We start from the raw sequence: 57,671 nt of genomic DNA on the forward strand, positions 1-57,671 counted from the left end.
GCGCCCATCAGGCGGCCGCTCGACGAGCTCACCTCAAAACTAAAATGCAACTGTAATGCTAAGGACGCCTTCGAGGAACTCCCTGGCCTCAGCGCCTTCTACAAAGACGAGGATGGGACCGTCTATCACACCTATTCGACCTATGCCCGTGGGCTGGAGGAAATGGCCGGCACCCTGATGCTTCTTGATCGCGCTCCCAGGGGGCGCAATGAACGCACGAATATGGATTTCGTCCGTCGTCATGATGAATACGAGGACACACCGAAACCACACGCCTGCTGCGACTGAATGGACTTGGCGGCCACCGGCCCTATGTCACGCTCGGTGTCTCGCGGCATCGGGACACAAACTACGGCTACGCAATCGAAAGAGCCCGAAGTCGGGTAAACGACCGTGCGCGAAATCAAGGAGGAAAAAGTGAAATCAGAGCCTCAGGAAGAACACCGTTGGCTGGAACAACTGCTCGGCGAATGGACGTCAGAAGATTCGACCGGAAGCGCCGAGGCGAGCGGCCCATGGGTGGAGAATGTCCGCTCGATGCAAGGCCTCTGGGTGGTTTGTGAAGGGCAAGGCACTATGCCGGACGGGAATCCCGGCCAGACCCTGATGACGCTTGGGTTCAATCCGCTGACCGGTCGCTATGTAGGCACATGGGTCGGCTCCATGATGACCCATATGTGGGTCTATGACGGCGAGATCGAAGACGACGGCAAGACGCTTGCACTGAATTGCGAAGGCCCGGACTTTGAAAATCCCGGCAGATCGGCCAGATACCAGGACAGAATAACGCTGATCGATGCGAACCGCAGGACACTGACGGCCCGCGTCCAGGCCGAAGACGGAAGCTGGAAGGAAATGATGCAGGCGGAGTATCGCCGCCAATAGCTGATGCCACGGCGACCGTTGCGTCGCCCCACCCGGAGGATCGACAATGCATGGGAAATTCATCTGGTACGAACTGATGACGACGGACACGAAGGCTGCGGAGGCCTTCTACAAGAGCGTCGTCGGCTGGTCCGCCCGCAATGCGGACATGCCTGGCATGGACTACACGCTATTCTCCATGGGCGACCACCAGGTGGCCGGTCTGATGACCATGCCCGACGGGGCGCTCGAGATGAAGGTGCCGCCGGCCTGGCTCGGCTATGTCGCGGTCGATGACGTCGACGCGGCCGCCGACAAGCTCGCCGCCGCGGGCGGCACCGTCCACCGCGCGCCGGACGACATTCCCGGCGTCGGCCGCTTCGCGATCGTCACCGACCCCCATGGCGCGGCCTTTGCCCTCTTCAAGGGCGATGGCGAGCCGCCGCCCCCCATGGACCAGATGGCCGCCGGCAATGTGGGCTGGCATGAACTGATGGCCGGCGACCTCGACACGGCCTTCGACTTCTATTCGAAACTGTTCGGCTGGACCAAGGACCAGGCGATGGATATGGGCGAGATGGGCGTTTACCAGATCTTCGCCTTCAACGGCCAGCCGATCGGCGGCATGATGACCAAGCCGAAGGAAATCCCCGCGCCCCCCTACTGGCTCTATTACTTCAACGTCGAGGCGCTGGATGCAGCGATCGATCGGGCCAAGTCCGGCGGTGCGAAGATCATTCAGGAGCCAATGGAAGTGCCCGGCGGCGCCTGGATCGTCCAATGCACCGATCCGCAGGGTGCGCTTTTCGCGCTCGTCGCACCGAAGCGCTGACACGAACGTCGACAGAAGAGAGGGCTCGCGGTACCCGCGAGCCTTTGTCCCTATGCCGACGCCTGCGCTGCCTGACGGTTGAAGCCATTGGGCAACACCGGCGTGACGCGGGCATGGCTGGCAAGAAAGTCGAGAACCGCGCGCACGCGGGAAGGGAGAGCCCCGCCCTGCCCCAGAAAGACGGCGTGAATTTCCTCGAGATCGCCCGGATTCAACTCCTCGAGCACCGGCAGCAGCCGGCCGGCGCGAAGGTCCTCGCGCACGGCGAACTCGGCGAGGCGGGCCAGCCCGGCGCCGGCAAGGGCGAGCTGCCGCAGTCCCTCGCCATCGCTGACCTGCACGCCCCCCGAAGCGGCAAGTACGATCGTTTCGCCCGCATCCCTGAGAGGCCAGCCGTCGACCGCGCGGGCATAGCAGAAGCCAAGCCGGTCATGGGTCCGCAGTTCATCTAGGCTCCTGGGGATGCCCCTTCGTTCCACATAGGAAGGCGCCGCAACGATCATCATCCGCGTCGCGCCGAGCTTGCGGGCGATCAGTGTCGAGCTCTTGAGCGGTCCTGCCCGGACCGCCACATCGGCGCGCGCCTCCATCAGGTCGACGACCGCATCGGTCTGGACGATATCGAGCGTGACGGCCGGAAAGCGGGCGCGGAATTCAGGGACCAGCGGCATCAGGATATGAGTGCCGAAGGACGCATTGACATTCAGCCGCACGCGGCCGGTCGGGCTTTCACCGGCCGAGGCGCAACGCTCCGCCTCGTCGATGTCGGCGAGGACCCGCGTCGTGCGTTCGTAGAAAGCATGCCCCTCCGGCGTAAGCTGCAGCTTACGCGTTGACCGGTTTACCAGCCGGACGCCGAGCCGCTCTTCGAGACGCAGCACGAGCTTGCTAACCGCCGAAGGCGTCATGCGAAAGTGGCGGGCCGCGGCGGAAAAGCCGCCGAGTTCCACTGCCTTGGCGAAGACTTCCATTTCGCCCGAGCGGTTGACCGAGGGTCGCGACATGTGAATTCAACTCACAGATAATGTTCCCGCCGGCAGTCTATATCCAAATCGCCGTCCGCTCCATCCTTCTCGTCGCAAGAATGGCATGAGCACGAAGGAGTTCAAGATGGAATACCGACGGCTTGGTTCGTCCGGATTGAAGGTGCCGGCGCTCAGCTTCGGCGCGGGCACATTCGGTGGCAAGGGTCCGCTTTTCAGCGCCTGGGGCACCACCGCCGAAGCGGAGGCCCGCCGCCTGATCGACATCTGCCTGGAGGCGGGCGTCAATTTTTTCGACACGGCGGACGTCTACTCCGACGGTGACTCCGAGGTCATCCTCGGAGCGGCGGTCAAGGGACGGCGCGACGAGGTGCTCCTGTCGACGAAGATGTCGCTGCCCGTCGGCAACGGACCGAACGATGCCGGCTCGTCCCGCGCGCGCCTCGTCAAAGGCGTCGACGCCGCCCTGAAGCGGCTCGGCACGGACTATATCGACCTGATGCAATTGCACGCCTTCGATGCCGGAACGCCGGTCGAGGAAGTGCTGACGACCCTCGACATGCTCGTGCGCTCCGGCAAGCTGCGCTATGTCGGCGTTTCCAATTTCTCCGGCTGGCAATTGATGAAATCGCTCGCCGCCGCCGACCGGCACGGCTATCCGCGTTACGTCGCCAATCAGGTCTACTACTCTCTCGTCGGTCGGGACTACGAATGGGAACTGATGCCGCTCGGCCTCGACCAGGGGGTCGGCGCGCTTGTCTGGAGCCCGCTCGGCTGGGGTCGGCTGACCGGCAGGATACGCCGTGGCGAGCCGTGGCCGGAGGGAAGCCGACTGCACGACACCGCCGCTTTCGGCCCGCCCGTCGACGACGAAAGGCTCTACGACATCGTCGACGTGCTGGAAGGGATCTCGGAGGAAACCGGCAGGACTGTGCCGCAAATTGCCATCAACTGGCTCCTGCAGCGCCCGACCGTCTCGAGCGTCATTATCGGGGCGCGCAACGAGGAACAATTGCGCCAGAACCTCGGCGCCGTTGGCTGGTCGCTATCGGCCGACCAGGTCGCCCGCCTCGACGCCGCGAGCGCGACGACGGCGCCCTACCCCCACTTCCCCTACTACCGGCAGGAGGGCTTTGCCCGGCTCAATCCACCGCCGGTCTGAGACCAGGATCGCGCCGCTGCCGAAGGCGCAAGGCCCGCCGAAACCATCCCGGTTTCGGCTTGCTTTCTTTGTTCGCATTGCACAAAGTCCTTGCGAATGGCGGGCGAAGGACCCGCCATCGAGGGGAAAAACGCTGTATGTCGATCAAGGCCAGTATCTATCACCTGACCCATTACAAATATGACCGGCCGATAAGGCTCTCGCCGCAGATCATCAGGTTGAAACCGGCCGCTCATTCGAAGACGAAGGTCATCAGCCATTCGCTGAAAGTCTCGCCGGAAAACCATTTCGTCAATCTGCAGCAGGACCCCTACGGCAACTATCTCGCCCGTTACGTCTTTCCCGATCCGGTCACCGAACTGAAGGTCGAAGTCGATCTCGTGGCCGACATGACCGTCTATAATCCCTTCGACTTTTTCGTCGAGGAGGAATCCGAGCACTGGCCGTTCTGCTACCCTGAAGACCTCAGCGAGGATCTGAAGATCTACATGACGCCGGAGCCGATGGGCGAAAGGCTTTCGGCGTTCATGGCAGGCGTGGACCGCTCGCGCCAGCGCACCGTCGACATGGTGGTCGGCCTCAATGCGCGGCTGCAGAAGGAGATCGGCTATGTCATCCGCATGGAGCCGGGCGTGCAGTCGCCGGAGGAGACGCTCGGTGTGGCCAGGGGCTCCTGCCGCGACTCGAGCTGGCTGCTGGTGCAGATCCTGCGCAATCTCGGCTATGCCGCGCGCTTCGTCTCCGGCTATCTCATCCAGCTGACGCCCGACCTGAAGGCGCTCGATGGCCCCTCCGGCACCGAGCACGACTTCACCGACCTTCACGCCTGGGCCGAGGTCTACCTCCCCGGGGCCGGCTGGGTCGGGCTCGATCCGACCTCCGGCCTGCTTACCGGCGAGAGCCACATTCCGCTCGCCGCTACCCCGCACTTCCGGAACGCCGCGCCGATCTCCGGCGGCTTCTTCGGCGATCCGGACACGCAGTCGGATTTCGCCTTCGACATGAAGGTCGCGCGCGTCGCCGAACATCCGCGCATCACCAAGCCTTTTTCCGACGAAAGCTGGGAGGCGCTGAACGCCCTCGGCATCGAGGTCGACCGGGTGCTGGCCGACAACGACGTGCGCCTGACCATGGGCGGCGAGCCGACCTTCGTATCGATCGACGACTTCGAATCCGACGAATGGAACACGGCCGCCGTCGGCCCGACCAAGCGCGAAAAGGCCGACACGCTCATTCGCCGCCTGCGCGAGCGTTTCGCGCCGGGCGGCTTCCTGCACTACGGGCAGGGCAAGTGGTATCCCGGCGAAGGTCTGCCGCGCTGGACCTTCTCGCTCTATTGGCGCCGGGACGGCCTGCCGATCTGGCAGCGACCGGATCTGATTGCCGAGGAACGCGGCAAGCAAGATGTGAGTGAGCGCGACGCCGAGCGCCTGCTGGTCGCCATCGCCGGCGAGCTCGACCTCGCCGCCGACATGGTCGTACCTGCCTATGAGGATCCGGCCGAATGGATCATCAAGGAAGCGAACCTGCCGAACAATGTCGACCCGTCCAACTCGAAGCTGAAGGATCCGGAGGAGCGCAGCCGCCTCGCCCGCGTCTTCGAGCGCGGCCTGACGACGCCAACAGGCTACGCGCTGCCGGTACAGGCCTGGAATTCCCGGGCTACCGGCCGGAAATGGACGAGCGAGAAATGGAAGACCCGGCGCGGCCGTATCTTCCTTGTGCCCGGCGACAGCCCGGTCGGCTACCGCCTGCCGCTCGGTGCCCTGCCCTATATTTCCCCCTCCGCTTATCCCTATATCAATCCTGTCGACCCAACCGTTCCGCGCACGGACCTGCCTAACTTCACCGAAGAGAAGGGTCGCGCCCAACAGTCACGCTTCCAACCGGCCGAGGAGCCGCAAACGCCGCTGCCCGCCGCACGCGACGAGATCGACGGCTCCGTGCGCACCGCGATCACCGTCGAACCGCGCGAAGGCCGGCTCAGTGTCTTCATGCCGCCGACCACGGACATCGAGGAGTATCTGGATCTCATCGCCTCGACCGAACGGGCCGCGGCGGCACTCGGCCTGACCGTCCATATCGAAGGCTATCCGCCGCCGCAGGACGAGCGCATCAACGTCATCCGGGTCGCACCCGACCCGGGCGTGATCGAAGTCAATATCCACCCGGCTTCGACCTGGGGGGAATGCGTCGATATCACCACGGCGATCTACGAGGAGGCGCGCCAGAGCCGGCTCGGTGCCGATAAGTTCATGATCGACGGCCGCCATACGGGAACCGGCGGAGGCAACCACGTGGTGGTCGGCGGCCGTAGCCCCAATGACAGCCCCTTTTTGCGCCGGCCGGATCTTCTGAAGAGCATCGTGCTGCACTGGCAGCGGCATCCCTCTCTCTCCTATATCTTTTCCGGCCTGTTCATCGGACCAACCAGCCAGGCGCCGCGCATCGACGAGGCACGCCATGACTCGCTTTACGAGCTGGAAATCGCCCTTGCCCAGGTGCCGGTGCCCGGCGCGGGCCGCGTGCCGCCGCTGCCATGGCTCGTCGATCGACTGTTCCGCAACCTGCTCGTCGACGTCACCGGCAATACGCACCGCTCGGAGATCTGCATCGACAAGCTCTTCTCGCCCGACGGTCCGACGGGGCGCCTCGGCCTCATCGAGTTCCGCGGCTTCGAGATGCCGCCGAACGCCCGCATGTCGCTCGCCCAGCAATTGCTGGTCCGCGCCCTCATCGCCCGTTTCTGGAAAAACCCGGTCGAAGGCGGTTTCGTGCGCTGGGGCACGGCGCTTCACGACCGCTTCATGCTGCCACACCATGTCTGGCAGGATTTCCTCGATGTTCTCGCTGATCTGAGGGTGCATGGCTTCGACTTCCGGCCGGAATGGTTCGAGGCGCAGCTCGAATTCCGCTTCCCCTTCTGTGGCGAGGTCGAATACGAGGAAGCGAAGCTCGAAATCCGCCAGGCGCTCGAACCTTGGCACGTGATGGGCGAGCAGGGCGCGATCGGCGGCACGGTGCGCTATGTCGATTCGTCAGTCGAGCGTCTCCAGGTGAAGCTCGCAACCGGCAATCCCGATCGCTACATCGTCACCTGCAACGGCCGGCCGGTGCCGCTGTCGAAAACCGGTACGAACGGCATCGCCGTCGCCGGCGTGCGCTACAAGGCCTGGCAGCCGGCAGCCGGCCTGCACCCCGTCTTGCCGGTGAACACTCCCCTTACATTCGACGTTTATGATACATGGTCGAATCGGGCGATCGGCGGCTGCGTCTATCACGTTGCGCATCCCGGCGGGCGTCACTATGAGACCTTTCCGGTCAACGGCAACGAGGCGGAGGCACGCCGGCTGGCGCGCTTTGAACCCTGGGGCCACACGACCGGCATGTATCGGCTGCGACCCGAAACCCCATCGGCGGAGTTTCCCCTGACGCTCGACTTGAGGCGTCCGGCAGGAGTGTAAATGGCGAAGAAACTGGCGGCAGAGGCAATAGGCAACGGGCGTCTCGATGGCGACCCGGCGTTCGGCTATCGCGCCCTGCCGGGCGTCGCCGACGAGATGCTCGACCCGCAGGGCAACGTCCGGCCGGTCTGGCAGCGGCTGCTTGCCGCGCTCGGCCGGATGGACGAAACGGAGCTCGCCAACCGCTTCGCGCGCGCCGACCGCTATCTGCGCGACGCCGGCGTGTTCTATCGCGCCTACGGCAAGGAAGGCACCGAACGAAGCTGGCCGCTGTCACACATTCCGGTGCTGATCGACGAAACCGAATGGGCCGCCGTTTCCGAGGGGTTGATCCAGCGCGCCGAGCTCCTGGAGAAGGTGGTTGCGGATATCTATGCCGAGAACCGCCTTGTCCGCGAAGGCCTGCTGCCGCCGGCGCTCGTCGCCTCCAATCCGCAGTTCCTGCGCCCGCTTGTCGGCGTCGAGCCGGCTGGCGGACATTTCCTGCACTTCTGTACCTTCGAGATCGGGCGTGGCCCCGACGGTAACTGGTGGGTTCTTTCCGACCGGACCGAAGCGCCGTCCGGCGCAGGCTTTGCGCTTGAAAACCGCGTGGCGACGACGCGCGCCTTTTCCAACCTGTACGCCGAAACCCACGTCCACCGCCTGGCGAGCTTCTTCGGAGCGTTCCGCGATACCCTCCAAGCTCAAAAGCTGCATCCGGACGACCGCATTGCCGTTCTCTCGCCGGGCATCGCCAACGAAACCTATTTCGAGCACGCCTATATCGCCCGCTACCTCGGCTTTATGCTGCTCGAAGGCGAAGACCTGACCGTCGTCGGCGGTCGCGTGATGGTGCGCACCGTCGCCGGCCTGAAGCCGATCGGCGTCCTGTGGCGCCGCCTCGACGCCTCGTTCGCCGATCCGCTGGAACTCGATCAATCCTCCCATATCGGCACGCCCGGCCTCGTCGAAGCGCTCCGCGCCGGCTCCGTCTCGATCGTCAACGCAATCGGCTCCGGCATTCTCGAGACGCGTGCCCTCCTCGCCTTCATGCCGACGCTGTGTCGCCATCTGCTCGGAGAAGAGCAGAAGCTGCCGTCGATCGCCACCTGGTGGTGCGGGCAGCAGCCGGAACGCCAGCAGGTCGCGGGCAACATCGAGGGCATGGTCATCGGCCCGGCCTATTCGACGCGCCCCTTTTTCGACGACAACGGGCAATCGGTGCTCGGTGCCTCACTCCGCGACACCGCCAAGGCCTCGGTCGCCGAATGGCTGGCGACAGACGGCGGCAAGCTCGTCGGCCAGGAGGTGGTGACGCTGTCGACGACGCCGGCCTGGGTGCGCGGCAAACTGACACCGCGTCCGATGAGCCTAAGGGTCTTTGCTGCGCGCACCCGCGACGGTTGGCAGATCATGCCGGGCGGCTTCGCCCGCATCGGCTCGGGCGATGACGTGGCGGCAATCGCCATGCAGGCGGGCGGCACGGCCGCCGATGTCTGGATCGTCAGCGACAGGCCGGTCGAGCGCACGACGCTGCTCCCGGCCGAGGAGAGTTTTACCCGCAACCTGCCGGGCAGCCTGCCGAGCCGTGCGGCGGACAATCTCTTCTGGCTCGGCCGCTATATCGAGAGGGCGGAGGGGGCGCTGCGAATCCTGCGCGCCTGGCACAGCCGCTTTGCGGAAGCGGCAGATCCGAACATGCCGCTCCTGAAGGATGTCAGCAGCTATCTCGCCGCCCTCGACATCCGCACGCGCCAGCCGGTGCCCGACAGCCTGCTTGCCAATATCGAAAGCGCGCTCTTCAGCGCCGGCAACATCCGCGACCGGTTCTCTCCCGACGGCTGGCTCGCCCTGAACGACCTGTCGAAGACGGCACGCAAATTCCATGCGACCGTGACGGCCGGCGACGACGCGACCCATGCGATGACCATTCTGCTGCGCAAGCTTGCGGGTTTTGCCGGTCTCGTCCACGAAAACATGTACCGCTTTACTGGCTGGCGGTTCCTGTCGATCGGGCGCTATCTCGAACGCGGTCTGCACATGACGAGGCTGCTCGGGCACATGTCCGGACCGGAGGCTCCGGACGGCGCCTATGACATGCTGCTCGAGATCGGCGACAGCGTCATGACCCATCGCCGGCGCTACAACGTCAATACGGCCGCCTTGACCGTCACCGACCTTTTGGCGCTCGACCCGCTCAACCCACGCTCCGTCCTTTTTCAATTGAACGAGATCAAGAGGGAGGTCGAACTGCTGCCGAACGCCTTCGCCAACGGCCAGATGTCGCCCTTCTACCGGGAGACGATGCGGCTTCACTCCGGCCTCGCGGTGATGACGCCGGAAGCCATGACCGCGCCGGTCTACAAGCGGCTCGAGCAGGATCTCGAAAGACTTTCGGACCTGCTCGCACAAACCTATCTCGGCTGACGGAGAGCGACTGCTCCGATGCTCTATGACATCAACCTGAAGATCACCTACGGTTACGAAGTTCCGGTGAGCGGCGGGCGCCATCTCGTGCGCGTCTTGCCCGCCTCGATCGCGGGCCGCCAGCGTCTGATCGCGGGCTCCGTCACGTTCCAGCCGACGCCCGGCGAGCGGTCCGAAAGCGTCGATTTCTTCGCCAACGCCACCACCTCCATCCTGTTCCGCTCCGTACACGAGAACCTGGTCATTCGCATGCAGGCGCGCGTGCAGGCCGAAGCGATCGCGCTCACCGCCGATTTCTCGCCGCCACTGGCCGGCCTGCCCTCGCAACTCGCCTCCTGCTGGTCGGCCGACGCCGACTCGCCGCACCATTTCATTGGCCCGAGTCCGCTGCTGCCCGAGACGCCGGACATCGCCGCCTATGCGCGCGAAATTGCCGGGGAGGACATGACTGTGCGTCAGATCGGCGTCGCCGTCTGCGAACGCATCCACCGCGATTTCGCCTACGATGCCGAAGCGACCACCGTGACCACGACGCCCGGCGAGGCCTTCAAGCTGAAGCGCGGCGTCTGTCAGGATTTCACGCATGTGATGATCGTGGCGCTGCGCAGCCTCGGCGTTCCGGCCGGCTATGTCAGCGGCTTTCTGAGGACCCTGCCGCCGCCCGGCAAGGAGCGGCTCGAAGGCGCCGACGCGATGCATGCCTGGGTCCGCTTCTGGTGCGGCACAACCGGCGGCTGGATGGAACTCGACCCGACCAACAATATTCCGGCAGGCACCGACCATATCGTCGTCGGCCATGGACGCGACTATGGCGACGTGGCGCCGGTCATCGGCGTGCTGAAAAGCTACGGCAGCCACACAACGGAACAGGCCGTCGACGTCATTCCGGTAGGATGACTGGAACTGGCACAGTTCGCACCATTTTCCGGCAGACCCACCCCCGACGGCGCCCCGCAGAAAACATGGGCTTTCTGGCGGTTCGTTAAGATTGCAGCGATTGCATGAACCGCACGGTAACGCATCATCCACTAGTGTCATAGGCGAGAGGGCACAACGTGTGGGGGTGCACACATATGGGAAGACGGTCCACTATAGGCCGATCCTTCATCCGAATGCTGAAGGATCGGAGCGGCAATTTCGGAATGATGACGGCGGTCGCTGCGCCGCTGCTTTTCGCAGCCGGCGGCGTGTCCATCGACATGGCCAACATGCTGATGACGAAGAACCAGCTCCAGGACGCGACCGACGCGGCCGCTCTGGCGGCGGCTTCGGCGCTTGTTTCCGACGACCAGCCGGATATCGCGGCGGCCAAGGAGCTTGCTCGCAAATTCCTGAAGACCCAGGCCGGCGGCACCACAACGCCCGATGCCCCGGCCGACGGCGAAGATGGAGCCTCCTCCGGCGCTGCCTCGTCGACACCCACGTGGGACGACGTCAACACGGCTGAGGTGAACATCACCGAGACGCCGAACGGCGCGAAGGGAAAGATCTTCCAGGTCACCGTCGTCAACAAGCGCGTCATCGAGTTCAACGCCATGACGCGACTGCTCGGCACGGATTCGATCGAGCTTGAAGCCAGCTCCACGGCGGAAAGCGCCACCGAGACCAAAAACGCGCTGTCGATGTATCTCGTCCTCGACCGGTCCGGCTCGATGGCATGGAAGACGAACACGATCAACACGACAAAAAAGAGCTGCCCCAACTATACGGAGTCAAACTGGAGCAGGTACCCCAATCTGTGGGCGAGCAGCCCCTGCTACGTCACCAAGATCGACGCCCTGAAGACCGCCGTCCGCGACCTGCTGGCGCAATTGCTGGTCGCGGATCCGGATCAGATCTATGTCCGCACCGCGGCGGTCTCCTACAATGCTTCGCAGGATGCGGCGGGAACGCTCGCCTGGGGAACGAGTAACACGGCGAGCTATGTCAATGCGCTGGTTGCGATCGGTGGCACCGCCTCGGGCAGCGCCTTCAAGACGGCCTACCAGAAGGTCAGTGCGGACACGGAAAACACGGCCCATGCCGCCAAGAACGGCCAGGTGCCGACGAAATATATCGTCTTCATGACCGATGGCGAGAACAACTACGCCAATGACGACACGGTTACCAAGCAATGGTGCGACACGGCCAAGGCCAATAAGGTCGAGATCTACAGCGTCGCGTTCATGGCGCCGCAGCGCGGCCAGGAGCTGCTGAGGTATTGCGCCTCCTCGTCCTCGCATTATTACGAGGCCGAGGAAACCGCCGAGCTAGTCGCGGCCTTCAAGGCCATTGGCGAACGCGCCTCGGCCATGATTTCCCGCCTGACGAAATAACCTGAGTCGAAGGAGAGACGCTTATGGATCCTGGGTCGCTTCGGCCCGAAATCATCGCTCTCCGGGTAATTTTGCCATGCCGTTCGGCCTTTGCCGGGCGGCATTTTTCTTGCTCCGAAGGTATTGAAATAGCAGCCTAAGTACGTCCTCGAGTCCCGTTGGCGTTTTCTAATCCATTTAAAAACACCTGTTGCAAGCGCTTCGGATCGATGCATAAATGCCCTGTTCCCGGCCGGTTCGGTCTGCGGTTTTCTGAAATGCAACAAGGGTTTGACAGGTCTCATGATGAATCGGCTCTCCACCAACGAACTGCCGCAGCCGGCCCTGAGATCCTCCGAACCCGGCCAGCTTGCCGTCGAGATTCTTGAGCGCCTCAAATACCGCATCGGCAAGGACCCGAAGGTCGCAAAACCGCACGACTGGCTGACTGCCGCCATTCTGGTCGCCCGCGACCGGATCACCGACAAGTGGATGGAGTCGACGCGCAAGACCTATGCGACCGGGGCGAAGCGGGTCTACTACCTTTCACTCGAATTCCTCATCGGCCGCATGATGCGCGACGCGATGACGAATATCGGCCTTATGGACGAGATGCGTGACGCGCTTGCCTCGCTCGGCGTCGATATCGACGTGGTCGGGCAGCTGGAGCCCGACGCCGCTCTCGGCAATGGCGGCCTCGGGCGCCTTGCCGCCTGTTTCATGGAGTCGATGGCAACCGTCGACGTTCCCGCCTATGGCTACGGCATCCGCTACATGCACGGCCTGTTCCGCCAGCAGATGGCCGATGGCTGGCAGGTCGAACTGCCGGAAACCTGGCTTGCCCATGGCAATCCGTGGGAATTCGAGCGGCGGGAGAGCTCCTACGAGATCGGTTTCGGCGGCGGTGTCGAAACGGTCAATATCGACGAGGAAGTCCAGCGCTACGTCTGGAAGCCGGCGGAGCGGGTAATCGCCACCGCCTTCGACACGCCGGCCGTCGGCTGGCGGGCAAAGCGGGTCAACACGCTGCGTCTCTGGGCTGCGCAGCCGATCGACCCGATCCTGCTCGACGCCTTCAATGCCGGCGACCATATCGGTGCGCTGCGCGAGAGCAACAAGGCGGAGAGCCTGACACGCGTGCTCTATCCGGCCGACGCCACGCCGGCCGGCCAAGAACTGCGCCTCCGGCAGGAATATTTCTTCTCCTCCGCTTCGCTGCAGGACATTCTGCGCCGGCATCTGCAGCAATATCCGGACTTCACCTCACTGCCGGATGCGGTTGCCATCCAGCTCAACGATACCCATCCGGCCGTGTCCGTCGCGGAGCTGGTGCGGCTGCTGACCGACGTCCACGGGCTCGGTTTCGAGGAAGCCTGGGACATCACCCGGCGGACCTTCGCCTACACCAACCACACGCTGCTGCCGGAAGCGCTCGAGAGCTGGCCGGTACCGCTTTTCGAGCGGTTGTTGCCGCGCCACATGCAGATCGTCTACGCGATCAATGCCAAGGTCCTCATCGAGGCGCGCAGGCAGAAGCATGCGACCGACGAGGAGATCCGCAGCATCTCGCTGATTGACGAGACTGGCGAGCGGCGGGTGCGCATGGGCAACCTCGCCTTTGTCGGCTCCCATTCGATCAACGGCGTCTCGGCGCTGCACACCGACCTGATGAAGGAAACGGTGTTTGCCAACCTGCACCGCCTTTACCCGGACCGCATCAACAACAAAACCAACGGCATCACGCCGCGCCGCTGGCTGATGCAGTGCAATCCCGGCCTTTTCGCGTTGATCCGTGACGCGATCGGCGACGAGTTCATCGACAATACCGAGGCGCTGCAGGCCCTCGACGCCTTTGCCGACAAGCCGGACTTCCAGGAACACTTCGCCGCCGTCAAGCGCGCCAACAAGGTGAGGCTGGCGAAGCTGGTCCAGGCGAGCCTCGGCATCAGGCTTGATCCCTCGGCGATGTTCGACATCCAGATCAAGCGCATCCACGAATACAAACGGCAATTGCTCAACATCATCGAGGCGGTGGCGCTCTACGATCAGATTCGCTCGCATCCGGAACTCGACTGGGTGCCGCGCGTCAAGCTCTTCGCCGGCAAGGCGGCGCCGAGCTACCACCACGCCAAGCTGATCATCAAGCTTGCCAACGACGTCGCTCGCGTCATCAACAACGACCCGGCGGTGCGTGGTCTTTTGAAGATCGTCTTCGTCCCCAACTACAACGTCTCGCTCGCCGAGGTGATGGTGCCTGCCGCCGATCTCTCGGAGCAGATCTCGACCGCCGGCATGGAGGCGTCCGGCACCGGCAACATGAAGTTCGGCCTCAACGGCGCCCTGACCATCGGCACGCTCGACGGCGCCAATGTGGAGATGCGCGACTGGGTCGGCGAGGAAAATATCCAGATCTTCGGCATGACCGCCGAGGAGGTGGCGAAGGCACGGGCCGAGGGGCACAACCCGCGTGCCGTCATCGAGAGCTCGCGCGAGCTGTCGCAGGCGCTCCAGGCGATCGCCTCCGGAGTCTTCTCGCCGGACGATCGCAACCGCTTCGCGGGCCTTGTCGACGGGCTCTACAACCATGACTGGTTCATGGTAGCCGCCGATTTCGAAGCCTACGCCAAGGCACAGCGCGAGGTTGACAAACTCTGGACCACCCCATCCGACTGGTATTCGAAGACCATCCGGAACACAGCGCGCATGGGCTGGTTCTCCTCAGACCGCACGATCCGGCAATATGCCGGTGAAATCTGGAGAGCTGGATGACGTCACCGCCCGGCAAGGACGAAACGCCCGCTGCGTCAGGCTTTCTGCCGGCGCAGGAGATTGAGGCAATACTTTCCGGCACCCACAGCGACCCCTTTGCCGTTCTCGGCGTGCACGCCTCCGGCAAGACCTACGTCGCGCGCTGCTTCATTCCCGGCGCGGGAACTGTTGTCACGGAGACCCTATCCGGCAACGACATCGGAGCACTCGAACGGCGCCACGACGCCGGCTTTTTCGAAGGCCCCGTCTCGCTCCGCAAGGGGCAGCCGATCCGCTACCGGGCCCGCAACGAGGGCGGCGAATGGATCGTGCTCGATTCATACAGTTTCGGTCCCGTCCTTGGCCCCATGGACGACTATTACATCCGCGAAGGCTCGCACCTGAGGCTCTTCGACAAGATGGGTGCCCACCCGATCTCGCACGAGGGTGCCGAAGGCTTTCACTTCGCCGTCTGGGCGCCGAACGCGCGGCGCGTTTCGGTCGTCGGCAACTTCAACGATTGGGATGGCCGTCGCCACGTCATGCGGCTGCGCGCCGACACGGGCATCTGGGAGATCTTCATCCCCGGCGTGCCGATCGGCGCCCCTTACAAATACGAGATTCTCGGCAAGGACGGCACGCTGCTGCCGCTGAAGGCCGATCCTTTCGCCCGGCGCTCGGAGCTCCGCCCCGACACCGCATCGGTAACCACGGGCGAAATCGCCCAGGTCTGGGACGACGAGGCGCACCGGCGGCACTGGGAAGAGATCGATCCGCGCCGGCAGCCGATTTCCATCTACGAGGTCCATGCCAGTTCGTGGCAGCGCCGCGACAACGGCGATATGCTGACCTGGGACGAACTGGCCGAGCGGCTGATCCCCTATTGCGTCGACATGGGCTTCACCCATATCGAGTTCCTGCCGATCTCCGAATTCCCCTACGATCCGTCATGGGGCTATCAGACCACCGGTCTTTATTCGCCGACCGCGCGCTTCGGCGAGCCGGAAGGTTTTGCCCGCTTCGTCAATGGCTGCCACAAGGTCGGCATCGGCGTCATTCTCGACTGGGTGCCGGCGCATTTTCCGACCGACGAGCATGGCTTGCGCTGGTTCGACGGTACGGCGCTCTACGAACACGAGGATCCGCGCCAGGGCTTCCATCCCGACTGGAACACGGCGATCTACAATTTCGGCCGCGAGGAGGTCGCCGCCTACCTCGTCAACAACGCCCTCTACTGGGCCGAGAAGTTCCATGTCGACGGCCTCCGCGTCGACGCGGTCGCGTCGATGCTGTATCTCGACTATTCGCGCAAGCACGGCGAATGGGTGCCGAACGAGTACGGCGGCAATGAAAATCTCGAAGCGGTTCGTTTCCTGCAGACGATGAATACCCGCCTCTACGGCATTCATCAGGGCGTTCTGACGATCGCCGAGGAATCGACCTCCTGGCCGAAAGTGTCCCATCCGGTCCATACCGGCGGGCTCGGCTTCGGCTTCAAATGGAACATGGGCTTCATGCACGACACGCTGCAATATCTGTCGCGCGAGCCGGTGCACCGGAAGTTCCACCACAACGACATGACCTTCGGACTGCTCTACGCTTTCAGCGAGAATTTCGTCCTGCCGCTGTCGCATGACGAGGTCGTGCACGGCAAGGGATCGCTGATCGCCAAGATGGCCGGCGACGATTGGCAGAAGTTCGCCAATCTCAGGGCCTATTACGGCTTCATGTGGGGCTATCCGGGCAAGAAGCTGCTCTTCATGGGGCAGGAGTTCGCGCAATGGCGCGAATGGGCGGAAGAGCGCCAGCTCGACTGGAACCTGCTCGAATACAATCTCCACGAAGGCATGCGGCGGCTGGTCCGCGATTTGAACGGCACCTATCGCTCCAAACCGTCGCTGCACGCACGCGATTGCGAGGGCGATGGCTTCGAGTGGCTGATTGCCGACGACCGGGACAATTCGGTCTTCGCCTGGCTCAGAAAAGCCCCGGGCGAGAAGCTGATCGCGGTCGTCACCAATTTCACCCCGGTCTATCGGGAGGGCTACGACGTACCGCTACCGGTCGCAGGACGCTGGAAGGAAATCCTCAACACCGATGCGGAGATCTATGGAGGCAGCGGCAAGGGCAACGGCGGCGCCGTAAATGCGGAAAGGAAATCGAACGGAATGACGATGGCCACAGTGACGCTGCCGCCGCTCGCGACGCTGATGCTCGAGCAGGAATGAGGAGTGGGCCCGGCCGGCACCGCCGGCGGACGGGCTGGAAGGAATCAGGGGCCCGTGAGGCGTCGCAGAAAGCCGCTGGGCGGTCCTCGAAGAACTGATCTTGGGGAGGACAAATGGTGGAAAAACGTACGCAACCTCTGGCTCGTGATGCCATGGCCTATGTTCTCGCCGGCGGTCGTGGCAGTCGGCTGAAGGAACTGACCGACCGGCGTGCCAAGCCGGCCGTCTATTTCGGCGGCAAGGCTCGCATCATCGATTTCGCGCTTTCCAATGCGTTGAATTCGGGTATCCGTCGCATCGGAGTGGCGACCCAGTACAAGGCCCATTCGCTGATCCGGCACCTGCAGCGCGGCTGGAACTTCTTCCGCCCCGAGCGCAACGAGAGCTTCGATATCCTGCCGGCGAGCCAGCGCGTCTCGGAAACGCAATGGTACGAAGGCACCGCCGACGCAGTCTTCCAGAATATCGACATCATCGAGGATCATGGCGTCGAGTACATGGTGATCCTCGCCGGCGATCACATCTACAAGATGGACTACGAGCTGATGCTGCAACAGCACGTCGATTCCGGCGCCGATGTGACGATCGGCTGCCTGGAAGTGCCGCGCATGGAGGCGACGGGCTTCGGTGTCATGCATGTCGACAACGAGGACCGGATCATCGCCTTCGTCGAAAAGCCGGCCGACCCGCCCGCCATCCCGGGTAACCCTGAGATGGCGCTGGCCTCCATGGGCATCTACGTCTTCCACACCAAGTTCCTGATGGACATGCTGCGCCGGGATGCGGCCGATCCGAAATCCAGTCGCGACTTCGGCAAGGACATCATTCCCCATATCGTCGAGCACGGTAAGGCGGTCGCCCACCGCTTCACCCACTCCTGCGTCCGTTCGGACTTCGAACGCGAGGCCTATTGGCGCGACGTCGGCACGATCGACGCCTATTGGCAGGCGAACATCGACCTCACGCACATCACGCCCGAGCTCGACATCTACGACAGCACCTGGCCGATCTGGACTTTTTCCGAAATTAAGCCGCCCGCCAAGTTCGTCCACGACGACGAGGACCGCCGCGGCTCGGCGACCTCCTCGCTCGTCTCGGGAGATTGCATCATCTCGGGCGCAGCGCTCAACAGGAGCCTCTTGTTTACCGGCGTTCGCGTCAATTCATACTCCCGACTCGAAAATGCCGTAGTTCTCCCCGACGTGACGGTCGGGCGGCACTCGATTCTGCGCAATGTCGTCATCGACAGCCGGGTAGTGATCCCGGAAGGGCTGGTCGTCGGCGATGATCCGGAGCTCGACGCCAAGCGCTTCCGCCGGTCCGAAAACGGCGTTTGCCTGATCACGCAAACGATGATCGACAAATTGGGAATGTAGGTCCGCGCGTATGAACATCCTGTCCGTTGCGTCCGAGGTCTACCCGCTGGTCAAGACCGGGGGGCTCGCCGATGTCGTCGGCGCGCTCCCGGCGGCGCTTCTCCCGCACGGCATCCGAACCCGCACGCTGGTGCCTGGCTATCCGGCCGTGCTCCACAAGCTCAAGAAGAAAAAGACCGTCGGCGGCATCGACAATCTGTTCGGTCACCCCGCGACCCTGCTTGCGGCCGAAATCGACGGACTGGATCTGCTCGTACTCGATCAACCGGCGCTCTACGACCGCGACGGCGGGCCCTATCTCGATCCGACCGGGCGCGACTATCCGGACAATTTCCGCCGTTTCGCCGCCCTGTCGCTCGCCGCCGCCGAGATCGCCGGCGACAATGTCGTTCCCGGTTGGAGGCCGGATATCGTCCATGTTCACGACTGGCAGGCGGCGCTGACGCCTGTCTATATGCGCTTCGGTTCGGCGCGGAACATGCCGACGGTGCTGACGATCCACAACATCGCCTTTCAGGGCCAGTTCGGCCCGTCCGTCTTCCCCGAACTCTCCCTGCCGCCCGAAGCGTTCACGACGCCGTTCCTCGAATATTATGGCGATGTCGGATTTCTCAAAGGCGGCCTGCAGACGGCGACGGCGATCATCACCGTCAGTCCCTCCTATGCGCATGAGATCCTGACGCCGGAATTCGGCATGGGGATGGAGGGACTTCTGGCAAGCCGCGTCTTGGACCTGACAGGGATCGTCAACGGCATCGATGTCGACACCTGGAATCCCGAGACGGATCCGAACATTGCCCGAAACTACGGTCCGACCGCGATCAAGCAGCGGGCGGCCAACCGCAAGGCTCTGGAAGAGCGTTTTGGCCTGGACCAGAGCCGCGGTCCGATCTTTTGCGTCATCAGCCGGCTCACCTGGCAAAAAGGCATGGACCTCTTGGCCGAAGTGGCCGACGATATCGTCACGCTCGGCGGCAAGCTTATCGTGCTCGGCTCCGGCGACAGCGCGCTCGAGGGGGCGCTCCTGGCAGCCGCCTCGCGCCACCGCGGCCGCATCGGCATGATAACCGGCTATGACGAGCCGCTGTCGCACCTCATGCAGGCGGGTTCCGATGCGATCCTCATCCCGTCGCGCTTCGAGCCCTGCGGCCTGACGCAGCTCTACGGTCTGCGCTATGGCTGCATACCGATCGTTGCCCGCACCGGCGGACTGACCGACACGGTCATCGACGCCAACGAGGCAGCGCTGTCGGCCCGGGTCGCCACCGGCTTCCAGTTCCGCCCGGTCACCGCCGACGGCTTGCGTCTTGCGATCCGGCGCGCAATGCATGCATACAGCGAGCCGAAAGTGTGGGCGCGCCTGCAGAACCAGGGCATGAAGTCCGACGTTTCCTGGGGCAAGAGTGCGGAACGCTACGCTGCGCTCTACTCCGGTCTTCTCGCGAAAGGCTAAGACAGATGATAAAAACCGTCTCCACCAATCCCTATAGCGACCAGAAGCCTGGCACATCGGGCCTCAGGAAGAAGGTTCCGGTCTTCCAGCAGAAGAATTATGCCGAGAACTTCATCCAGTCGATTTTCGATTCGCTCGAAGGCTTTGCGGGGGAGACGCTGGTGATCGGCGGCGACGGCCGTTACTACAACCGCGAGGTCATTCAGAAGACGATCAAGATGGCGGCGGCGAACGGTTTCGGCCGCGTGCTCGTCGGCCGCGGCGGCATCCTGTCGACGCCGGCTGCCTCTAATGTCATCCGCAAATACAAGGCCTTCGGCGGCATCGTGCTGTCGGCAAGCCATAACCCCGGCGGCCCGACCGAGGATTTCGGCATCAAGTACAATGTCGGCAATGGCGGCCCCGCACCGGAAAAGGTCACGGATGCGATCTTCGCCCGCACCCAGGCGATCGACAGCTACCGGATTGTCGACGTCGCCGACGTCAACCTGGACGTCGAGGGATCGCAGCAGGTCGAGGACATGACGGTATCCGTCATCGACCCGGTTGCCGACTATGCCGAGCTGATGGAAAGCCTGTTCGACTTTTCGGCGATCCGCAAGCTGATCTCCGGTGGCTTCCGCGTCGTCTTCGATGCAATGAGCGCCGTCACCGGACCCTATGCCAAGGAGATCATCGAGAAACGGCTCGGCGCGCCCAAGGGTTCGGTGATGAACTTCATACCCCTGCCGGACTTCGGCGGCCATCATCCGGACCCGAACCTCGTCCACGCCCGCGCCCTCTACGAGACGATGATGGCGCCCGACGCGCCAGATTTCGGCGCCGCCTCCGACGGCGACGGCGACCGCAACCTGATCGTCGGCAAAGGCATTTTCGTCACCCCCTCCGACAGCCTCGCGATACTTGCCGCAAATGCGCATCTGGCGCCCGGCTACGCCAAGGGACTTGCCGGCATAGCCCGCTCCATGCCGACGAGTGGTGCCGCCGACCGCGTCGCCGAAAAGCTCGGCATTGGCCTCTATGAGACGCCGACCGGTTGGAAATTCTTCGGCAACCTGCTCGACGAGGGCATGGCGACGATCTGCGGCGAGGAAAGCGCCGGCACCGGATCCAACCACGTGCGCGAGAAGGACGGGCTCTGGGCGGTATTGCTGTGGCTGAACATCCTGGCGGTCCGCAAGGAAAGCGCCCGTGATATCGTGCGCCAGCACTGGTCCGCCTATGGCCGCAACTATTATTCGCGCCATGACTATGAGGGTGTCGACTCCGACGCCGCGAACGGCCTTATCGCCGCGCTGCGGGACAAGCTCGCCGGCCTGCCAGGCAAGAGCTTCGGCGCGCTGACGGTCGAGACCGCCGATGATTTCTCCTACAACGATCCGGTCGACAAATCGGTGAGCAAGAACCAGGGCATCCGCATCCTCTTTGAGGGCGGGTCCCGCGTCGTCTTCCGTCTCTCGGGCACCGGCACGTCCGGCGCGACGCTGCGTGTTTATATCGAACGCTTCGAACCTGACCCGGCTCGCCACGACCTCGACACGCAGGAAGCACTCGCCGACCTGATCGCCGTTGCCGACGAACTCGCCGAGATCAAGGCACGCACCGGGCGCCAGGAGCCGAGCGTCATCACCTGAGGCGCAAGATCAAATGGGGCCGCCGCGATGCGCGGCCTTCCTTCTTCCAAACTGGTGCCCCGGCACCCCCTCTGGCCTGCCGGCCATCTCCCCCACAAGGGGGGAGAATATGTGCGGCTTCCCCTCGCTTCAACCGAAAGGCTTCCGCAAGCGGAACGCCCCCGTGAGGCAGAAGAGAGCCGCGAGTCGTCTCCCCCTTGTGGGGGAGATGGTCGGCAGGCCAGAGGGGGTAGCCGGGGGCACCGATCTCGATTGCAAGATCACTACCAAGAAGGAACGCGTCCCTCATGCCGACGACCGGAATTCCACCCCTCGGCGTGACCCCCACGCCAGACGGAACGCGCTTTGCCGTCTGGTCCCACAATGCCGCGCGGATCGATCTTTGCCTGTTCGATAAGCAGGGCGAAAAAGAACTGCGCCGCCTGCCGACGACGCGCGACGGTGATGTGCACAGCATCACCCTTGGCGACGCCCCCTTCGGCACCCGATACGGCTTGCGTGCCGAGGGCGTCTACTCGCCCGACCACGGACTGTGGTTCGATCCTTCCAAGCTGCTGGTCGACCCCTATGCAGTGGAACTCGACCGCCCGTTTCGCCACGATCCGCGGCTGACGGTCTTCGGACAAGAAACGGCCGATCTCGTGCCGAAGGCGATCGTGACGGACATAAAGGCTGTGGAGCCTAAGCCGCCGCTGTTCCAGCCGGGCGGGCTGATCTATGAGGTCGCCGTAAAGCCGTTCACCATTCTTCATCCGAACATTCCGGAAAAGAAGCGCGGCACGCTGGCCGCGCTCGCCGAGCCGATCGTCATCGAGCACCTGCACCGCCTCGGTGTCTCCGCCGTCGAACTGATGCCGATCGTCGCCTGGATCGACGAGCGGCACCTGCCGCCGCTCGGACTGCATAATGGTTGGGGCTACAACCCGATCGCACCGATGGCGCTCGATCCGCGCCTGGTTCCGGGCGGCGTCAAGGAATTGCGCAAGACGGTGGACGCCCTGCACAAGGCCGGCATCGGCGTCATCCTCGATCTCGTCTTCAACCATTCCGGCGAGAGCGACCGCTACGGCACGACGCTCTCGATGCGCGGTCTCGACAATCTCACCTATTATCGCCATGTGACCGACCAGCCCGGCGAACTCATCAATGACACCGGCTGCGGCAATACCATCGCTTGCGATCACCCGACGGTGCAAAGTCTCATCCTCGACAGCCTGCGGCATTTCGTGTTGGCCGCCGGCGTTGACGGATTTCGCTTCGACCTTGCCTCCATCCTCGGTCGCGACATGAGCGGCTTTCATCGCGACGCCGCGCTTTTTGCGGCAATCGCGGCCGATCCGGTGCTGTCGGACCGGGTGCTCATCGCCGAGCCCTGGGATACCGGCCCGGGCGGCTATCAGCTCGGCAATTTTCCTCGCGCCTTTCTTGAGTGGAACGATCGCGCCCGCGACGATATCCGCCGCTATTGGCGTGGCGATCGGCACGCCATCGGCGCGCTTGCCAGCGCGCTTGCCGGCTCCTCCGACATCTTCTCTCGCTGGGGCGAGACGACGACGCGCAGCGTCAACTTCGTCGCCGCCCATGACGGCTTCACGCTCGTCGATCTCGTCTCCTATGCACGCAAGCACAACGAGGCGAATGGCGAAGGCAATCGGGACGGGCACAACGAGAATTACTCGTGGAACAACGGCGCCGAGGGCCCGACCGAGGATCCGGAGGTGGTGGCAGCACGGCGGAACGATGCCATGGCGATCGCCGGCAGCCTGTTCGCCTCGCGCGGAACGATCATGCTGGCGGCAGGGGACGAAGGCGGCCGCAGCCAGCACGGCAATAACAATGCCTATGCGCAGGACAATGCGATCACCTGGCTCGACTGGGAGGCGCTCGACCAGCAACTGGTCGACCACACGGCTGCGCTCTCCTCCATGCGCCGTCGCTTTCGCGTCTTCGCCGAGACGTCCTTCTTCACCGGCCGGGGCGACGTCGCCTGGCTGCGGCTTGACGGTCATCCGATGACGGTCGAAGATTGGGAACATCCGGCGACCGATAACCTTATCATGATGCTTGCGACCGAGGATCGGCAACAGCAGCGATCGACCCGGCTCGCCGTGGTCATCAATCGCAGCCATGCGCCGCATCCCTTCAGGCCGCCGCTGAGCCTTGAGGGCGAATGGCGCGACGCCCTCTCGGACGCCACGCTGCCGGCCTTCGCGCCCGCCCGCTCAGTCACGTTTCTTGTCGAGGTTTTCTAAAGTTTTACCGCCACTTGCTAGACGTTGCCCGGCCGGCCTATAGATCGGTCGAGAGGCCGCTGCTTCAGGACAAACCCATGCCGCACGATATTTCGCTTTCCGAGGTCAAGGCTCTGATCGGCAAAGAGATCGGCGTATCCGACTGGATCACCGTGTCCCAGAAGACCATCGACAATTTTGCCGAGGCGACAAGCGACTTCCAATTCATTCACACTGATCCCGAGCGCGCGGCGGCGGAAACGCCCTTCGGCGGCACGATTGCGCACGGGTTCCTGTCGCTCTCGCTACTCTCGGCAATGAACTACAATTGCCTGCCGAAGATCCGCGAGCAGACGATGGGCATCAATTACGGCTTCGACAAGGTGCGCTTCATGGCACCCGTCAAGAGCGGCGCCCGGGTACGAGGCCGCTTCACCATGGCCGACGCCCGCTTCCGCGGCGCCGGCATGCTGATGATCACCTATGACGCGACGGTGGAGATCGAGGGCGAACGGAAGCCGGCCCTGACAGCTGTATGGCAGACGATCATTCAGTTCGACCCGAAGGACCGGCCGGCCGATGCCTGACGCCGGGTCGGCCGACGAGACCATCCGTGCTGCATTCCGCGACCAGGCGAAATCCTGCGAAAAGCTCGGTTCGCCGTTCATGGCGCGCCTCTGCCGGCTGGCTGCGGAGCGCCTGAATGAGAAAAACACAGTGGGGCGCCGCGTTCTCCGTTGGCCAGGCGATCCATCCGCCAATGGCGACGCACTCGCGCTACGGCTGTTCGGTGCCCTTCACGCCCTTGTTCTCCTGCATCGCGACGACGAATTGGAAGGTTGCTACCCGCCCAACGATGCCGACGACGCCACATTATGGAACGCTTGTGAGGGGGCACTCGCGCGGCACGCGGATTTCATCCTTGAGCGGCTCCGATTTGCGCCGCAAACGAATGAGGTGCGCCGCTCCGGCGCATTGCTTCCCGGCTTCCTGACGATTGCCAATCTTTTCGGCAGGGGGCTCGTTCTCTCGGAGATCGGCGCCAGCGCCGGCTTGAACCTCCACTGGAACCGGTATCGTTACGTTCTCCCGAACGGTGATTGCGGCGATGAAGCTGCCGATGTTGTCATCACGCCCGAATGGCATGGTGACGCACCGAAACTCCGGTCCTTGGAATTTGTCTCACGCGCCGGTTGCGACCTCAACCCGCTGAACCCGGCGGACGAGGACGACCGGCTGCGGCTGCTCTCCTATATCTGGGCAGACCAGTTGGACCGGCTCGATCGGACAAGGAAAGCATTGGACATCGCCGCATCTGCAGGGAGGCTGGTCGAGCGCGCCGACGCGATCGACTGGCTGAAGGCCCGCCTGGCTCGCCGCTTCCCGGGCGCGGTGCACGTCATCTATCACTCGATCGCCTGGCAATACCTGCCGGCAGCCGCCCAGAGGCAAGGTGAGGCCCTGATTTCCGCCGCCGGCGCGGTTGCGACTCACGCGGCGCCGATTGCCCGGCTGCAGATGGAGGGCGACAGCCAAACGCCCGGCGCGGCACTGTCGCTTCGGATATGGCCGGGCGGTGAAAAGCACCTCATCGGCCGCGCCGATTTCCACGGCCGTTGGGTCAGTTGGCGAGGCTGGCCGGCAAGCGGCTGACCGCGACGACACGACACGCCCCGCTCACAAAGAAAAAGCGGCAGATCGCTCTGCCGCTTCCAGTTCAAAGACGCGCCTCTTCAATGCGCCGCGTCTTCAGCGCCTTCCGAAAGCAGGCCGAAGACGAAGGGCGCGAACGATCGCCAGCACTCGAGGCGGAATGTATCCTCCGCCGTTCGGAGCAGAACAATCTCCGCCTTGCCGAAAATCGTGCGCGAGCAGGCGCCGACCGGAAAGAGTGCGAGCGACAGGTCCTGCGGGCAGCCGCTGTTGATCGCCACCTCCGCGCCCGGTCCACTGACGATAATCGCCGTGTTGCGGTGGGATACATCAACCGCCGAATGCAGGGCGCCACTCGATGCGGCGGCGGCCATCAGGTCAGCACCGTCCTCGTCGATTACCAGCCACTCGTCCGGCCCGAGCCAGAGTGCGTGGCGCTTGCCGCTCGAAGCCGAGGTCTTCGGCCGCAGCGGAAGCGTCACACCGAGCGCCGCCGAAAGAGCCGGAACCGCGTCCTTGCCGGCGCGCAGCGATATCCGCGATGCGGGTGCCGCCGGCGTGAGGATCGCCGCGTGCGAACCGCCCCTGAGGCCGGCGAGCGGAGCTTTGCGAATAGCCATTGCCTGGTCAGCCATGGAGGCGACCTCCTTCCTTGTCAAAGAACACCATGTCGCTCACTTCGACGGCGATCGTCCGGTCCGCCATCGGCACGTAGAGCGTCTCACCGAGGCGGGCCTGACCGCCGGCGACCACGGCCAGCGCGATCGAGCGACCGCAATTTGGCGACCAGTAGGACGAGGTCACATGGCCGAGCATGGTCATCGGTTTCGGCTGATTCGGGTCGGCGACGATCTGCGCGCCTTCCTCCAGCACCACCTTCGGATCCTTGGTGAGCAGGCCGACGAGTTGCTTGCGGCCGTCCTTGACGAGGTCGGGCCGCTTCAGGCCGCGAATGCCGACGAAGTCCGGCTTCTTCTTCGAAACCGCCCAGGAGAGGCCGGCATCGTGGGGCGTGAGGGTGCCGTCGGTATCCTGGCCGACGATGATGTAGCCCTTCTCGGCGCGCAGCACGTGCATCGTCTCGGTGCCGTAGGCGCAGGCGCCCATCGGCTCGGCCCTAGCCCAGATCGCTTCCCAGACCGCCTGACCGTAGTCCGCCGGCACATTGACCTCGAAGCCGAGCTCGCCGGTGAAGGACATGCGGAAGAGCCGGGTCGGAATGCCGCAGATTCGCCCTTCGGCGACGCTCATGTGCGGCAGGGCCTCGTTCGAGAGATCGATGCCTTCGACGAGCGGTGCGATGATTTCGCGTGCCTTCGGACCCTGGACGGCAATAACCGCCCATTGCTCCGTCGTCGAGGTTAGCCACACCTTGAGATTTGGGAACTCCGTCTGGAGATAGTCTTCCATATGGTGCAGGACGCGCGGCGCGCCGCCGGTCGTCGTCGTCACATGGAAGCGATCCTCGGCCAGCCGGCCGACGACTCCGTCGTCATAGACGAAACCGTCGTCGCGCAGCATGATTCCGTAGCGGCAGCGGCCGGGCTTCAGATTGTCCCAGGCGTTCGTGTACATGAGATTGAGGAACTTGGCGGCATCGGGGCCGACCACCTCGATCTTGCCGAGCGTCGACGCATCGAAGACGCCGGCCACCTCGCGGACGGTCTTGCACTCGCGGGCGACCGCCTCATGCATGCTCTCGCCCGCCTTTGGATAGAACCAGGCGCGCTTCCAGTTGCCGACATCCTCGAACTCGGCGCCCTGCGCCTCCTCCCAGGCATGCATAGGCGTCTTGCGGGCCGGATCGAACAGGCTGCCGCGCGAGTGGCTGACGATCGCGCCGAAGGTTACCGGCGTATAGGGCTGGCGGAAGGTCGTCAGCCCCACCTCGGGAATCCCCTTGCCGAGCGCTTCCGCTGCGATCGCGAGCCCGTGCATGTTGGAGAGCTTGCCCTGGTCGGAGGCCATGCCGTTGGTGGTGAAGCGCTTGATATGCTCCACCGAGTGCATGCCCTCGCGCACGGCAAGGCGAATGTCCTTGGCGCAGACGTCATGCTGGAAGTCGATGAAGGCCTTGACGGTCGTGTCTGGTCCTGCCCCTTCGGCAGCCCCGGTCATGCCGCCAGTCCATTCAAAGGCGTTCTGACCGTTGAGCGCGACCTGCGCACCACCTTCTGCGCCGGCGGCCCGGGCCGCCAGTTCGCCGGCGGCAAGCGCCTCGTCGATCGTCGCCTGGATATCATCGGTGCCGTTGCAGGCGCCGATCGAGAGGCAGTCCTGCGCATAGGTGCCAGGCAGGAAGCGCTCCGTCGCCGCATCGAACTTCACCTTGCCGCGCGATTGCGAGAAGAGATGCACGGACGGCGTCCAGCCGGCCGAGACGAGTAGCGCATCGACGGTGATCTTTCGCGCTCCGCTGCCGCCGTTGCGGGCGACGGTGATCGAGGCGATCCGAAGCTTGCCCGTGGTGTTGACGACGGAGTGACCCGTCAGCACTTCGATGCCGAGGTGTCTCGCCTCCGCCAGTACCGCTTCGCTCGGCCGTTCGCGGCAATCGACGATCACCGGCACGCCAACGCCCGCCCTCTTGAGGTCGAAGGCGGCCTCGTAGGCGGAATCGTGCGCCGTGTAGATGGCGACCTTCTTGCCGACCGCGACGCCGAAGTGGTTGAGATAGGTGCGCCCCGCCGAAGCCAGCATGATGCCCGGCCGGTCGTTGTTTGCGAAGACCATGTGGCGCTCGATCGCGCCGTTGGCGAGAATGACCTTCTTGGCGCGTATCTGCCAGAGCCGCTCACGGGGCAGCGCCTTGTCCGGAGCGGCGAGATGGTCGGTCACCCGCTCGACCAGTCCGACGAAGTTGTGGTTGTAATAGCCGAAGCCCGTCGTGCGGGTCAGGACGGTCACGTTGTCCATGCCGGCAAGCGCCTTGCCGGTCTCCTGTGCCCAGGCATAACCCGGCTTGCCGTCGACGACGGTACCGGAATCGTAGCGGAGCGCCCCGCCGACTTCCGGCTGTTCATCGCACAGGATGACCTTCGCGCCGGCCTTTGCCGCCGCGAGTGCGGCCGCGAGACCGGCTATGCCGGCGCCGACCACCAGCACGTCGCAATGGCCGTAGCGGCTGGCATAGTGATCCGGATCCGCTTCCGTCGGAGCAACGCCAAGACCGGCGGCGCGGCGGATGAACGGCTCGTAGAGGCTGTGCCACGCCGCCTTCGGCCACATGAAGGTCTTGTAGTAGAAGCCGGCGGCGAAGAAGGGCGACAGGAGATCGTTGAAGCCACCGATATCGAAGGCGAGCGACGGCCAGCGGTTCTGCGAGGAGACCTTCATGCCGTCGAAGACTTCCTGCACGGTGGCGCGGACGTTCGGCTGCCGCCGCGCTGCGTCACGAGAGACATCGAGAAGCGCGTTCGGCTCTTCCGCACCGGCGGAAAGAATGCCGCGCGGACGGTGATACTTGAACGACCGGCCGACGAGATGGATGTCGTTGGCGATCAGCGCCGAGGCGAGCGTATCGCCCTCGAGCGCCGTCAGCGTGCGGCCGTCGAAGGTGAACCGGGCGGTGCGCGCCGGCGTCAGGCGTCCCGCCCCCGAAATGCGATTGACCCCGCTCATTGGGCTGCTCCTTCCAGGGCCTCGTAGGTTTCGACCGTCGCGCTCGTCTTCGGCTGCGCATCGAGGTCAGGCTTCGGCTCGCCCGCCTTGTAGGTCGTGAGGAATCGATCGGCGACTGTGTCGCGCGCCGCATTGAAGAAGCGGCCGCAGCCATGGATGTGCCGCCATCTCTCGAAAATCACGCCCTTGGGATTATCGCGCAGGAAGAAATAGGCCTCGAATTCCTCGTCGCTGATCTCGGCGATATTGGTCGGACGAGCGATATGGGCATCGCCGGCATTGCGGAACTCGAGCTCGGAGCGCTCTTCCTCGCAGTAGGGGCAGTAAATCAGAAGCATCTGGAATGTCCTCGCATCAGAGCGCCGTGCCTTCCACGGAAGGCACAAAGGCCGCTCTATCCTTCAACTCTAGTGCGCAACGGCGGCAGCGGCGGCCTCGTCGATGAGCCGCCCGGTGCGGAAGCGCTCGAGCGTCAGCCCCGCAGCGAGCCTGTGCGGCTCCCCGCGTGCGATGAGATGGGCAAAGAGATTGGCCGAGCCCGGCGTCGCCTTGAAGCCGCCCGTTCCCCAGCCGGCATTGAGGTAAAGGCCCGGGACAGGTGTGACGCCCTGGATCGGCGAACGGTCCTGCGTCACGTCGACGATGCCGCCCCATTGCCGCATCATCTTGACGCGGCGGAACATCGGAAAGAGCTCGCAGATCGCGTCGAGCGTATGGGTGATGATCTGCAGCCCGCCGGTCTGCGAATAGGAATTGTACTGGTCGGTACCGGCGCCGATGACGAACTCGCCCTTGTCGGACTGCGAGATATAGGCATGCACTGAGTTCGACATCACCACGCAGGGGAAAATCGGCTTCAGCGGCTCGGAAACCAGCGCCTGCAGCGGCTGGCTCTGCAGCGGCACGCGCACGTCCGCCATCTGCATCAGCACGGACGAGTGGCCGGCCGCGGAAATGCCGACCTTCTTCGCGCCGATGAAGCCGCGATTGGTATCGACGCCGGTGACTCGGCCGGTTTCGTCGCGGCGGACGCCGGTCACTTCACAGTTCTGGATGATGTGTACGCCCCGGTCAGACGCCGCACGCGCATAGCCCCAGGCGACCGCGTCATGGCGCGCCGTGCCGCCGCGCCGCTGGAGTGCAGCGCCGTTGATCGGGTAGCGGGCGGTCTTGGCGATATCGAGCGGCGGGCAATAGGCCTTGGCCTGCTCCGGTGTCAGCCATTCGTTGTCGATGCCGTAAAGCCGGTTGGCATTGATGTGCCGTTTGAAGGACTGCTGGTCGTGGATGTTGTGCGACAGCATCATCACGCCGCGCGGCGAATACATGACGTTGTAGTTCAGATCCTGCGACAGGTTTTCCCAGAGCTTCAGCGAATGCTCGTAGATGTCCATGCTCTCTTCATAGAGATAGTTGGACCGGATGATCGTCGTGTTGCGGCCGGTATTGCCGCCGCCGATCCATCCTTTTTCAAGCACGGCGACATTGGTGATGCCGTGCTCCTTGGCCAGATAATAGGCAGCCCCAAGGCCATGCCCGCCGCCGCCGATGATGATCACATCATATTGCGGGCGTGGCTCCGGCGAGGCCCAGTGGGGGCCCCAGCCCTTGTGGCCGCGCAGTGCCTCGCGCGCCACGGCAAAAACAGAATATTTGCGCATCCGCCTGCTACTCCCTGAACCCCAAAAAACGTTCCGTCGGCGTTAGAAATCGCAAATCCGGTGGCGACGCAACGTTTCTTTTGCGACGCGATCCGGCGGACTTCGGCGGACTTGCGACATGGCGACAAACTGCGACGAGGCTTCGTACGCGCCCGACCTTCCTTCCGGCGGGCGCGCAATTTTCCCCTTGAGCGACGATCTCGCCGCTGGACTTTCGGACCGTCATCTGGTATCCGCTCCTCTTAATCGTAGAGCTTTCGGCTCGGCGAACGCAGACTTATTGCCTCCCAAACCTGATGGTGAGGCTTACAACTCGAACAAAGGAACGGGATTCACGTGCAGGTACTTGTCCGCGATAACAATGTCGATCAGGCGCTTCGCGCACTCAAGAAGAAGATGCAGCGCGAAGGCATTTTCCGCGAAATGAAGATGCGTGACTTCTACGAAAAGCCGTCCCAGAAGCGTGCGCGCGAAAAGGCCGAAGCCGTCCGCCGCGTTCGCAAGCTGGCCCGTAAGCGCGCGCAGCGTGAAGGCCTTCTGGCCCGCTGATTGGCCGTTATTTCGACGCTTTCTAATGTAAATCGTGGCGGGGGCGAGGCATCGCCGCCGCCATTTTGATATGGACACCCGGTCCGTCGGCAGTCTAGCGTGACTGCTGTATCAACTGGCGACGGTTAGCCGCCCGGAACAGGCCGGACGGTTCACCCGAGGCGCTCTTATAGCCCCGGAGCCCCGCGCCTTCGCCGCTCTCCGTAAAGGAAAGCACTGGGACCCTGTCGCTTTTGAGGGATCGACTTTGACACTTGCTGCCATGACTGCGGACGTCTCCGGTTTCACCATCCACGAGGCGCACCGCCGCCACCAGCGCAATCCGAAGCTTGCCGCCATGCTGATACTCGGCTCGGCCCTGCTGCTTGCCGGATGCCAGACCGACACCGCCTCCGAATCGATGATCCGCGTTGAACGGGCGCAGGGCTCGGAAGAAAACATTGCCTCGCTGTCGAGCGTCATCGCCTCCAATCCGAGCGACCCGGAAGCCTATAACGTGCGCGGCTCGGCTTACGGCCGCGCCGGCGAATTCCGCCGGGCACTTGCCGATTTCGACCAGGCGATCAAGCTCAACCCGAGTTTTTACCAGGCCTATGCCAACCGCGCGCTCGTCCACCGCAATATGGGCAACCAGCAGGCCGCTCTCTCCGATTACAACGCGGCACTGCAGCTCAACCCGAATTACGACGTTGCCTATATCGGCCGCGGCAATCTCTACCGCCAGGCCAACCAGCTCGACGCCGCTTTCAACGATTTCAACAAGGCGGTCCAACTCGACACCACCGACCCTCGTGCCTATCACAATCGCGGCCTGATCTATCAGGCCCGCAACGATCACGCGCAGGCGATCGAGGACTTTTCGACGGCGATCTCGCTGTCCCCGAGTTCGCCGGAGCCCTATAACGGCCGCGGCATTTCCTATGTAGCGCAGGGCGACGACGACAACGCCTTCTCGGATTTCAACACGGCCATCAACCTCAACGGCAAGCTGGCCGAATCCTGGGCCAACCAGGCGCTGGTCTACGAACGCCGCGGCGAAAAGGCCAGGGCGCAGAAGTCCTATTCGCACGCGCTGCAGCTCGATCCGAAATACGAGCCGGCCCGCGTCGGGCTTGACCGCGTCAAAGCCATGTCCTGACCCTAGGGCCTTTCCTTCCCAAGCGCCCGTGGCATTGCCGCGGGCGTTTTTGTTTGCCGGCAGCGGCGGCGTGCGCGTCCCCGGCATATCGGCGATTGCGGAACCATCACGAGCTCAATCTGTTTGACTGTGACCTCAACATGGAGATCACCCATGATCAAACAGACCTTCCTTGCGGCGGCGGCCCTTGCGGCCCTTTCGGGTGCGGCACCCGCCCAAAACTATGTAGCGCTCGGCCGCCTCACCTGCGGCTCCGAAGGCGGCACTGGGCTCATCATCACCTCCACGAAGAACCTGATGTGTACCTTCAAGCCTGCGGATGGTTCGCCCGGAGCCGTGTATGCCGGCAAGATCACGAAAATCGGCATCGATATCGGATCGACCGGCAAGACCGTGATGATCTGGGATGTGCTGGCGAAGACCGGCACACCATTCACCGAATATGCCCTGGCCGGTGAGTATGTCGGCGTTGGCGCCGATGCGAGCTTTGCAGTGGGGGGCGGAGCAAAGGTCATCGCCGGCGGCACGAACAAGGCCTTCATGCTGCAGCCGGTCAATGTCCAGGTCCAGGAGGGACTGAACGTCGCCCTCGGCATCGATCACCTGGTTCTGGCGCCGGCAGGTTGACCCCGTAGATAGCGGAGAGGCCCCGTGGGGCCTCCTCGCCCCTCCCCTGCCGCAACCCTCTCGTTCCTCGACATGAAAGCCTACTGGATGTTTCCTTAAATCGTGCTCGATTAGGGACAAAAACATGCAGCAATTCAAAGTGCTACAGCGACCTTTGTGCGTCTCACAAGACGCACGGTGCTGTAGGCGACTTGCGCGTCGAAGCAAGGCGCGCCACTGTGCTATCAGTCGTTGGTGGAACCGGCGCGACAGCTTCGACGGGAACTGGGATGAAGGATCAGGTAATCCGCGACATCGTTCTGTGGATGTCGGACGAGGGAATTCGCGGCCTCAAGGAACAGGACCTCCTCGCAGGTTTCTGCGATCAGTGCCACGCAGCCGGTATCCACGTCGACCGCGCCCTCGGACTGATCGACACGCTCCACCCCGAATTCGAGGGCCGCGCCTTCCAGTGGAACAGCGAAAGCGATGAAGTGCCGGACGTCCTGCACTACGGCTCGACGAGCGGCGGCGAAGCCCAGGAAAACTGGCAGCGCTCAGTTTTCTTCCAGATGCTCCAGGAGAACGAAACCGAACACCGCGTCCGCCTTGCACAGGAGCCGCATATCCCCTTCACCATGCTCGACAAGCTGAAGGCCGAAGGGCACACCGACTGCGTCGGCTTCATCCATCACTTTACCGACCGTGGCCGCGTCGGACAGATGGATTGTTTCTACTCCTATTGGACGTCGAAAAGACGTGGAGGCTTCAGCGACGAAGACCTCCATGCGCTCCGAACGCTGTTGCCGACGCTCGCGCTTGCCGTCAAGGCGGCCTCCTGCGTCCGCATCATCGGCACGCTGGCAGACGTTTATCTCGGGCAGGACGCCGGCCGGCGCGTCGTCGAGGGCAGCATCGAACGGGGGGCGGCCGAGCGGATCGAGGCGGTCATGTGGTTCTCCGATCTGCGCAACTACACGCGCATCGCCGAGAGCGTCGCGCCGGAGGAGGTCATTCCCTTCCTCAATGACTATTCCGGCACGGTGATCACAGCGATCGAGGAGCATGGCGGCAGTGTGCTGAAGCTGATCGGCGACGGTGTCCTCGCGATCTTCAACGGCCGCAAGCCGGCCGACGCCTGCGGTGCGGCGATCGCCGCCGAGCGGCAACTGCGCATCATGCTCGCCGACTTGAACACGCGACGGCTCGAGAAGGGAGAGCCGACCACCGACGTCTATCTCGGGCTGCATATCGGCGAGGTTTTCTACGGAAACATCGGCAGCCGGAACCGGCTCGATTTCACCGTCGTCGGCCCCGCCGTCAACGAGGTGAGCCGCATCGTCTCGATGTGTCGCTCGGTGGAACGGCACGTCATCATGTCTTCGGAATTCATCGAGGCTTCGCCGGCCGCCCATCGCGCCAATGCCGTTTCGCTCGGGCGCTTCGCGCTTCGCGGCGTTGCAAGGGCGAAGGAACTTTTTACCTGGGACCCGGACATCGAAGGCGGCTGAACGCGACGGAATTGGACCTGCACTGTTCGTTCGGCAAGAATGCCCGCCTCAAGAGGCGGGCATTCAGGTCGGCAGTAAGATCTGTCTTTAGTGGTTGATCGCCTTGACGATTTCCTCGGTGACCTTCTTGGCGTCGCCGAGCAGCATCATCGTGCCGTCCTTGTAGAACAGCGTGTTGTCGATGCCGGCATAGCCGGAGCCGAGCGAGCGCTTGACGAACAGGCAGGTCTTCGCCTTGTCGACGTCGAGGATCGGCATGCCGTAGATTGGCGAGGTCTTGTCGTCGCGCGCCGCCGGGTTGGTGACGTCGTTGGCGCCGATCACGTAGGCGACGTCGGCCTGGGCGAATTCCGAGTTGATGTCCTCGAGCTCGAACACCTCGTCGTAAGGGACATTCGCCTCGGCCAAGAGCACGTTCATGTGGCCGGGCATGCGGCCGGCGACCGGATGGATGGCGTATTTGACCTCGACGCCGGCCGCCTTGAGCTTGTCGGCCAGTTCCCGCAGCGAGTGCTGGGCCTGAGCCACCGCCATGCCGTAGCCGGGCACGATGATCACCTTCGAGGCGTTCTGCATCAGGAAGGCGGCGTCGTCGGCCGAGCCCTGCTTGACGGTCTTCTGTACGCCGTCGTCGCCGCCGGCGATCGCCGTCTCGCCGCCGAAGCCACCGAGGATCACCGAGACGAACGAGCGGTTCATGCCCTTGCACATGATGTAGGAGAGGATCGCACCCGACGAGCCGACCAGCGCCCCGGTGATGATCAGCGCCAGGTTGCCGAGCGTGAAGCCGATGCCGGCCGCCGCCCAGCCGGAATAGGAGTTGAGCATCGACACCACCACCGGCATGTCGGCGCCGCCGATCGGGATGATGATCAGCACGCCGAGCGCCAGCGACAGCAGGACGATCGCCCAGAAGTCGACATGGCTCTCGGTCAGCGCCAGGCCGACGATGAAGAAGACGATCAGCGCCGCCAGCCCGAGATTGATCAGATGCCGGTAGGGCAGCAGGATCGGCTTGCCGGACATCCGGCCGTCGAGCTTCAGGAAGGCGATCACCGAGCCGGTGAAGGTGATCGCGCCGATCGCCACGCCGAGCGCCATCTCGACGAGCGCCTGGGCGTGGATCTCTCCGATCGCGCCGATGCCGTAGGAGGACGGCGCATAGAGCGCCCCGGCCGCCACCAAGACGGCGGCGAGGCCGACCAGCGAGTGGAAGCCGGCGACCAGCTGCGGCATCGCCGTCATCGGGATGCGCTTGGCGATATAGGCGCCGGCGCCGCCGCCGAGGCCGAGGCCGGCGACGATCAGCAGGAAGCCGCCGATCGACGGCAGCGCCAGGAAGAGCGTCGTGACAATGGCGATTCCCATGCCGATCATGCCGTAGGTGTTGCCCCTGCGGCTCGTGGTCGGATGCGACAGGCCCCTGAGCGCCATGATAAACAGGACGCCGGAGACGAGATAGAGGAAGGCTGCGAAGTTAGCGTTCATCGGCCCGCCTCACTTGTCTTTTTTCTTGTACATGGCGAGCATGCGCTGGGTGACGAGAAAGCCGCCGAAGATGTTCACCGAGGCGAGCACCAGGGCGACGAAGCCGAAGCCGGTGGCGAGCCCCGAAGCCGAGATGCCGACCGCCAACAGCGCCCCGACGACGATCACCGAGGAGATCGCGTTGGTGACCGCCATCAACGGCGTATGCAGCGCCGGCGTCACCGACCAGACGACGTAGTAGCCGACGAAGATCGCCAGCACGAAGATCGCCAGTCGGAAGACGAACGGGTCGATGGCGCCGCCGGTGGCGCCATGCGCCACAGCGCCGGCCGCATCCGGCACGTATTCGGCTGCGGTCCTGACCGCCTCGACCGCCCGTTCGAGATCGGTCAGTGCCTTGTCCAACAGTTCGTTCGCCATCACTTGTCCCCCTTATCCGCACCGCCGAAGGCCGGGTGCACCACGGCGCCGCCGTGGGTCAGCGCCGTCGCCTTGACGAGTTCGTCCTCCATATCGAGCGCCAGAGCCTTCGTCTCTTTCGAGACCATCGTCTCCAGGAAGGTGACGAGGTTCTTGGCGTAGAGCAGCGAGGCGGAGGCGGCGATGCGGCCCGGCACGTTGAGATGACCGACGACCTTGACGCCGCCGACTTCGGCGACCTTGCCGGCTTCAGCGCCTTCGACATTGCCGCCGCGCTCGACGGCGAGGTCGACGACCACCGAACCGGGCTTCATCGCATCGAGCATCGCCCGAGTGACCAATCGCGGCGCCGGCCGGCCGGGGATCAACGCCGTGGTGATGACGATGTCCTGCTTGGCGATGTGCTCGGCGACGAGCGCCGCCTGCTTGACCTGGTAGTCCTTCGACATTTCCTTGGCATAGCCGCCGGCCGTCTCGGCTGCCTTGAACTCCTCGTCCTCGACGGCGATGAACTTGGCGCCGAGCGAGGCGACCTGCTCCTTGGCGGCCGGGCGCACGTCGGTTGCCGACACCATGGCGCCGAGACGCCTGGCGGTGGCGATCGCCTGCAGCCCGGCGACGCCGGCGCCCATCACGAAGATCTTTGCCGCCGGCACCGTCCCGGCCGCCGTCATCATCATCGGCAGGGCCCGGTCGTATTCATGGGCGGCGTCGATCACCGCCTGGTAGCCGGCGAGGTTGGCCTGGCTGGACAGCACGTCCATCGATTGGGCCCGGGTGATGCGCGGCATCAGTTCCATGGCGAAGGCGGTCAACCCGGCGTCGGCCATCGCGGCGATCGCCGCCTCGTTGCCGTAGGGGTCCATGATGGCGATGACGATCGCCCCCGACCGGTAGCCGGCCAACTCGTCGGTTGTCGGCCGCCGCACTTTGAGGATGACGTCGGCGCTCCTGGCATCGGCCGCCGTTCCGATCCGCGCCCCGGCTTTCTCGTATTCCGCGTCTGGAACGCGCGAATGGAAGCCGGCGCCGGCTTCGACGATGACGTCGAAACCGAGCGACTTCAGCTTCTTGACGCTCTCGACAGAGCCCGCCACGCGTGGCTCGCTCGGATCCGACTCCTTGGCGATAAAGACAATCTGGCTCAATACTCCCCCTCTCCGCCCCGCAAACAGGCCCTAGCCGAGGTGCGGGTACATGTTCCACTGCCGAGTCGGCTGCTTGAACGAGCCGCCCCTCATGCTGGCTCCTTAAAATCGGAGTCGATTTAAGGAGAGACGCCATGCACTACCTTCAAATCGCCACAGCGAGCTTGCGCGTACGAAAAGGCACGGCGCGCTGCAGCGACAGGCACTCTTTCGTCGAAGGCGGTGCCTGCCCGCCGTCGAAAAACGTTCCTCACGCGGTGAGGATGACTGGATCCCTTCCGGCGGCAAAAGGCAGGGGCGTCCTCCTTCCCCACCTTTGACAGGAAATGACCGGGAGGTGGCTCAGCGCAAGAAAAAGTAACCGGCGACGTTGAGGAGAATGAACAGCACGGAAGCGCTAAAGAAGCCCATGGTTGTGAAGAAGCCGGCGGCCATGGCAATCAGCAGGGCAACGCAAAACAGCGTGCCGTATTTCGTTGCGTTGAGAAAGAACCTGTAGGTCTTCTCATGCTCGGAATAGTCCATCGGGGCGCCCGTCTCGGCCGGTCCCGTATGATGCTCTGCCATCTCCAGTTCTCCAGAATGCTGTGGCACCGCCTTGCGGCGGTTCGCTTTGACCCACGATCGGAACCGCTTTCACGCAAGACGAGAGAGGTCCCTGAGCTTCCGCATACACAAAGCGACGGCCCTTCGCAACGAAAACCCGCCCCCGCAGGCTGCGGCATAGTCGAACGCCCATGCCGGCGAATTGTTTCGCCACATGCAAATGCAAGGCTGCAGTATCCCGGCCGCGAGGCCGACCTATTCGCCCATCGGGTCCCGCGAAAAAGAGCGGCCCTGGGCCAATTGGGCGAATCGCGCGGTCGGCAGGATCGTCAGCGGCGCAAACGGCACCTCATTCCGGCCGCCGAACATCAGGCGTCGTTCGAACGTCTCGGAATCGAAGATCGGATAGCGATCGAGAATGGAGGGCCGCTGACCGCGCACCTTCGCGACGAGGAGCGAGCCGTCGGCATTGTAGACGCCGAGGTTCTCCCGCCGCTCCACCACGGTTTTCGATCCGAAGAGCCGCTTGTAGAAGGCGGTGTGGCGTGGACGGCAGGCGGTGAGGCAGCGGTCGGCGGCGAAATATTCGCAGGCCATCGCCACCGGGCGCAGCGTCAGATACGGCAAGGCCTTCAGATCGTCGCCAAGCACCTCCGGGTCGACGGCGAGCCGGCCCGGATCGATCAACACCATGCCGGCATCCAGGAAGGCGTCGATTTCTTCGCCGAAGATCAGCCCCGACGTGCTGGCGCGATGGTCCGGCGTCACATGATGGACGCGCACCGTGCTGACTAGCCTCTCGTCGAGATAGATGCCGAAGACATAGGCGTGGCTGTCGAAGTCCAATGCGTCGATGAGCGTCGAGCCGGTCAACTCCAAGAGATTCACCGCCTTGTAGGCCTTGAATCTCAGGCGGGCGATATCCTCCATGTCCTCACCACCCTCGACCCGCCGGTATTCGACGCGATCAAGCAGCAGCATAAGTTTTTCGGAAAAGCTGCCAGAATCGGCCAGGCCTCCGTTGACGCTCATCACCCACCCCATGGTTAACAGGGCGTTAACCTATTGAGGGCAGAGCTGATGGCAACAACAAAATGGCACAGGTCACAATTAACTTTTTGTTAACCTTAACAAAAGGTAAAGCGATGTGGTTAACGGCTGAATCACAGCACGAATACTTGCTCGGGGGGACAAAGTCCTAGGCGATGTGCGATCGCGACGCTTTCGTGGTTCGTTTTCGGACACGTGGCTTGCACAGGTCTCGGATCGCCGATGCCGGCATCGGCCCCGAAAAGACAAAACCCTGGATCAAATCGGCACAACGATAGCTGTTGATGAGCTGCAACTCATCGACCGTCTCGACCCCTTCGACGACCGCTTTCAGGCCGAGGGCATGAGCGAGATTGACTGCACTGCGCAGCAGCTTGAAGCGACGCGCATCGTCGAGAATGTTACGGACGAAGGACCTATCGATCTTGATGATCGAGACGGGGAGCGCATCCAGATAGCTGAGGTTCGAGTAGCCGGTTCCGAAGTCGTCGATCGCAATGGTCATGCCGCGCTCGCGAAGCTCATGGAGCAGAGACTGGCCCTTCGCGGGTTCGTCCATCAGGCAGCTTTCCGTCACTTCGAGATGCAGCCGGGCCGGATCGAGCCCCGTCTCGTCCAAGGCCTTGCCGACAATTTCGACGATCTGCCTGTCGCGAAGGTCAAGGACGGACAAGTTGACAGAAACAGCCACGCCCTGTGGCCAGGTCGAGCAGTCGCGGCAGGCCTGCCGGAGAACGAAGCGGGTGATCTCGGTGACGAGCCCCATCTCCTCGGCGAGCCGAATGAAAACAGTGGGCGGCACCGGTCCGCGTTCCGGATGGGCCCAGCGCGCCAGGGCCTCGCAGCACTCGACACGCGATCCATCCGGTGTGAACATCGGCTGGTAGGAGACGCTGAGGGTGCCGGACTTGATCGCGTCGCGCAGATCGCTCTTGAGCTTCTGCCGATCGAGATAGCGTTCATCCATTTCGGCTTCGAAGGCGGTGCAGCCTCCCCTTTCGCGCGATTTCGTCTCCGCCAGCGCCAGATCGGCCTTGATCTGCAGATCCTCGAATCGAAAGGCGCTGCTCTTCGCGATGACGAAGCCGGCGCTCATGGTCATGTAGAACGTGAAGCCGCCGACCTCGTAGGTGCCGCGCAGGCTGGCATGGACGTCTCGGATTCGCTCATCCAGATCCGGACTGTTTTCCCGATTGGGGAAAAATACGACGAACTCGTCGCCCATCAGCCGCGCCGCGATCGCGCCACTGCCCGCGACCTCCTTGAGGCGTCCGGCAATTGCCTGAAGCAATTTGTCGCCGACCACGTGGCCCCTTGTGTCATTGACGTGCTTGAATTCGGCGACATCGATGAGCAGCAGCCCAACGTCGCAATCAGGCGCAGCCTCGCCGGCGACCGCATTGTGCGCCAATTCGACAAGATAATCGCGGCTCGGCAATGCGGTCAGCGTATCGAAGCGCACCATCTGCAGGATCTGCTTTTCCGCCTGAACCCGCGCCGTCACGTCTTCGAAGATCAGCACGACCTCGCCGTTCTCACGCCGGTTCGCCGAAAATTCGAGAAAGAGATCATCGAAAATAGGGACGAGCGCGCGCGACCGTTTTCCCTTGAGAAGCAGGTCGAGCTGGCGGACCATGTTCGCGCTTTTCTCTCCGTCGAGCGACATCTCGCGGGCGCCGCGCCGAAGCACGTCATCGAGGAGCAGATTCTTCATATCCGCCTTGTCGCCGAGCTTCAGAAGCTCACAGGCGCGTTCGTTGGCGACGACGATGCGGTTGTTGCCGTCCAGCATGAACAGGCCGTGCGTCATGTTGTTCAGCGCCGCGTCGAACTGCTCGGCCATCGATCTGATTTCCCGTGCGGCAAGAACATTGTCGTAAAGAAAGGCGCGCACGTTGTTCGCCATCTTCCACGTCGTGAAGATGAAAGGCAGGATCAGGACCGCCAGCACGAGCATGTAGGGATCGCGCAGCGTCAGGAGGCCAATGACAATTGGCAGGCAGGCCGACGAGGATAGCAACAGCACCGCGCGTTCGGAGCCGTAGTTTCTGCCGACCAGCGAAATCATCGACGCAAGCGTCACCGAGATGCAGGCGAGTTCGGAAAACGAATCCTGACTGACGGCAATGGCATAGCCGCAGGCAAGGCCGCAGGTCAGGGTCACGCCGATCCCGCCGACGATATACCGGTTCTCCCATCTCCTGACCGCGGCGCGATCGGCACTGGAGAAATCCTGACGGTCGAAGCGCCTCATGTCGAGGTTGCGAAGGGTCCAAACGATGACAATCGCGAAGGAGCAGCCAAGATAAAGGGGATCGGACGTCTTCAGGAAGACAAGCAGAAAGGTCACGACGTGCGACAGCATGCCGATCACCAATGCGCGGCGATGTTGGTAGAGCGAGCTTACAGACGACAGGTATATGTCTGTCGGAAAAGCGCCCTGTTCATTGCGCGTCATGAACCAAGCTCCGGTTTGCCGGATTGTTAGGTATCCAGGGCTTAACGAATGATTTCGTCTAACGGTCGAATATATCTGGCGGATTGCAAACAGCGGCACCTCGGATTTTCCATTCCGGGCAGCGATTCAACCCTCTCTTGCAGCAAGCGCCAGTGAATGGACGGATTTTGCAACTGGGCATAGGTCTCCTTTAAGAAAATGAAAACCGATCCAACTTTTAAAGCGTTCGAAGAAGCAAGACCATTTCGAAAGGAATGGTTAGCCGACCTTGAAGAAGCGGTGCCGAATGCCTGTTCCGAGTCTTGAATAGCGCCGGGAGTCTCGCCCGGACGGCCTCGCGTAGCGCCCGCCCCCTCTGCGCAGTTGACTTTGACCTCGCTCTGGCGGCAAGGCTTTCTCAAAAACGATGAACGGAGCTGATGATGTCGAAATCTGTCGTTGCCATCCCCTGCGACTTTCGCGAATTCGACGGCAATGTCTGGCACGTGGTCGCCCATCAATACGTGCGTGCGGCCGTCGAGGGAGCCGGCGTCATGCCCCTCCTCGTTCCGGCACTCGAAACCGGCAACGACATCGACGAGATCCTCGACCGGGTCGACGGTGTGCTCGCCAGCGGTGCACGCTCCAACGTCCATCCGGCGCTTTACGGACGAGAGGCGACGGACGCGGACGGGCCCTTCGATCTGGGCCGGGACGCGACCAGCCTCCCCCTGATCCGTCGGGCGCTCGACCGCGGCATCCCGCTGCTCGCCATCTGCCGTGGCATCCAGGAACTGAATGTCGCGCTCGGCGGCACGCTCGCGACCGAGATTCAGGAGCAACCGGGGGTGTCGGATCATCGGAAGCCGGACGTGCCCGATCTCGACGTCGCCTATGGCATTCGCCAGGACGTGGTCGTCAAAGAAGGAAGCTGCCTCGCTCCCGTGCTCGGCGCCGGCCGGGTCCGGGTCAACTCGCTGCATCGCCAGGCGATCGCCGCAACGGCACCGCGGCTGGCGGTCGAGGCCGTCGCCGACGACGGCACGATCGAAGCCGTGTCGGTCATCGGCGCCAAGGCATTCGCCGTCGGCGTCCAATGGCATCCGGAATATTGGGTGCGGACCGACGCTCCCTCCGCCGCCCTCTTCAAGGCTTTCGGCGATGCGGTGCGCGGATATAGGAAGAGCAAGGCGGTATAACCGCTGCTATCGGACTTTGCGCTCGAACGGCGTCTCCGGGACCGGCGTGAGCGCCCGTCCTGTTGAAAACCAGGCCTCCAGATTGTCGACGACGAGATCGGCCATGGCGTTGCGGGTGACGACCGAAGCGGACGCCACATGCGGCAGCAGCGAGACGTTCGGAAGCGCGATCAGCGCCTCAGGCACATGCGGCTCGTTTTCAAAGACATCGAGCCCCGCACCGGCGATGGTGCCGCTCTGCAACGCCGCGATGAGGGCGGTCTCGTCCAGCGTCGAGCCGCGGCCGACATTGATCACCACCCCTTGCGGTCCGAGCGCGGCGAGCACTGCCGCATTGACGGCCTTCGCGGTGCTTAGTGTCCCCGGCACGATCATTATCAGCGTGTCGACTGCTTCGGCCAGGCCCAAAAGGCTCGGATAATAGGCGAAGGGCAGTTCCTCGCGCGGGGAGCGCGTGTGGTAGGCAACCGGCACGCGGAACGCCTCCAGCCGGCGGGCGATCGCCAGACCGATCCTGCCGAGGCCGAAAAGTCCGACCTTTCGTCCACGGAGCGACAGCGGCGACAGCGGAAAGTTACCGTCCCGAACCCATCGGCCCTGCCGCAGCCATTGCTCCGCCTGTGGCAGTTGGCGCACCGTGTTGAGGAGCAGCCCGATCGCCGTATCGGCAACCTCCTCCGTCAATACATCCGGTGTGTTGGTGACCACGATGCCGCGCGCCGCCGCACGGGCGGCGTCGACGCCGTCGTAGCCGACGCCGAAATTGCCGATGATCTCGAGCCGAGGGAAGGAATCCATCAGTTCGGTCGGCAGGCGCCCCGAGACGGCAATGCCGGCGACATCCGCCATGTCTGCCGTGACCAGCGACGCATCGGCCCGCTCGATGCGTACAGTCTCGAACATCTGCGGCAGTCGCTCGAGGATGCGCGGGTTGATCTTGCCGGGTACAAGGATTCTAGGACGGCTCATCGAGGTTCCCTTTCCGGAGCGTGACGAAAGAAGCGGATGATCGCTCCCCGCATCCTGTTCCGACTCGCGGGGAAGGATCAAGCCGTTACGCGGAGCGGACCGGTCGACTGGCGGATGCGCATTTCCGGCTTGATCAGGTGGATGCCGTCCGGCTCGTGACTGCCGGAAAGCTTGTCGAGCAGGGCACGCGCCGCGCTGCGGCCGACTTCCGTCTGGCCATTCCAGACGGTCGTCAGCGCCGGAGTCGCGATCGAGGCTTCCTCGAGATCGTCGTAACCGGTCACCGAAATGTCGACCCCCGGTACGAGGCCGGCGCGGGCGATGCCGTTCATCATGCCGATCGCCACCAGATCGTTCCAGCAGACCACCGCGGTCGGCTTCTGCGGCAGCGACAGGAGATGCACCGCCGCCTCGAAGCCGCCCTGTTTCGAACGCGGGCCGGGGATGCGCAGATCCGGATCGACCTCGATATTCGCCTTGCGCAAGGCGTTGACATAGCCCTGATAGCGGTCACGCCCGGTCGAGGTCTGGTCGGTGCCGCCGACCATCGCGATGCAGCGGTGGCCGAGTCCGATCAGATGGTTGGTGGCAAGCGCGATGCCGTAGGCGTCGTCGCCGCGGAAAATCGGAACATCGAGGCCATCGATCGAACGGGCGATCAGGATCGCCGGCATGCCGTTGTCCTCGGCCAGCTGGATATCCTCCGGCGGCGTGCCGATCGCCGGCGACATGATGACACCGTCGCCGCCGAGCTGCAGCAGCGTTTCGATGAAGTCGCGCTGCTTCTCGACGGAATCGTAGTGATTGGAAAGAATGAAGGTCTGCTTGTCGCGATCGAGTTCCGCCTCGATCGCCTTGAGGATCTCGCCGTAGAACGGGTTCATGATGTCGTGGACGACGACGCCGATGATGCCGGAGCGCGATGTTCTAAGGCTTGCGGCGCGGCGATTGTAGATATAGCCGAGGGCACGCGCCTGCTCCTTGATCTTCTCGCGGGTGGCGATCGCCACGAGAGGACTGTCTCGCAATGCCAGGGATACGGTCGCCGTCGAAAGGCCGAGTGTTTCCGCAATTGTCGAAAGCTTGACCTTCTGCGCCACCGTGCCCCCCGTTGCCTGTCGATTTTCTTGCGCCGTTTTAAACCCTCTTTAAACTGTTTAAATCGCCGCTGCAATCGGGAAGTGCGCCAAGCCGGCGCGTCAGTCGGCCGCGCGCGCCGCCTGCAGGTTGCTGTCGACTGCGCGCAAGAGTTTCAGGAGCGTGCGCACCTGCTTGTCGGTGAGGCCGCGCGTGGCGAGCTTTTCGGAATGCTGACCGGCCTCGGCGATCGTCTGCAGGCGGTCGCGCCCCGGAGCGGTCAGGAAGACCTTGGTCAACCGCGCATCGCCCTCGTCCGGCCGGCGCTCGAGGAAGCCCTGGGCCTCCATGCGGCCGATCGTGCGCGTCATAGTCGGCGCCTTGACGCCGAGCCTGGCGGCGAGCGCCCCGGCGGTCAGGCCGTCCGTTTCGGCGAGAGCCAGCATGACGCCATCCTGGCCCGCATAGAGGCCGCTTTCGATAAGGTTGCGGGAGAGCACCGTGCGCATCGAGCGCGCTGCCTGGACGAGGATCGAAGCCAGGTCATGATCGTGGGCCTCGGCGACGATCTCGTCCTTCCTCTTGCCGTTCTTGCCCCTCTTTTCGGCTTTGCTCTTCTTGCCCATTGGACCTCCGGTCCGAATCCCGTACACTGCCTTTATAGCAATACAGCTTGAGATTACGAACTGTATGACTCAAATAACGATTTTACGACAAGCGATCCGGAGGACCGAACAGAAATGTCGCTGCCCAAGCCCTGCTGGGACGACAATCCCGTGGATCTTGCTCCAGCCGAACGGCGGGATTGGATCGCCGTTCTGCCGCTCGGCGCACATGAACAGCACGGGCCACACCTGCCCTTCGAAACGGACCGGCTGATCGCCGAAGGCATTGTCGACCGCGTCATGGCACAGTTGCCCCATGACCTGCCCGCGACTTTCCTGCCGGTCGAGCCGGTTGGCTACTCGATCGAACACATGGACGTGACGGGGACCCGAACGCTTGGCTATGCCGAAGCGATCGCGCGCTGGCTCGGCATCGCCGAAGACCTTGGCCGGCTGGGCATCCGCAAACTGGTAATGCTGAATGCGCATGGCGGCAATTCCCCCCTGATGACGATCGTGGCGACAGAGGCGCGCGTGCGCTTTAACATGCTGGCGGTCGCGACGAGCTGGACCCGTTTCGGACAGCCGGAGGGCTGGATCGGTGATGAGGACAAGGCGATCGACATCCATGGTGGCGACATCGAGACGTCAGTGATGTTGGCCCTCCACCCCGAGAAGGTCGACATGGCGAAGGCCCGCCGTTTCCCCTCCCGTCAGAGCGCGTACCAGCGCCGCTTCAAGCATCTGCGCGCCTACGGCCCGCATGCCTTCGGTTGGAAGATGTCGGACCTCAACCCGGACGGCGTGGCCGGCAATGCGGCCGCCGCCACGGCGGATCGCGGCGAAGCTCTTCTCAGCCATGCGGTCGGCGGCATCATCGAACTGCTCAGGGATGTGCAGGCCTTCGACGTCGGCGACTTTGCCTGACCGCCCGACGCAAGCGAAAAGGCGCGCCCGCACATTTGCGCATCGCTGCATCATCTCCTATATGAACCCCGACACCGATGCTCGCGGCGCATCGCCAATTCTCGAGGCTCCCATGACCGACACGACCACGCAGAAGCCGATCCCCGTCACCGTGCTCACGGGCTATCTCGGCGCCGGCAAGACGACGCTCCTCAACCGCATCCTCAGCGAAAATCACGGGCGCAAATATGCGGTCATCGTCAACGAATTCGGCGAAATCGGCATCGACAACGACCTGATCGTCGAATCCGACGAGGAAATCTACGAGATGAACAACGGCTGCGTCTGCTGCACGGTGCGCGGCGACCTCATCCGTGTGGTCGAAGGGCTGATGCGCCGGCCGGGCCGTTTCGACGCGATCATCGTCGAGACCACCGGCCTTGCCGATCCGGTGCCGGTTGCCCAGACCTTCTTCATGGATGACGACGTGCGCGCCAAGACCGAGCTCGACGCCGTCGTAGCACTCGTCGACGCCAAGCATCTGCCGCTGCGGCTGAAGGACAGCCGCGAGGCGGAAGACCAGATTGCATTTGCCGATGTGGTGCTGCTCAACAAGACCGATCTCGTGTCGCCCGAAGAACTCGAGCGCATCGAGGCGACGGTCCGCGTGATCAATCCGTCGGCCCGCATCTACCGGACGCAGCGCTCGGAGATCGATCTCGGCAAGGTACTCGACCAGGGCGCCTTCAATCTCGAAAGGGCGCTGGAGAACGATCCGCATTTCCTCGATCAGGGCGAGCACGACGATCACGTCTGCGGCCCCGATTGCGACCACGACCACCATCATCACGATCACGATCACCACCACCACGATCATGATCATGACCACGGTCATCATCACCACGACCATGCTCCCTCGCCCATCCATGACGTGACGGTGCAGTCGATCTCGTTGCGTGGCGGCGAGATGAATCCGGAGCGCTTCTTCCCCTGGATCCAGAAGATCACCCAGACGGACGGACCGAATATCCTGCGCCTCAAGGGCATCATCGCTTTTGCCGGCGATGCGGAGCGTTATGTGGTGCAAGGCGTCCACATGATCATCGAAGGCGACCACCAGCGCGCCTGGAAGGACGGCGAGAAGCGCGAGTCCCGCCTCGTCTTCATCGGCCGCGATCTCGACCGCGAGAAGCTCGAGCGCACCTTCAAGGCCTGTGAAGTCCAGGCATGATCCCGGACAAGCTGAAGCAAGGGGGCCAAGCCAACTGATGCCGACCGTCGCTCCGCTCGATCTCGAAGGCCATGTCGTCGGCGTGGCCTTTCTGAAGGACATTCCCTTTTTCGCCGGCGCCGCCGGCACCATTCACCGCCTCGATCACGGCCACAAGACAACCGAGCTGCACGACGGCCTGCTTTCGGTCGCTTATGACGAAGCGACCGATACGCTCTTGACCGGCGGCGAAGACGGCAAGGTGATGCGCGTTTCGGCCGACGGAACGGCGAGCCTCGTTGCAGAGACGCCGCGCAAATGGATTTCCCAGGTCGCCGCCGGACCGCAAAGGGCGGTTGCCTATGCCTTCGGCAAGACGAGCTATGTCCGCCTTGCCGACGGCAGCACGAAGGAATTCCCCGAGGACCGCACCGTCGAGGGCATTGCCTTCGCTCCCAAGGGCTTGCGCATCGCGGTGGCGCGTTACAATGGCGTGTCGTTGCATTGGGTGACGATGGCCGGCCAGCCGGTCGACCTCGAATGGAAGGGCGCCCATACCGGTGTCACCTTTTCGCCCGACGGCCGCTTCGTCGTCACCTCCATGCAGGAGAATGCGCTGCATGGCTGGAAGCTGGATGCGAAGCCGGTCGCCGAAGCGCGGCACATGCGCATGACCGGCTACCCGGCCAAGGTGAAGTCACTTTCCTGGTCGGCAAAGGGAAAGTGGCTTGCCTCCGCGGGCGCACCGGCGGCGATCGTCTGGCCGTTCCAGGGCAAGGACGGGCCGATGGGCAAGGCGCCGCTGGAGCTCGGCACGCGCGCCAACACGATGGTAACGACGGTCGCCTGCCATCCGGCCGAGGACATCGTCGCGATCGGCTATGAGGATGGCATGATCCTCGCCGCCCGTCTCGCCGACAGCAAGGAAGTGCTGCTGCGACGCCCCGGCAAGGGCGCGATCACCGCCATGGCCTGGAACAGCAACGGCCGCCAAATTGCCTTCGGCTCAGGTGCCGGCGATTGCGGCGTGGTGGATTTGTCGGGATAGTTTATCTCCTGCAGTGTAAGGGAAGCCCCTCACCCTAACCCTCTCCCACGCAAGCGGGGCGAGGGGACGTGCCCGCGTCCACGTCATCAATGGCGACAGCTCAACAGTCATGGGCTTCTGGCGCATAACACGCAAGGCGGCGCCGCGAATCCCTTCTCACCGCCTGCGAGGAGAAGGTGCCGGCAGATGGATGAGGGCCAATCCGGCTCGCCAAACCTCACCACTCAAGCTCCAGATGCGGCCGTCCGTTTGAGGTCTTCTCGATGGTCCGCCCGCCTTCGTCGACGATTGCCGTCACCCTCTGCCGGAAGGCCGAGAAGCTTTCGAAGGTGACGACGTCCACCGGCGCGTCGAACTTGAAGGTCAGTCGGTAGTGACCAGGCTTCGCGGTCAAGGCCTGAGCCGAGAGGACTTCGCCCTCGAAGGGCTGGCCGAGATAATTGCCTCTCACCCGCGAGCCGAGTATCCACGGATTGAACGGGGGCCGGTTGCCGACGGCGGCGTGCAGCGTGTTCCAATCTCGATAGCCGTATTGGGCGGCGATCAGCTCGAGAGATTTCGAATGGCCAATCTGCTCGCCTTCGGCGGAAAGCCGGGCGCGCAAGCGTTTGGCAAGGTCCTTCAGCGTGTGCAGGGATGGAAGTGCGCGCGATTCAGGCGTCATGACAGGGTCTCCTGCTGCGGCATGCGCTCGTTCGGATGGGTGCCCGCATTGCCATCGGTTCGCATGCCTGGAGGCGTGACCGAGTCGAAAAGAGGGACTTCACCAAAGCTTGTACGCTCGCGGACGGCAGGGGCCCTCGCCCGCCGCCTCCATAGGCGAAGCGATGATTGCTGTCAAATGCAGTAATGGCGGTATGCAGGCTCGCGCTTCCGACACCACGCAATTCCTCGTTGCAGCACTTTCAAAGTTGTGGAACGACTGTGTGACGCGAGAGGAGATTTCCATGAACGAGATGACCATACTTGCATTCGCCGCCGTCGCCCTCATTGGCATTGCAACACCAGGCCCGACCGTGTTGCTGGCACTGACCAACGGGTCGCGCTATGGCGTCCGCCGCGCCGGCTACGGGATGATCGGCGCAGTGCTCTCGGACTTCGTGCTGATCGGCGCCGTGGCCCTCGGTCTCGGCGCGCTGCTCGCCGCATCCGAGTTCTGGTTCTCGGTCGTCAAATGGGCCGGCGCCGCCTACCTTGCCTTGCTTGGCTTCCAGTTGCTGCGCTCGCGCGGCACGCTCGATATCGCAGAAGGGGTGCCATCCGAGGAAGGCACCGGCACGCCGAGCTCGATTTTTGCGAAGAGCTTTCTGGTCGCGGTCACCAATCCCAAGGGATACCTGTTCTTTTCCGCCTTCCTGCCGCAGTTCATCGAACCGGCGCTGCCGCAAGCGCCGCAATACGCCGTTCTGGCTCTCGTCTTCGCATCGATCGATTTCATGGTGATGTTCGGCTATGCCATGCTCGGCTCGCAGGCCATGCGATTTCTGAAGCGATCCGGCGCGATCTGGCTGGACCGCGTGTGCGGCGGGGCGCTGGTGGCCCTGGCGGGATCGCTGGCGCTCTATCGGCGGGCCGCGAACTGACCGAAGACACCGCGCCTCAAGCGAGTTGGCTCGAACTCGCGAGTATCGTCATAAAACACTACAGCGCCCCCGCCATGCGACGGGAGCGCTGTTCAGGGTCCGCTTCCGCAGGGTTGGAGGCGGAAGAATGGTCTCAGGCGGCGCGCTTGACCGGCGGCAGGGCGAGTTTACGGCCGCTTGCGACCAGCATGCCGGCAGCGCCTTCGAGCCAGCCGTCCTTGAGCTCGAGCGCCAGGAAGCGGTTGCGCTCGAACGGGCCGGGCATGACGAGATGCTGGGTCCGCGCGGCGAAGAAGCCGAAGCGCTCGTAGTAGGCGGCGTCGCCCACAAGAAGGATAGCGCCGTGGCCACGGTTCTTGGCTTCCTGGATCGCCGCCCGCATCAGCGTGCCGCCGATCCCCTTGCCTTCATGCGCCGGGTCGACGGCGAGCGGGCCGAGTAGCAGCGCCGGCACGGCCTGCCCTTCGCAGTTTACGCCGGCCTCGACGTTCCAGAGACGCACGGTGCCAATGACATGGCCATCGACGTCGCGGGCCACGAGGGCGAGCCCCTCGGCCGGCACGCGGCCGCGCCGCAGCTTTTCAGACGACTTCCTGTGGCGGCCGGGACCCATCGCCCGGTCGAGCAGGTTTTCCCGCGCGACGACGTCGCCCGGATTTTCGGCATCGATCACAAAGGTGGACGGCGCGAAGTACGCGCGCAAGGTGTCAACAACAGCGGCCATCGGGGCCTCCCGTCATCAAAACCGCTTCAGGCGGAACTGCAAAAAATTGTGAAGTCGCCGCTCCCGCTTAAAAGCGGGAGCAGGCAGGATCAGATCACATAGGCTTTCAGCGGCTCGAAGCCATTGAAGGCGACGGCCGAGTAGGTCGTCGTGTAGGCGCCGGTGCCCTCGATCAGAACCTCGTCGCCGATCGTCAGCGAGATCGGCAGCGGGTACATGTTCTTCTCGTAGAGCACGTCGGCCGAGTCGCAGGTCGGGCCGGCAATGACGCAGGGCTCCATCTCGTCGCCATCGCGCGCCGTGCGGATCGGGTAGCGGATCGCCTCGTCCATCGTCTCGGCGAGACCGCCGAACTTGCCGATATCGAGGAACACCCAGCGGTGGCTGTCGTTGTCCGATTTCTTCGAGACGAGAACGACTTCCGCCTTGATCACGCCGGCATTGCCGACCATGCCGCGACCCGGTTCGATGATTGTCTCCGGAATGTTATTGCCGAAGTGCTTCTTCAGCGCACCGAAGATCGCCTGGCCATAGGCTTCGGCCGACGGAACGTCCTTCAGGTACTTCGTCGGGAAGCCGCCGCCCATGTTGACCATCTTAAGCTCGATGCCCTGCTTGGCAAGCTGGCCGAAGACGCGCTTGGCATCGGCGAGCGCCGCATCCCAGGCGTCGAGCTTCGTCATCTGCGAACCGACATGGAACGACACGCCGTAGGAGACGAGGCCGAGCTGATGGGCATAGACGAGCACGTCGACGGCCATCTGCGGCACGCAGCCGAACTTGCGCGACAGCGGCCATTCGGCGCCTTCGCCATCGGTGAGGACGCGGCAGAAGACACGGGCGCCCGGAGCGGCGCGCGCCACCTTCTCGACCTCTTCATGGCTGTCGACCGCGAAGAGGTTGATGCCCAGCGCATGGGCGCGGGCAATGTCGCGCTCCTTCTTGATGGTATTGCCATAAGAGATGCGGCTCGGGGTCGCACCGGCATCGAGCGCCATTTCGATTTCGGCGACGGACGCGCAATCGAAGTTGGAGCCGAGACCGGCGAGAAGGCGCAGAACTTCCGGCGCGGGGTTGGCCTTCACGGCGTAGTAGATCGCGCTGTCGGGCAGCGCATGACGGAAGGCCTTGAAATTGTCGCGCACGATGTCGAGGTCGACAACGAGGCAGGGGCCTTCGGGTCGTCGGGTGTTGAGGAAGTCGATGATGCGTGCGGTGGTCATGGCTTTATTCCCCGATCCATTAGACTCCACAACTGTGGAGGACAAAGGGCATACGCGCGCTTGCACTGGACCCAGCCGGTGGAGACCCCGGAACCATGCATGCGCTCGATGCGCGAAACGATGAATCCAAGCCCGCAAAGGCTAAGATTCGGCTTTGTCTGCCATGGATTGGAGGGAATAACCCAACCGCACTTCCGGCAATGAAGGTGTGCCTCTTCAGTAACCCCGGCTGTTGGAGAGCCGGCAGACACCAGAAAGGCCCGCACCGTCGTTGCTTCAAGATGTCCTCGCATTTCCCGGTTGGCCGGAATAGCGACTGGAGGGGTTAGTTCCAGGTACCTTACCGATACCCTCACCTAATCGAGGGTCGGCGGACACCCACAGGCACGTGCGACTTTGGGCAAGGGCGTAGGTAAGAAAAATCACTGTCGTAATCAAGAGTTTTTTCCGCTTCGCCCCTAAATTTTTCTGGACCGGACCATGGCGTGAGTGTTCACTTTCAATGAACGATCGCGGCGAGGCCGGTGCGCGCGGCAGAGACGCCCAAAAAAAGGACTCCGGAGGGAGATTTTCGGCTCCCGCACGGTGAAAAGAGAAAGTCGAATCATGGACACTTTAACCCGCATCCGCGCCTTCATCGATGTCGTGGACGCGGAGGGTTTTTCGGCCGCCGCCCGTCGTATCGGCAAATCCAAGGCGCTGTTGTCAAAATATGTCCGCGAACTCGAAGACGAGCTCGGCGCGCTCCTCCTCAACCGCACGACGCGACAGTTCTCGCTGACCGAGGCCGGCCATACCTACTACCGCACGGCATCCGAAATCCTGAAGGAGATCGACAATCTCGCCGATCTCGTGCGTGCCAACAATTCCGACCTGCGCGGCCGGCTCCGAATCACCGTGCCGCGGACCTTCGTCGATGCGGAGATCGGCCAGTCGCTGATCGATTTCGGCAAGCAGCATCCGGAACTGTCGTTGGAGATAGTCTCGGACGACCGCTTCGTCGACCTCGTCGAGGAAGGCTTCGATGTGGCGATCCGCATCACGCGGCTGGAGGATTCGACGCTGATCGCCCGCAAGCTCGACGACTTCCAGTTGCTGGTCTGCGCCTCGCCGCATTTCCTGGCGAAGGCCGGTCCGTTTGCGCACCCGACCGACCTTGCGCATGTTCCATGCATTCTCGACACCAATGGCCGCTCCTATTCCAACTGGCGTTTCATCGAGCCCGACGGTTCGCCCTTCACCGTGTCGGTGAGCGGGCCGATCGAGGTCAACAGCCCGCTTGCCGCGGCGCGCGCTGCGGTCACCGGCATCGGGATCGCGGTCCTGCCCGACTTCATCGCCCGGCCGAAGATCCTGTCGGGCGAGTTGGTGACGCTCTTTGAGGCGTTTCTCCCCAGGGACCGCGGCATCTACGCGATCTATCCGCACCGGCGCTATCTGCCGACTAAGGTTCGCACCTTCGTCGATTTCCTGCACGGCTGGTTCCGCAAGTCGCAATGAACGCGGCGAGACATGGGAGCGCGCCCGGCACTTTGCCTGCACAAGTCCCAATTTCGTCCCATTTACGGTACATTCGAGGGGCGATTCGCCCGGTCCCTCGACCGAAAAGGATTTCTAATTCCCATGAACACACAACGCCTCCCCCTGGCCGGCCTTGCGACCCTGCTGGCGCCCGGGCTCGCCGCCGCCCATCCGCACATCTTCGCCGAGGCGCGGCTGGAGATCGTCTCCGACGACAAGGGAAATATTGGCGAGCTGCGCAACGTCTGGCGGTTCGACGAGCTGTTTTCGGCAAGCGTCGTGCTCGACTTCGACAAGAACTCCAACGCCACGCTCGACCCGGACGAGCTGAAGGAGGTCGGCCAGACCGTGCTCGAGTCGCTTTCCGAGTACAACTACTACACGACGATTTCCGACAACGGAAAATCGGTAAAAGTGAGCCGGCCCGACAGCATCGCAGTCGACTACAAGGACAACCAGCTGCTGATGATGTTCGCGGTCAAGCCGGCCGAGGCGATGCCGCTCAAGGGCAAGCTCTCCTTCGGCGTCTACGACCCGACCATGTACACGGCGATGGACTTCCCGACCGACGACGATCTTACCGTAATCGGCGAGAAGATCGAGGCCTGCCAGCATCAGGTGGTGCGGCCGGATCCGGACGAGGTGCTGGCCGAGAACAAGGACACGCTCACCGACGCGTTCTGGAGCGACCCGACCGGTACCGACATGTCGAAGCTCTTCGCAACGAGGATCGAGGTCACATGCTGAACCCGCGCAGGATCGCCGGTCCGCTCGTCGCCGGCCTTCTGTTGACAGCCCTTTCGGCGACGCTCGCCATGGCGCAATCGCCGCTCGGCATCGGCTCCGCAGAGCCTTCGATCCAGACCACCGGCGTCCTCGGCGGGTTTTTCGCCTGGGTCAACATGGAGCAACAGAACTTCTATCGGCTGCTGACCGGCGCGCTCAAGGGCATGCGCGAGAACCCCTGGCAGCTCTGGTCGCTGATCGGCCTCTCCTTCGCCTATGGCGTCTTCCATGCGGCCGGGCCGGGCCACGGCAAGGCGGTGATTTCCTCCTACATGATCGCTAATGAGACGGAACTGAAGCGCGGCGTGCTGCTGTCCTTCCTTTCCTCGATCCTGCAGGGCGTCGTGGCGATCCTGCTGATCGGCGCCGTCTATCTCGTGCTGCGCGGCTCCTCCATCAACATGACTCGCGCAACCCACGCGCTCGAGGTCGCAAGCTATGCGCTGATCGCCGCCTTCGGCGGCTGGCTCGTCTTCCGCAAGCTGCGGTCGATGACGCGGCCGGCGATGGCCGTTGCTGACGGGCATGCCCATCACGACCATGGCCACGACGGCCATGATCACCCACATCGCCATCTCCACCATGATCACGGCCACGCGCATGGCCATGGCGAGGTCTGCACGACCTGCGGTCACGCCCATGCACCCGACCCACAAATGCTCAAGGGCGATCGTTTTGCGCTTAGCGAAGCCTGGTCGGCGATCGTCGCGGTGGGCCTGCGCCCCTGCTCCGGTGCCCTGATCGTGCTCTCTTTCGCGCTTTTGAACGGGCTCTATCTGGGCGGCGTTCTTTCGGTCTTCGCTATGTCGATCGGCACCGCGATCACCGTCTCGATCCTGGCGACGCTCGCCGTCACCGCCAAGGGTTTTGCGCTGCGCTATGCCTCAAGCCAATCGGCTGCGGCACGCATCTCGAACGGCATCGAAATCGCCGGCGCGCTACTGGTGCTGGTGCTTGGGCTGGTTCTGTTGGGTGCAGCGCTACAGGGCTGAGGCGCACTCAGGCTATAGGCCGCGCCGCCGCTGATGGCGGGCGCGCAGCCAGAAGATCAGGAAGAAGCCGAGCACGAAGAGCGCGCCGACGCCGGCGGCGAGCCAGGGCGAGATGTCGCCGAGCCGCACCATGATCGACGGCAGCACGAAGAAGCCGATGCCGACGACCGCCAGGGTGATCGCTGCCGCGATCGCCGCCGACCTTTCCTTTTTCTCGGGCGTGCTCACGCTCGCTCCTTTGTCGCGAGTTCCGCGCGGATATCCTCGAGACGCCGCTTCTGGCGCCCTTCGCGATCGAAATTGTCGGGAGAAAGCCAGTCCTCGAATGCGGCCTTGAGGAGAGGCCATTCGCGGTCGATCATCGAGAACCACGCCGTGTCGCGGTTGGCGTGTTTGGAAATCATGTGCTGTCGGAAAATGCCTTCAAAGGTGAAACCGAGTCGCAGGGCCGCGGCGCGGCTCGGCTGGTTTTCGCTGTGGCATTTCCACTCATAGCGACGATAGCCGAGATCCTCGAAGACGTGCCTCGCCATCAGGTAATGCGCTTCCGTCGAGAGCGGCGAACGCGCCATCGCCGGCCCGTGCGCCACACCGCCAACCTCGACGACGCCGTTGGCCGGGTCGGCGCGCATGTAGTTCGCCATCCCGACGACACGGCCGGTCGCCTTGTCGCGGAACACTTCGGTGATCCAGCCGGAATTCGCCTGAACGGCCGAGAGCCAGTCGTCGAAAGCCTCGATTCCCGAAAAATCGTCCTGCGTGAAGTATTTGAGCAGCGGGTTGATCGCCGGGCCGCCGAAGGCATCGTGCCAGAGTGGCTCGAGATGCGTCGCCCGGTCGTAGGGCTCCAGCCGGACATATCGACCCTCAATCAATACCGGCTGCGGCGCCGGGCATCCGTTCCAATTGGCAAGATCGCGCATCGACCACTCCCGCGTTCCACTTGCTTTTGGCAATAGGACAGACACCGCCGCGTTTCAAATTCAAACTCGTGATCGAACCATGAGCGGAACGGATGCGCTCCGCTCATTGCGCTGCGTCTCAGACAGAAACCTTGGCCGCCGAAACCGTCGCCTCGATGTGGTCGACAAGCGCGTCAGGCAGGCCCAGCCGGCCGGCGAGAAGTTCGAGATAGCCGCGCTCCGCCCGGCCATCCGGCTCGATGGCAAGCCGTGATGCCGTATAGATCTCGACCCGTTCTTCTTCCGTCTTGCCGGCAGCGACGATGGCGTCGAGGTCGATCGGATTGGCGAGCTCGGCTTCGAGGAAAGCCGCAGCATCCGCCGAGAGACCCGAAACGGAGAGTTTGTCCATGATCCGGCGACGCTCGGTCTCGTCGATATGGCCATCTGCCCGGGCGGCGGCGATCATGGCGCGAACGAGCACCAGCGCGAAGTCATCGCTGAGCGCCTCCGGTGCTGCGAAGCCAGAATCTGCCGGCGGCGCGGGGAGTTCCATGGGTGCACGCGACGCTGGTTGCGGCGCCTGCCCGGCCTGATAGTTCTTGTATGCCTGGTAGCCGAGGCCAGCGATCGCCGCCAGCCCGCCGAGAACAGCCGCATTGCCGGCCAGATTGCGTCCTGATTTCGTGCCGAGCAGCACGGCCGCGATCGCTCCGGACGCCAGGGGATTGCCCTTGGCGAGTTGTGTCACCTGGTCGGCGCGGCCGCGAACCGTGCCGCCGGCGCCGGGCACCTGGGAACCCAAGAACTGATCCAGCAATTTCTTCGCGTCGAACATCGGTCTCGCTCCTTAAGTTTGACGCGCGGAAGCGGCTGCCTCTCTGCGTCGTCGTTGGCGGAGTGAGACATAGGAACCGCGAGGCGAAAATACAAATACGCACCGGACCCCAAAAAGCCGGACGTGAGCCCAGCTTGCTTGATGGATAACCCTGCGTGTCGCCCGGTCAGCCTTTCAGCGCAAAGGCCTCGGCGGCCAGCTTGGTGATGCCGGCCCAGTCGCCGCCAGCAACCAGTTCCTTCGGCGCCACCCAGGAGCCACCGACGCAGACGACGTTCGGCAGCGAAAGATAGTCGCGCGCATTGGAAAGCGAAATGCCGCCGGTCGGGCAGAACAAGGTGCCGGCGAGCGGCGAGGACAGCGATTTCAGATAGGCGGCGCCGCCGGCCTGCTCGGCCGGGAAAAACTTCATGACGTCGTAGCCTTCCTCGCGAAGCCCCATCACCTCGCTCGCCGTAGCCGCCCCCGGCAGCAGCGGCACCGCGTGGTCATTGGCGACATCAATCAACTCCTGCGTCGTACCGGGGCTAACGATGAACTGCGAGCCCGCCTCCACGGCCTGTTCGAACTGCGCGGCGTTGA

The 57,671-nt window shown here is 63.6% G+C and carries 49 protein-coding genes (1 of these 49 running past the window's edge); 28 read left to right on the forward strand and 21 right to left on the reverse strand.

Annotated elements, in window-relative coordinates; translation table 11 throughout:
• The 3 genes from CO676_RS26110 to CO676_RS26120 form a co-directional block, all read left to right on the forward strand.
• Window positions 1-288: DUF899 family protein (locus CO676_RS26110; protein WP_245424470.1), on the forward strand; the 288-nt coding region annotated here is incomplete at its 5' end.
• Between the two features lie 129 nt (window positions 289-417).
• Window positions 418-885, forward strand: a complete 468-nt coding sequence (locus CO676_RS26115) for a DUF1579 domain-containing protein (RefSeq protein WP_097523259.1) — start codon at window positions 418-420, stop codon at window positions 883-885.
• Window positions 886-931: 46 nt separating this feature from the next.
• A complete protein-coding gene (locus CO676_RS26120) occupies window positions 932-1,696 on the forward strand; it encodes a VOC family protein (RefSeq protein WP_014765940.1) in 765 nt (254 codons plus the stop codon).
• Between the two features lie 50 nt (window positions 1,697-1,746).
• On the opposite strand, the gene CO676_RS26125 is transcribed toward CO676_RS26120, so the two are convergent.
• Window positions 1,747-2,700 (reverse strand): LysR family transcriptional regulator, encoded by a 954-nt coding sequence (locus tag CO676_RS26125; protein WP_097523214.1) that lies wholly within the window; start codon window positions 2,698-2,700, stop codon window positions 1,747-1,749.
• 106 nt (window positions 2,701-2,806) lie between these two features.
• Here CO676_RS26125 and CO676_RS26130 point away from each other — a divergent pair, with 106 nt between their 5' ends.
• The 13 genes from CO676_RS26130 to CO676_RS26190 all read left to right on the forward strand — a co-directional run bounded on the left by CO676_RS26130 (window position 2,807) and on the right by CO676_RS26190 (window position 25,331).
• Window positions 2,807-3,841 carry an aldo/keto reductase gene (locus CO676_RS26130; RefSeq protein ID WP_097523260.1) on the forward strand — a complete coding sequence of 345 codons (1,035 nt, stop codon included), beginning with the start codon at window positions 2,807-2,809 and terminating at the stop codon, window positions 3,839-3,841.
• A gap of 137 nt (window positions 3,842-3,978) precedes the next feature.
• The gene (locus CO676_RS26135) at window positions 3,979-7,305 is read left to right on the forward strand and encodes a transglutaminase family protein (protein ID WP_097523215.1); all 3,327 of its coding nucleotides are present in this window, start codon (window positions 3,979-3,981) and stop codon (window positions 7,303-7,305) included.
• Window positions 7,306-9,714 carry a circularly permuted type 2 ATP-grasp protein gene (locus CO676_RS26140; protein WP_097523216.1) on the forward strand — a complete coding sequence of 803 codons (2,409 nt, stop codon included), beginning with the start codon at window positions 7,306-7,308 and terminating at the stop codon, window positions 9,712-9,714.
• A gap of 18 nt (window positions 9,715-9,732) precedes the next feature.
• Window positions 9,733-10,611, forward strand: coding sequence for a transglutaminase family protein (locus tag CO676_RS26145; RefSeq protein ID WP_097523217.1), 879 nt, complete (start codon window positions 9,733-9,735; stop codon window positions 10,609-10,611).
• A 176-nt stretch (window positions 10,612-10,787) separates the two neighbouring features.
• Window positions 10,788-12,029, forward strand: coding sequence for a TadE/TadG family type IV pilus assembly protein (locus tag CO676_RS26150; protein ID WP_097523218.1), 1,242 nt, complete (start codon window positions 10,788-10,790; stop codon window positions 12,027-12,029).
• A 285-nt stretch (window positions 12,030-12,314) separates the two neighbouring features.
• Complete coding sequence (locus tag CO676_RS26155; RefSeq protein ID WP_179875653.1) at window positions 12,315-14,777, forward strand: glycogen/starch/alpha-glucan phosphorylase; 2,463 nt, start codon at window positions 12,315-12,317, stop codon at window positions 14,775-14,777.
• Window positions 14,774-16,984, forward strand: a complete 2,211-nt coding sequence (glgB, locus tag CO676_RS26160; protein WP_097523220.1) for a 1,4-alpha-glucan branching protein GlgB — start codon at window positions 14,774-14,776, stop codon at window positions 16,982-16,984. Before CO676_RS26155 ends, glgB begins: the two co-directional genes overlap by 4 nt.
• Before the next feature lie 113 nt (window positions 16,985-17,097).
• On the forward strand, window positions 17,098-18,360 hold the full coding sequence (gene glgC, locus CO676_RS26165) for a glucose-1-phosphate adenylyltransferase (protein ID WP_097523221.1): 1,263 nt from the start codon (window positions 17,098-17,100) through the stop codon (window positions 18,358-18,360).
• A 10-nt stretch (window positions 18,361-18,370) separates the two neighbouring features.
• Window positions 18,371-19,813, forward strand: coding sequence for a glycogen synthase GlgA (gene glgA, locus CO676_RS26170; RefSeq protein ID WP_097523222.1), 1,443 nt, complete (start codon window positions 18,371-18,373; stop codon window positions 19,811-19,813).
• Window positions 19,814-19,818: 5 nt separating this feature from the next.
• Window positions 19,819-21,447: an alpha-D-glucose phosphate-specific phosphoglucomutase gene (locus tag CO676_RS26175; protein WP_097523223.1), complete on the forward strand. Its 1,629-nt coding sequence runs from the start codon at window positions 19,819-19,821 to the stop codon at window positions 21,445-21,447.
• A gap of 287 nt (window positions 21,448-21,734) precedes the next feature.
• The gene (glgX, locus tag CO676_RS26180; protein ID WP_097523224.1) at window positions 21,735-23,699 is read left to right on the forward strand and encodes a glycogen debranching protein GlgX; all 1,965 of its coding nucleotides are present in this window, start codon (window positions 21,735-21,737) and stop codon (window positions 23,697-23,699) included.
• A gap of 77 nt (window positions 23,700-23,776) precedes the next feature.
• The gene (locus CO676_RS26185) at window positions 23,777-24,265 is read left to right on the forward strand and encodes a MaoC family dehydratase (RefSeq protein ID WP_014765953.1); all 489 of its coding nucleotides are present in this window, start codon (window positions 23,777-23,779) and stop codon (window positions 24,263-24,265) included.
• Window positions 24,258-25,331 carry a DUF2332 family protein gene (locus tag CO676_RS26190; RefSeq protein WP_097523225.1) on the forward strand — a complete coding sequence of 358 codons (1,074 nt, stop codon included), beginning with the start codon at window positions 24,258-24,260 and terminating at the stop codon, window positions 25,329-25,331. The genes CO676_RS26185 and CO676_RS26190 overlap by 8 nt, the downstream gene beginning before the upstream one ends.
• 80 nt (window positions 25,332-25,411) lie before the next feature.
• Here the strand turns inward: CO676_RS26190 and CO676_RS26195 are convergent, their stop codons facing one another.
• The 4 genes from CO676_RS26195 to CO676_RS26210 all read right to left on the reverse strand — a co-directional run bounded on the left by CO676_RS26195 (window position 25,412) and on the right by CO676_RS26210 (window position 30,613).
• Entirely contained in the window at window positions 25,412-25,966 is a 555-nt protein-coding gene (locus CO676_RS26195) for a sarcosine oxidase subunit gamma (protein ID WP_097523226.1), read from the reverse strand.
• A complete protein-coding gene (locus CO676_RS26200) occupies window positions 25,959-28,952 on the reverse strand; it encodes a sarcosine oxidase subunit alpha (RefSeq protein WP_097523227.1) in 2,994 nt (997 codons plus the stop codon). Before CO676_RS26200 ends, CO676_RS26195 begins: the two co-directional genes overlap by 8 nt.
• Window positions 28,949-29,290, reverse strand: a complete 342-nt coding sequence (locus tag CO676_RS26205) for a sarcosine oxidase subunit delta (RefSeq protein ID WP_014765957.1) — start codon at window positions 29,288-29,290, stop codon at window positions 28,949-28,951. Before CO676_RS26205 ends, CO676_RS26200 begins: the two co-directional genes overlap by 4 nt.
• A gap of 69 nt (window positions 29,291-29,359) precedes the next feature.
• On the reverse strand, window positions 29,360-30,613 hold the full coding sequence (locus CO676_RS26210; protein WP_014765958.1) for a sarcosine oxidase subunit beta family protein: 1,254 nt from the start codon (window positions 30,611-30,613) through the stop codon (window positions 29,360-29,362).
• A gap of 336 nt (window positions 30,614-30,949) precedes the next feature.
• Here CO676_RS26210 and rpsU point away from each other — a divergent pair, with 336 nt between their 5' ends.
• The 4 genes from rpsU (at window position 30,950) to CO676_RS26235 (ending at window position 34,417) form a co-directional block, all read left to right on the forward strand.
• Complete coding sequence (gene rpsU, locus CO676_RS26220) at window positions 30,950-31,162, forward strand: 30S ribosomal protein S21 (RefSeq protein ID WP_012709405.1); 213 nt, start codon at window positions 30,950-30,952, stop codon at window positions 31,160-31,162.
• A gap of 247 nt (window positions 31,163-31,409) precedes the next feature.
• A complete protein-coding gene (locus CO676_RS26225) occupies window positions 31,410-32,300 on the forward strand; it encodes a tetratricopeptide repeat protein (protein ID WP_014765959.1) in 891 nt (296 codons plus the stop codon).
• Between the two features lie 153 nt (window positions 32,301-32,453).
• Window positions 32,454-32,927, forward strand: a complete 474-nt coding sequence (locus CO676_RS26230) for a DUF992 domain-containing protein (protein ID WP_014765960.1) — start codon at window positions 32,454-32,456, stop codon at window positions 32,925-32,927.
• Window positions 32,928-33,196: 269 nt separating this feature from the next.
• A complete protein-coding gene (locus CO676_RS26235; RefSeq protein ID WP_097523228.1) occupies window positions 33,197-34,417 on the forward strand; it encodes an adenylate/guanylate cyclase domain-containing protein in 1,221 nt (406 codons plus the stop codon).
• Window positions 34,418-34,504: 87 nt separating this feature from the next.
• Here the strand turns inward: CO676_RS26235 and CO676_RS26240 are convergent, their stop codons facing one another.
• The 6 genes from CO676_RS26240 to CO676_RS26265 form a co-directional block, all read right to left on the reverse strand.
• On the reverse strand, window positions 34,505-35,905 hold the full coding sequence (locus CO676_RS26240; RefSeq protein WP_097523229.1) for an NAD(P)(+) transhydrogenase (Re/Si-specific) subunit beta: 1,401 nt from the start codon (window positions 35,903-35,905) through the stop codon (window positions 34,505-34,507).
• Between the two features lie 9 nt (window positions 35,906-35,914).
• A complete protein-coding gene (locus CO676_RS26245; RefSeq protein WP_012709410.1) occupies window positions 35,915-36,325 on the reverse strand; it encodes a proton-translocating transhydrogenase family protein in 411 nt (136 codons plus the stop codon).
• Window positions 36,325-37,473: a Re/Si-specific NAD(P)(+) transhydrogenase subunit alpha gene (locus CO676_RS26250; protein WP_014765964.1), complete on the reverse strand. Its 1,149-nt coding sequence runs from the start codon at window positions 37,471-37,473 to the stop codon at window positions 36,325-36,327. The genes CO676_RS26245 and CO676_RS26250 overlap by 1 nt, the downstream gene beginning before the upstream one ends.
• A 342-nt stretch (window positions 37,474-37,815) precedes the next feature.
• Complete coding sequence (locus CO676_RS26255) at window positions 37,816-38,040, reverse strand: aa3-type cytochrome c oxidase subunit IV (protein WP_097523230.1); 225 nt, start codon at window positions 38,038-38,040, stop codon at window positions 37,816-37,818.
• Window positions 38,041-38,274: 234 nt separating this feature from the next.
• Window positions 38,275-39,051, reverse strand: coding sequence for a hypothetical protein (locus CO676_RS26260; protein ID WP_097523231.1), 777 nt, complete (start codon window positions 39,049-39,051; stop codon window positions 38,275-38,277).
• A 166-nt stretch (window positions 39,052-39,217) separates the two neighbouring features.
• Window positions 39,218-41,527, reverse strand: a complete 2,310-nt coding sequence (locus CO676_RS26265; protein ID WP_097523232.1) for an EAL domain-containing protein — start codon at window positions 41,525-41,527, stop codon at window positions 39,218-39,220.
• A 422-nt stretch (window positions 41,528-41,949) separates the two neighbouring features.
• Here CO676_RS26265 and CO676_RS26270 point away from each other — a divergent pair, with 422 nt between their 5' ends.
• Window positions 41,950-42,705 (forward strand): gamma-glutamyl-gamma-aminobutyrate hydrolase family protein, encoded by a 756-nt coding sequence (locus CO676_RS26270; RefSeq protein ID WP_097523261.1) that lies wholly within the window; start codon window positions 41,950-41,952, stop codon window positions 42,703-42,705.
• Between the two features lie 6 nt (window positions 42,706-42,711).
• Here CO676_RS26270 and CO676_RS26275 read toward each other — a convergent pair whose 3' ends face one another.
• From CO676_RS26275 to CO676_RS26285, 3 genes are all read right to left on the reverse strand, one after another.
• On the reverse strand, window positions 42,712-43,674 hold the full coding sequence (locus CO676_RS26275) for a 2-hydroxyacid dehydrogenase (RefSeq protein ID WP_097523233.1): 963 nt from the start codon (window positions 43,672-43,674) through the stop codon (window positions 42,712-42,714).
• A 77-nt stretch (window positions 43,675-43,751) separates the two neighbouring features.
• Window positions 43,752-44,774, reverse strand: a complete 1,023-nt coding sequence (locus tag CO676_RS26280; RefSeq protein ID WP_097523234.1) for a LacI family DNA-binding transcriptional regulator — start codon at window positions 44,772-44,774, stop codon at window positions 43,752-43,754.
• 99 nt (window positions 44,775-44,873) lie between these two features.
• Window positions 44,874-45,377 (reverse strand): MarR family transcriptional regulator, encoded by a 504-nt coding sequence (locus tag CO676_RS26285; protein WP_014765971.1) that lies wholly within the window; start codon window positions 45,375-45,377, stop codon window positions 44,874-44,876.
• 114 nt (window positions 45,378-45,491) lie between these two features.
• Here CO676_RS26285 and CO676_RS26290 point away from each other — a divergent pair, with 114 nt between their 5' ends.
• The 3 genes from CO676_RS26290 (at window position 45,492) to CO676_RS26300 (ending at window position 48,520) form a co-directional block, all read left to right on the forward strand.
• On the forward strand, window positions 45,492-46,283 hold the full coding sequence (locus tag CO676_RS26290) for a creatininase family protein (protein ID WP_097523235.1): 792 nt from the start codon (window positions 45,492-45,494) through the stop codon (window positions 46,281-46,283).
• A 112-nt stretch (window positions 46,284-46,395) separates the two neighbouring features.
• Entirely contained in the window at window positions 46,396-47,493 is a 1,098-nt protein-coding gene (locus tag CO676_RS26295) for a GTP-binding protein (protein WP_014765973.1), read from the forward strand.
• A gap of 37 nt (window positions 47,494-47,530) precedes the next feature.
• Window positions 47,531-48,520 carry a WD40 repeat domain-containing protein gene (locus tag CO676_RS26300; protein WP_097523236.1) on the forward strand — a complete coding sequence of 330 codons (990 nt, stop codon included), beginning with the start codon at window positions 47,531-47,533 and terminating at the stop codon, window positions 48,518-48,520.
• Window positions 48,521-48,737: 217 nt separating this feature from the next.
• Here CO676_RS26300 and CO676_RS26305 read toward each other — a convergent pair whose 3' ends face one another.
• The gene (locus CO676_RS26305) at window positions 48,738-49,184 is read right to left on the reverse strand and encodes a glyoxalase superfamily protein (RefSeq protein WP_097523237.1); all 447 of its coding nucleotides are present in this window, start codon (window positions 49,182-49,184) and stop codon (window positions 48,738-48,740) included.
• 283 nt (window positions 49,185-49,467) lie between these two features.
• Here CO676_RS26305 and CO676_RS26310 point away from each other — a divergent pair, with 283 nt between their 5' ends.
• Window positions 49,468-50,103 (forward strand): LysE family translocator, encoded by a 636-nt coding sequence (locus tag CO676_RS26310; protein ID WP_097523238.1) that lies wholly within the window; start codon window positions 49,468-49,470, stop codon window positions 50,101-50,103.
• A 133-nt stretch (window positions 50,104-50,236) separates the two neighbouring features.
• Here CO676_RS26310 and CO676_RS26315 read toward each other — a convergent pair whose 3' ends face one another.
• Window positions 50,237-50,827, reverse strand: coding sequence for an N-acetyltransferase (locus tag CO676_RS26315; protein WP_014765977.1), 591 nt, complete (start codon window positions 50,825-50,827; stop codon window positions 50,237-50,239).
• An 89-nt stretch (window positions 50,828-50,916) separates the two neighbouring features.
• Complete coding sequence (gene odc2 / locus CO676_RS26320) at window positions 50,917-52,050, reverse strand: ornithine/lysine decarboxylase (RefSeq protein ID WP_014765978.1); 1,134 nt, start codon at window positions 52,048-52,050, stop codon at window positions 50,917-50,919.
• Window positions 52,051-52,656: 606 nt separating this feature from the next.
• Between odc2 and CO676_RS26325 the strand changes: the two genes are divergently transcribed.
• The 3 genes from CO676_RS26325 to CO676_RS26335 all read left to right on the forward strand — a co-directional run bounded on the left by CO676_RS26325 (window position 52,657) and on the right by CO676_RS26335 (window position 55,349).
• On the forward strand, window positions 52,657-53,550 hold the full coding sequence (locus tag CO676_RS26325) for a LysR family transcriptional regulator (RefSeq protein WP_097523239.1): 894 nt from the start codon (window positions 52,657-52,659) through the stop codon (window positions 53,548-53,550).
• A gap of 123 nt (window positions 53,551-53,673) precedes the next feature.
• Complete coding sequence (locus tag CO676_RS26330) at window positions 53,674-54,318, forward strand: DUF1007 family protein (protein WP_097523240.1); 645 nt, start codon at window positions 53,674-53,676, stop codon at window positions 54,316-54,318.
• Window positions 54,312-55,349, forward strand: a complete 1,038-nt coding sequence (locus CO676_RS26335) for a nickel/cobalt transporter (RefSeq protein ID WP_014765981.1) — start codon at window positions 54,312-54,314, stop codon at window positions 55,347-55,349. The genes CO676_RS26330 and CO676_RS26335 overlap by 7 nt, the downstream gene beginning before the upstream one ends.
• A 12-nt stretch (window positions 55,350-55,361) precedes the next feature.
• On the opposite strand, the gene CO676_RS26340 is transcribed toward CO676_RS26335, so the two are convergent.
• The 4 genes from CO676_RS26340 to CO676_RS26355 all read right to left on the reverse strand — a co-directional run.
• The gene (locus tag CO676_RS26340; RefSeq protein ID WP_097523241.1) at window positions 55,362-55,577 is read right to left on the reverse strand and encodes a hypothetical protein; all 216 of its coding nucleotides are present in this window, start codon (window positions 55,575-55,577) and stop codon (window positions 55,362-55,364) included.
• Window positions 55,574-56,272 (reverse strand): GNAT family protein, encoded by a 699-nt coding sequence (locus CO676_RS26345; RefSeq protein ID WP_014765983.1) that lies wholly within the window; start codon window positions 56,270-56,272, stop codon window positions 55,574-55,576. Before CO676_RS26345 ends, CO676_RS26340 begins: the two co-directional genes overlap by 4 nt.
• A gap of 118 nt (window positions 56,273-56,390) precedes the next feature.
• On the reverse strand, window positions 56,391-57,089 hold the full coding sequence (locus CO676_RS26350; RefSeq protein ID WP_097523242.1) for a tellurite resistance TerB family protein: 699 nt from the start codon (window positions 57,087-57,089) through the stop codon (window positions 56,391-56,393).
• Between the two features lie 166 nt (window positions 57,090-57,255).
• Window positions 57,256-57,671, reverse strand: the 3' portion of a protein-coding gene (locus tag CO676_RS26355; RefSeq protein ID WP_014765985.1) for a 2-dehydro-3-deoxy-phosphogluconate aldolase. The gene runs 223 nt beyond the window's last position; the window shows 416 of its 639 coding nt (coding positions 224-639); its start codon lies beyond the right edge, outside the window — the gene reads right to left on this strand; it ends in the stop codon at window positions 57,256-57,258.

It is taken from the genome of Sinorhizobium sp. BJ1 (assembly GCF_002531555.1).
Lineage (GTDB): Bacteria > Pseudomonadota > Alphaproteobacteria > Rhizobiales > Rhizobiaceae > Sinorhizobium > Sinorhizobium fredii_B.

Excerpts from the sequence above, each read along its gene's own strand:
- CO676_RS26185 (WP_014765953.1), top strand. The coding sequence starts at position 23,777 with ATGCCGCACGATATTTCGCTTTCCGAGGTCAAGGCTCTGATCGGCAAA.
- CO676_RS26325 (WP_097523239.1), top strand. The coding sequence starts at position 52,657 with ATGGACACTTTAACCCGCATCCGCGCCTTCATCGATGTCGTGGACGCG.
- CO676_RS26300 (WP_097523236.1), top strand. The coding sequence starts at position 47,531 with ATGCCGACCGTCGCTCCGCTCGATCTCGAAGGCCATGTCGTCGGCGTG.
- CO676_RS26155 (WP_179875653.1), top strand. The coding sequence starts at position 12,315 with ATGAATCGGCTCTCCACCAACGAACTGCCGCAGCCGGCCCTGAGATCC.
- CO676_RS26295 (WP_014765973.1), top strand. The coding sequence starts at position 46,396 with ATGACCGACACGACCACGCAGAAGCCGATCCCCGTCACCGTGCTCACG.
- glgX (WP_097523224.1), top strand. The coding sequence starts at position 21,735 with ATGCCGACGACCGGAATTCCACCCCTCGGCGTGACCCCCACGCCAGAC.
- CO676_RS26125 (WP_097523214.1), bottom strand. The coding sequence starts at position 2,700 with ATGTCGCGACCCTCGGTCAACCGCTCGGGCGAAATGGAAGTCTTCGCC.
- glgA (WP_097523222.1), top strand. The coding sequence starts at position 18,371 with ATGAACATCCTGTCCGTTGCGTCCGAGGTCTACCCGCTGGTCAAGACC.
- CO676_RS26310 (WP_097523238.1), top strand. The coding sequence starts at position 49,468 with ATGAACGAGATGACCATACTTGCATTCGCCGCCGTCGCCCTCATTGGC.
- CO676_RS26130 (WP_097523260.1), top strand. The coding sequence starts at position 2,807 with ATGGAATACCGACGGCTTGGTTCGTCCGGATTGAAGGTGCCGGCGCTC.
- CO676_RS26195 (WP_097523226.1), bottom strand. The coding sequence starts at position 25,966 with ATGGCTGACCAGGCAATGGCTATTCGCAAAGCTCCGCTCGCCGGCCTC.
- CO676_RS26335 (WP_014765981.1), top strand. The coding sequence starts at position 54,312 with ATGCTGAACCCGCGCAGGATCGCCGGTCCGCTCGTCGCCGGCCTTCTG.
- CO676_RS26245 (WP_012709410.1), bottom strand. The coding sequence starts at position 36,325 with ATGGCGAACGAACTGTTGGACAAGGCACTGACCGATCTCGAACGGGCG.
- CO676_RS26270 (WP_097523261.1), top strand. The coding sequence starts at position 41,950 with ATGTCGAAATCTGTCGTTGCCATCCCCTGCGACTTTCGCGAATTCGAC.
- CO676_RS26205 (WP_014765957.1), bottom strand. The coding sequence starts at position 29,290 with ATGCTTCTGATTTACTGCCCCTACTGCGAGGAAGAGCGCTCCGAGCTC.
- CO676_RS26235 (WP_097523228.1), top strand. The coding sequence starts at position 33,197 with ATGAAGGATCAGGTAATCCGCGACATCGTTCTGTGGATGTCGGACGAG.
- glgB (WP_097523220.1), top strand. The coding sequence starts at position 14,774 with ATGACGTCACCGCCCGGCAAGGACGAAACGCCCGCTGCGTCAGGCTTT.
- CO676_RS26255 (WP_097523230.1), bottom strand. The coding sequence starts at position 38,040 with ATGGCAGAGCATCATACGGGACCGGCCGAGACGGGCGCCCCGATGGAC.
- CO676_RS26150 (WP_097523218.1), top strand. The coding sequence starts at position 10,788 with ATGGGAAGACGGTCCACTATAGGCCGATCCTTCATCCGAATGCTGAAG.
- CO676_RS26260 (WP_097523231.1), bottom strand. The coding sequence starts at position 39,051 with ATGAGCGTCAACGGAGGCCTGGCCGATTCTGGCAGCTTTTCCGAAAAA.
- CO676_RS26200 (WP_097523227.1), bottom strand. The coding sequence starts at position 28,952 with ATGAGCGGGGTCAATCGCATTTCGGGGGCGGGACGCCTGACGCCGGCG.
- CO676_RS26350 (WP_097523242.1), bottom strand. The coding sequence starts at position 57,089 with ATGTTCGACGCGAAGAAATTGCTGGATCAGTTCTTGGGTTCCCAGGTG.
- CO676_RS26175 (WP_097523223.1), top strand. The coding sequence starts at position 19,819 with ATGATAAAAACCGTCTCCACCAATCCCTATAGCGACCAGAAGCCTGGC.
- CO676_RS26330 (WP_097523240.1), top strand. The coding sequence starts at position 53,674 with ATGAACACACAACGCCTCCCCCTGGCCGGCCTTGCGACCCTGCTGGCG.
- CO676_RS26290 (WP_097523235.1), top strand. The coding sequence starts at position 45,492 with ATGTCGCTGCCCAAGCCCTGCTGGGACGACAATCCCGTGGATCTTGCT.
- CO676_RS26285 (WP_014765971.1), bottom strand. The coding sequence starts at position 45,377 with ATGGGCAAGAAGAGCAAAGCCGAAAAGAGGGGCAAGAACGGCAAGAGG.
- CO676_RS26145 (WP_097523217.1), top strand. The coding sequence starts at position 9,733 with ATGCTCTATGACATCAACCTGAAGATCACCTACGGTTACGAAGTTCCG.
- CO676_RS26265 (WP_097523232.1), bottom strand. The coding sequence starts at position 41,527 with ATGACGCGCAATGAACAGGGCGCTTTTCCGACAGACATATACCTGTCG.
- CO676_RS26275 (WP_097523233.1), bottom strand. The coding sequence starts at position 43,674 with ATGAGCCGTCCTAGAATCCTTGTACCCGGCAAGATCAACCCGCGCATC.
- odc2 (WP_014765978.1), bottom strand. The coding sequence starts at position 52,050 with ATGACCACCGCACGCATCATCGACTTCCTCAACACCCGACGACCCGAA.
- CO676_RS26140 (WP_097523216.1), top strand. The coding sequence starts at position 7,306 with ATGGCGAAGAAACTGGCGGCAGAGGCAATAGGCAACGGGCGTCTCGAT.
- glgC (WP_097523221.1), top strand. The coding sequence starts at position 17,098 with ATGGTGGAAAAACGTACGCAACCTCTGGCTCGTGATGCCATGGCCTAT.
- CO676_RS26345 (WP_014765983.1), bottom strand. The coding sequence starts at position 56,272 with ATGCGCGATCTTGCCAATTGGAACGGATGCCCGGCGCCGCAGCCGGTA.
- CO676_RS26240 (WP_097523229.1), bottom strand. The coding sequence starts at position 35,905 with ATGAACGCTAACTTCGCAGCCTTCCTCTATCTCGTCTCCGGCGTCCTG.
- CO676_RS26230 (WP_014765960.1), top strand. The coding sequence starts at position 32,454 with ATGATCAAACAGACCTTCCTTGCGGCGGCGGCCCTTGCGGCCCTTTCG.
- CO676_RS26120 (WP_014765940.1), top strand. The coding sequence starts at position 932 with ATGCATGGGAAATTCATCTGGTACGAACTGATGACGACGGACACGAAG.
- CO676_RS26210 (WP_014765958.1), bottom strand. The coding sequence starts at position 30,613 with ATGCGCAAATATTCTGTTTTTGCCGTGGCGCGCGAGGCACTGCGCGGC.
- CO676_RS26305 (WP_097523237.1), bottom strand. The coding sequence starts at position 49,184 with ATGACGCCTGAATCGCGCGCACTTCCATCCCTGCACACGCTGAAGGAC.
- CO676_RS26190 (WP_097523225.1), top strand. The coding sequence starts at position 24,258 with ATGCCTGACGCCGGGTCGGCCGACGAGACCATCCGTGCTGCATTCCGC.
- CO676_RS26135 (WP_097523215.1), top strand. The coding sequence starts at position 3,979 with ATGTCGATCAAGGCCAGTATCTATCACCTGACCCATTACAAATATGAC.
- CO676_RS26315 (WP_014765977.1), bottom strand. The coding sequence starts at position 50,827 with ATGGCCGCTGTTGTTGACACCTTGCGCGCGTACTTCGCGCCGTCCACC.